Annotated in this window: 52 protein-coding genes and 1 tRNA gene (2 of these 53 running past the window's edge); 28 read left to right on the forward strand and 25 right to left on the reverse strand. The window is 66.2% G+C overall.

From position 1 onward, the window contains the following. Positions 1-380: the final stretch of a lipopolysaccharide biosynthesis protein gene (locus ASF09_RS16920; RefSeq protein WP_060527264.1), read on the forward strand. Its footprint begins 1138 nt before the window's first position; the window shows 380 of its 1518 coding nt (coding positions 1139-1518); its start codon lies off the left edge, out of view; its stop codon occupies positions 378-380. A 102-nt stretch (positions 381-482) separates the two neighbouring features. Here ASF09_RS16920 and ASF09_RS16925 read toward each other — a convergent pair whose 3' ends face one another. Next, complete coding sequence (locus ASF09_RS16925) at positions 483-1799, reverse strand: Nramp family divalent metal transporter (RefSeq protein WP_060527265.1); 1317 nt, start codon at positions 1797-1799, stop codon at positions 483-485. Positions 1800-2114: 315 nt separating this feature from the next. Beyond that, positions 2115-2738 (reverse strand): DNA-3-methyladenine glycosylase family protein, encoded by a 624-nt coding sequence (locus tag ASF09_RS16930; RefSeq protein WP_060527266.1) that lies wholly within the window; start codon positions 2736-2738, stop codon positions 2115-2117. 60 nt (positions 2739-2798) lie between these two features. Here ASF09_RS16930 and ASF09_RS16935 point away from each other — a divergent pair, with 60 nt between their 5' ends. Then, on the forward strand, positions 2799-3116 hold the full coding sequence (locus ASF09_RS16935; protein WP_056055072.1) for a 2Fe-2S iron-sulfur cluster-binding protein: 318 nt from the start codon (positions 2799-2801) through the stop codon (positions 3114-3116). A 161-nt stretch (positions 3117-3277) separates the two neighbouring features. Here the strand turns inward: ASF09_RS16935 and rlmB are convergent, their stop codons facing one another. Beyond that, positions 3278-4021: a 23S rRNA (guanosine(2251)-2'-O)-methyltransferase RlmB gene (gene rlmB, locus ASF09_RS16940; protein WP_060527267.1), complete on the reverse strand. Its 744-nt coding sequence runs from the start codon at positions 4019-4021 to the stop codon at positions 3278-3280. Between the two features lie 161 nt (positions 4022-4182). On the opposite strand from rlmB, the gene ASF09_RS16945 reads away from it, so the two are divergent. From ASF09_RS16945 to ASF09_RS16980, 8 genes are all read left to right on the forward strand, one after another. Beyond that, positions 4183-4269: transfer RNA gene (locus tag ASF09_RS16945), tRNA-Tyr, on the forward strand. Between the two features lie 186 nt (positions 4270-4455). Beyond that, positions 4456-6852, forward strand: coding sequence for a glycogen/starch/alpha-glucan phosphorylase (locus ASF09_RS16950; protein WP_200912588.1), 2397 nt, complete (start codon positions 4456-4458; stop codon positions 6850-6852). Beyond that, positions 6849-9011, forward strand: a complete 2163-nt coding sequence (gene glgB / locus ASF09_RS16955) for a 1,4-alpha-glucan branching protein GlgB (protein ID WP_060527269.1) — start codon at positions 6849-6851, stop codon at positions 9009-9011. Before ASF09_RS16950 ends, glgB begins: the two co-directional genes overlap by 4 nt. An 87-nt stretch (positions 9012-9098) precedes the next feature. Continuing rightward, the gene (gene glgC / locus ASF09_RS16960) at positions 9099-10361 is read left to right on the forward strand and encodes a glucose-1-phosphate adenylyltransferase (RefSeq protein WP_082444370.1); all 1263 of its coding nucleotides are present in this window, start codon (positions 9099-9101) and stop codon (positions 10359-10361) included. 205 nt (positions 10362-10566) lie between these two features. Then, positions 10567-12012: a glycogen synthase GlgA gene (glgA, locus tag ASF09_RS16965; RefSeq protein ID WP_060527270.1), complete on the forward strand. Its 1446-nt coding sequence runs from the start codon at positions 10567-10569 to the stop codon at positions 12010-12012. Next, positions 12009-13634 (forward strand): alpha-D-glucose phosphate-specific phosphoglucomutase, encoded by a 1626-nt coding sequence (locus ASF09_RS16970; protein WP_060527271.1) that lies wholly within the window; start codon positions 12009-12011, stop codon positions 13632-13634. The genes glgA and ASF09_RS16970 overlap by 4 nt, the downstream gene beginning before the upstream one ends. Beyond that, a complete protein-coding gene (treA, locus tag ASF09_RS16975) occupies positions 13634-15163 on the forward strand; it encodes an alpha,alpha-trehalase TreA (protein ID WP_200912583.1) in 1530 nt (509 codons plus the stop codon). The genes ASF09_RS16970 and treA overlap by 1 nt, the downstream gene beginning before the upstream one ends. Further along, positions 15160-15996, forward strand: a complete 837-nt coding sequence (locus ASF09_RS16980; RefSeq protein ID WP_060527273.1) for an HpcH/HpaI aldolase/citrate lyase family protein — start codon at positions 15160-15162, stop codon at positions 15994-15996. The genes treA and ASF09_RS16980 overlap by 4 nt, the downstream gene beginning before the upstream one ends. Before the next feature lie 140 nt (positions 15997-16136). Here ASF09_RS16980 and ASF09_RS16985 read toward each other — a convergent pair whose 3' ends face one another. From ASF09_RS16985 to ASF09_RS17005, 5 genes are all read right to left on the reverse strand, one after another. Continuing rightward, a complete protein-coding gene (locus ASF09_RS16985; protein WP_060527274.1) occupies positions 16137-16427 on the reverse strand; it encodes a hypothetical protein in 291 nt (96 codons plus the stop codon). 65 nt (positions 16428-16492) lie between these two features. Then, positions 16493-17074, reverse strand: a complete 582-nt coding sequence (locus tag ASF09_RS16990; protein ID WP_060527275.1) for an ABC-type transport auxiliary lipoprotein family protein — start codon at positions 17072-17074, stop codon at positions 16493-16495. Between the two features lie 8 nt (positions 17075-17082). After that, positions 17083-18048, reverse strand: coding sequence for an MlaD family protein (locus tag ASF09_RS16995; protein WP_056055046.1), 966 nt, complete (start codon positions 18046-18048; stop codon positions 17083-17085). After that, a complete protein-coding gene (locus tag ASF09_RS17000) occupies positions 18048-18944 on the reverse strand; it encodes an ABC transporter ATP-binding protein (protein WP_060527276.1) in 897 nt (298 codons plus the stop codon). The genes ASF09_RS16995 and ASF09_RS17000 overlap by 1 nt, the downstream gene beginning before the upstream one ends. Further along, a complete protein-coding gene (locus ASF09_RS17005; RefSeq protein ID WP_060527277.1) occupies positions 18944-20053 on the reverse strand; it encodes an ABC transporter permease in 1110 nt (369 codons plus the stop codon). Before ASF09_RS17005 ends, ASF09_RS17000 begins: the two co-directional genes overlap by 1 nt. A gap of 62 nt (positions 20054-20115) precedes the next feature. Between ASF09_RS17005 and ASF09_RS17010 the strand changes: the two genes are divergently transcribed. Continuing rightward, the gene (locus ASF09_RS17010) at positions 20116-20922 is read left to right on the forward strand and encodes an HAD family hydrolase (RefSeq protein ID WP_268795642.1); all 807 of its coding nucleotides are present in this window, start codon (positions 20116-20118) and stop codon (positions 20920-20922) included. A gap of 515 nt (positions 20923-21437) precedes the next feature. Here the strand turns inward: ASF09_RS17010 and ASF09_RS17015 are convergent. From ASF09_RS17015 to ASF09_RS17030, 4 genes are all read right to left on the reverse strand, one after another. Next, complete coding sequence (locus tag ASF09_RS17015; RefSeq protein ID WP_060527279.1) at positions 21438-22256, reverse strand: lectin OAA family protein; 819 nt, start codon at positions 22254-22256, stop codon at positions 21438-21440. Between the two features lie 514 nt (positions 22257-22770). Then, positions 22771-24039, reverse strand: a complete 1269-nt coding sequence (locus ASF09_RS17020) for a DUF445 domain-containing protein (RefSeq protein WP_060527280.1) — start codon at positions 24037-24039, stop codon at positions 22771-22773. 188 nt (positions 24040-24227) lie between these two features. Next, positions 24228-27485 carry an efflux RND transporter permease subunit gene (locus ASF09_RS17025; RefSeq protein WP_060527281.1) on the reverse strand — a complete coding sequence of 1086 codons (3258 nt, stop codon included), beginning with the start codon at positions 27483-27485 and terminating at the stop codon, positions 24228-24230. Between the two features lie 4 nt (positions 27486-27489). After that, positions 27490-28680 (reverse strand): efflux RND transporter periplasmic adaptor subunit, encoded by a 1191-nt coding sequence (locus tag ASF09_RS17030; protein ID WP_060527282.1) that lies wholly within the window; start codon positions 28678-28680, stop codon positions 27490-27492. A 288-nt stretch (positions 28681-28968) separates the two neighbouring features. On the opposite strand from ASF09_RS17030, the gene ASF09_RS17035 reads away from it, so the two are divergent. Further along, on the forward strand, positions 28969-29673 hold the full coding sequence (locus tag ASF09_RS17035) for an SIMPL domain-containing protein (RefSeq protein WP_235529870.1): 705 nt from the start codon (positions 28969-28971) through the stop codon (positions 29671-29673). A 120-nt stretch (positions 29674-29793) separates the two neighbouring features. On the opposite strand, the gene ASF09_RS17040 is transcribed toward ASF09_RS17035, so the two are convergent. The 3 genes from ASF09_RS17040 to ASF09_RS17050 form a co-directional block, all read right to left on the reverse strand. Beyond that, a complete protein-coding gene (locus tag ASF09_RS17040; RefSeq protein ID WP_056055026.1) occupies positions 29794-30051 on the reverse strand; it encodes a GlsB/YeaQ/YmgE family stress response membrane protein in 258 nt (85 codons plus the stop codon). Positions 30052-30144: 93 nt separating this feature from the next. Continuing rightward, positions 30145-30444, reverse strand: a complete 300-nt coding sequence (gene sciP / locus ASF09_RS17045; protein WP_056055024.1) for a CtrA inhibitor SciP — start codon at positions 30442-30444, stop codon at positions 30145-30147. A 103-nt stretch (positions 30445-30547) separates the two neighbouring features. Continuing rightward, on the reverse strand, positions 30548-30787 hold the full coding sequence (locus ASF09_RS17050) for a hypothetical protein (RefSeq protein WP_231420839.1): 240 nt from the start codon (positions 30785-30787) through the stop codon (positions 30548-30550). Positions 30788-30970: 183 nt separating this feature from the next. On the opposite strand from ASF09_RS17050, the gene mnmA reads away from it, so the two are divergent. Then, entirely contained in the window at positions 30971-32080 is a 1110-nt protein-coding gene (gene mnmA / locus ASF09_RS17055; protein WP_060527351.1) for a tRNA 2-thiouridine(34) synthase MnmA, read from the forward strand. 14 nt (positions 32081-32094) lie between these two features. Then, positions 32095-32343, forward strand: coding sequence for a UvrB/UvrC motif-containing protein (locus ASF09_RS17060; RefSeq protein ID WP_056061094.1), 249 nt, complete (start codon positions 32095-32097; stop codon positions 32341-32343). A gap of 53 nt (positions 32344-32396) precedes the next feature. On the opposite strand, the gene ASF09_RS17065 is transcribed toward ASF09_RS17060, so the two are convergent. Genes ASF09_RS17065 through pdxH form a run of 3 tightly spaced genes read right to left on the reverse strand, consistent with a single transcriptional unit; the run spans position 32397 to position 34748 of the window. Continuing rightward, positions 32397-33188, reverse strand: a complete 792-nt coding sequence (locus tag ASF09_RS17065) for a PhzF family phenazine biosynthesis protein (protein ID WP_060527284.1) — start codon at positions 33186-33188, stop codon at positions 32397-32399. A gap of 37 nt (positions 33189-33225) precedes the next feature. Beyond that, positions 33226-34173, reverse strand: coding sequence for a cation diffusion facilitator family transporter (locus tag ASF09_RS17070; RefSeq protein WP_056055013.1), 948 nt, complete (start codon positions 34171-34173; stop codon positions 33226-33228). After that, the gene (gene pdxH, locus ASF09_RS17075; protein ID WP_060527352.1) at positions 34170-34748 is read right to left on the reverse strand and encodes a pyridoxamine 5'-phosphate oxidase; all 579 of its coding nucleotides are present in this window, start codon (positions 34746-34748) and stop codon (positions 34170-34172) included. Before pdxH ends, ASF09_RS17070 begins: the two co-directional genes overlap by 4 nt. Before the next feature lie 110 nt (positions 34749-34858). Here pdxH and ku point away from each other — a divergent pair, with 110 nt between their 5' ends. From ku to ASF09_RS17095, 4 genes are all read left to right on the forward strand, one after another. Further along, positions 34859-35746, forward strand: coding sequence for a non-homologous end joining protein Ku (gene ku, locus ASF09_RS17080; protein WP_060527285.1), 888 nt, complete (start codon positions 34859-34861; stop codon positions 35744-35746). A 192-nt stretch (positions 35747-35938) separates the two neighbouring features. Next, positions 35939-38470 carry a DNA ligase D gene (gene ligD, locus ASF09_RS17085; RefSeq protein WP_060527286.1) on the forward strand — a complete coding sequence of 844 codons (2532 nt, stop codon included), beginning with the start codon at positions 35939-35941 and terminating at the stop codon, positions 38468-38470. 365 nt (positions 38471-38835) lie between these two features. Next, positions 38836-41274 (forward strand): circularly permuted type 2 ATP-grasp protein, encoded by a 2439-nt coding sequence (locus tag ASF09_RS17090; protein WP_060527353.1) that lies wholly within the window; start codon positions 38836-38838, stop codon positions 41272-41274. A gap of 151 nt (positions 41275-41425) precedes the next feature. Beyond that, positions 41426-42328 carry a transglutaminase family protein gene (locus ASF09_RS17095; protein ID WP_060527287.1) on the forward strand — a complete coding sequence of 301 codons (903 nt, stop codon included), beginning with the start codon at positions 41426-41428 and terminating at the stop codon, positions 42326-42328. 117 nt (positions 42329-42445) lie between these two features. On the opposite strand, the gene ASF09_RS17100 is transcribed toward ASF09_RS17095, so the two are convergent. Then, positions 42446-42589 carry a hypothetical protein gene (locus tag ASF09_RS17100; RefSeq protein ID WP_156359409.1) on the reverse strand — a complete coding sequence of 48 codons (144 nt, stop codon included), beginning with the start codon at positions 42587-42589 and terminating at the stop codon, positions 42446-42448. Positions 42590-42683: 94 nt separating this feature from the next. Between ASF09_RS17100 and ASF09_RS17105 the strand changes: the two genes are divergently transcribed. The 7 genes from ASF09_RS17105 to ASF09_RS17135 all read left to right on the forward strand — a co-directional run bounded on the left by ASF09_RS17105 (position 42684) and on the right by ASF09_RS17135 (position 47532). Further along, positions 42684-43622: a DnaJ C-terminal domain-containing protein gene (locus tag ASF09_RS17105; RefSeq protein ID WP_082444372.1), complete on the forward strand. Its 939-nt coding sequence runs from the start codon at positions 42684-42686 to the stop codon at positions 43620-43622. A gap of 82 nt (positions 43623-43704) precedes the next feature. Further along, on the forward strand, positions 43705-44580 hold the full coding sequence (locus ASF09_RS17110) for a YihY/virulence factor BrkB family protein (protein ID WP_231420838.1): 876 nt from the start codon (positions 43705-43707) through the stop codon (positions 44578-44580). A 23-nt stretch (positions 44581-44603) separates the two neighbouring features. After that, positions 44604-45395, forward strand: coding sequence for an enoyl-ACP reductase FabI (fabI, locus tag ASF09_RS17115; protein ID WP_060527290.1), 792 nt, complete (start codon positions 44604-44606; stop codon positions 45393-45395). A 35-nt stretch (positions 45396-45430) separates the two neighbouring features. Further along, positions 45431-45643: a DUF4160 domain-containing protein gene (locus ASF09_RS17120; RefSeq protein ID WP_235524614.1), complete on the forward strand. Its 213-nt coding sequence runs from the start codon at positions 45431-45433 to the stop codon at positions 45641-45643. Further along, the gene (locus tag ASF09_RS17125) at positions 45627-45980 is read left to right on the forward strand and encodes a DUF2442 domain-containing protein (RefSeq protein ID WP_060527292.1); all 354 of its coding nucleotides are present in this window, start codon (positions 45627-45629) and stop codon (positions 45978-45980) included. Before ASF09_RS17120 ends, ASF09_RS17125 begins: the two co-directional genes overlap by 17 nt. Next, on the forward strand, positions 45977-47044 hold the full coding sequence (aroC, locus tag ASF09_RS17130; RefSeq protein ID WP_060527293.1) for a chorismate synthase: 1068 nt from the start codon (positions 45977-45979) through the stop codon (positions 47042-47044). The genes ASF09_RS17125 and aroC overlap by 4 nt, the downstream gene beginning before the upstream one ends. A 56-nt stretch (positions 47045-47100) precedes the next feature. Then, positions 47101-47532, forward strand: a complete 432-nt coding sequence (locus tag ASF09_RS17135; RefSeq protein WP_060527294.1) for a hypothetical protein — start codon at positions 47101-47103, stop codon at positions 47530-47532. Positions 47533-47594: 62 nt separating this feature from the next. On the opposite strand, the gene ASF09_RS17140 is transcribed toward ASF09_RS17135, so the two are convergent. The 5 genes from ASF09_RS17140 to ASF09_RS17160 form a co-directional block, all read right to left on the reverse strand. Beyond that, the gene (locus ASF09_RS17140) at positions 47595-48884 is read right to left on the reverse strand and encodes an adenylosuccinate synthase (RefSeq protein WP_060527295.1); all 1290 of its coding nucleotides are present in this window, start codon (positions 48882-48884) and stop codon (positions 47595-47597) included. A 30-nt stretch (positions 48885-48914) separates the two neighbouring features. Continuing rightward, on the reverse strand, positions 48915-50015 hold the full coding sequence (locus ASF09_RS17145; protein WP_060527296.1) for an ATP phosphoribosyltransferase regulatory subunit: 1101 nt from the start codon (positions 50013-50015) through the stop codon (positions 48915-48917). Next, positions 50012-50365, reverse strand: coding sequence for an endonuclease domain-containing protein (locus ASF09_RS17150; RefSeq protein ID WP_235529871.1), 354 nt, complete (start codon positions 50363-50365; stop codon positions 50012-50014). Before ASF09_RS17150 ends, ASF09_RS17145 begins: the two co-directional genes overlap by 4 nt. Before the next feature lie 125 nt (positions 50366-50490). Further along, positions 50491-52068: a phosphoglycerate dehydrogenase gene (gene serA / locus ASF09_RS17155; RefSeq protein WP_056061130.1), complete on the reverse strand. Its 1578-nt coding sequence runs from the start codon at positions 52066-52068 to the stop codon at positions 50491-50493. Between the two features lie 220 nt (positions 52069-52288). Continuing rightward, positions 52289-53443 (reverse strand): phosphoserine transaminase, encoded by a 1155-nt coding sequence (locus ASF09_RS17160; RefSeq protein ID WP_060527297.1) that lies wholly within the window; start codon positions 53441-53443, stop codon positions 52289-52291. 234 nt (positions 53444-53677) lie between these two features. On the opposite strand from ASF09_RS17160, the gene ASF09_RS17165 reads away from it, so the two are divergent. Together ASF09_RS17165 and ASF09_RS17170 are read left to right on the forward strand one after the other, a co-directional pair. Then, a complete protein-coding gene (locus ASF09_RS17165) occupies positions 53678-54331 on the forward strand; it encodes an extensin family protein (protein ID WP_060527298.1) in 654 nt (217 codons plus the stop codon). 46 nt (positions 54332-54377) lie between these two features. Beyond that, positions 54378-55262 (forward strand): TIGR00730 family Rossman fold protein, encoded by an 885-nt coding sequence (locus ASF09_RS17170; RefSeq protein WP_060527299.1) that lies wholly within the window; start codon positions 54378-54380, stop codon positions 55260-55262. Positions 55263-55400: 138 nt separating this feature from the next. Here ASF09_RS17170 and ASF09_RS17175 read toward each other — a convergent pair whose 3' ends face one another. Beyond that, the gene (locus tag ASF09_RS17175) at positions 55401-56120 is read right to left on the reverse strand and encodes a c-type cytochrome (RefSeq protein ID WP_060527356.1); all 720 of its coding nucleotides are present in this window, start codon (positions 56118-56120) and stop codon (positions 55401-55403) included. A 104-nt stretch (positions 56121-56224) separates the two neighbouring features. Here ASF09_RS17175 and ASF09_RS17180 point away from each other — a divergent pair, with 104 nt between their 5' ends. Then, positions 56225-56687: the 5' portion of a prephenate dehydratase gene (locus tag ASF09_RS17180; RefSeq protein ID WP_060527300.1), read on the forward strand. The gene runs 440 nt beyond the window's last position; the window shows 463 of its 903 coding nt (coding positions 1-463); its start codon is at positions 56225-56227; the stop codon falls past the right edge of the window.

Below are 56687 nucleotides of genomic sequence, written 5' to 3' on the forward strand. Positions count from 1 at the left end.
TGATCTTCACGATCCGCGCGCTGGGCTATCCGGTCAACTACCAGGCGGCAGGCCCGGCGATCGCGCTGATGCTGTCGGTAGGCCTAACCTCAATCATCAAGTCGAAGCTGCTCGGCCATCTGCTCGGGACCAGCGTCTCGCCGTGGCGCTGGCCGCTAGTTTGGGCCGCACTAGCCGCGATCGTGGTGGGCGCAGGCTTCACCGCGCTGCCCAAACGCTACGAATGGGTCGAGCTGGCGGTCGGTGAACCCGCGATCGCTGCGACCTATCTCTACATCCTGTGGAAATACGCGTTCGGCCCCGCCGACCGCGCGCTGTTCGCCAAGAAGCCCAAGGCCGAAGATCCGAGCCTCCCCAATGCCGGTGCGCCCGTCGCCTGACCCCTCGCTCCGTCATCCTGACGAAAGTCAGGACCCAGGGTTACAAGGCATGACGATCTTTGGCTCTGGATCCTGACTTTCGTCGGAATGACGGCGCGAGGCCTAGAGCATCCCGTAAAGCAGCGTGCCGTTCAGCCCGATGATCACCGCGGCGATCACCCAGGCGAAGATCTTCAGCCAGGCCGGGCTGACCAGTTCGCCCATGATCGTGCGGTCGCCGGTGAACTTGACGAGCGGCACCACCGCGAACGGAAGTTGTAGGCTGAGCACGACCTGGCTCAGCACCAGCAGTTTCGTCGCCCCCGCATCGCCCGAGGCACCGACGACGAACACCGCGGGCACGATCGCTAGCAACCGCGTCACCAGCCGCCGCGCCCAGACCGGCATGCGCAGGTTGAGGAAGCCCTCCATCACGATCTGACCGGCGAGCGTTCCCGTCACCGTCGAGTTCTGCCCCGAGGCCAGCAGCGCGACCGCGAACAATACGCTTGCGGCGCCCATCCCGAGCATCGGCGCGAGCAGCTCGTACGCCTGGTCGATCTCCGCGACGTCGGTCCGGCCGGCAACGTGGAAGGTCGCCGCCGCGAGGATCAGGATCGCCGCGTTGATGAAGAAGGCGAGACCCAGCGCGACGGTGCCGTCGATCGTAGCCATGGTAATCGCGTCGCGCTTGCCCGCGGTGTCCTTGGCAAACGCACGCGTCTGGACGATCGATGAGTGGAGATACAGATTGTGCGGCATCACGGTCGCGCCGAGGATACCGATCGCGATGTAGAGCATCGCCGGGTTGGTGACGATCTGCGTCGTCGGCACCAGCCCGCCAAGCACGCCCGCCCATTCGGGCCGCGCGAGGAACAGCTCGAAGATGAAGCAGCCGGCGATGATCACGAGCAGCGCAATGACGAACGCCTCCAGCTTGCGGAACCCGAAGCGTTGCAGCGCGAGGATCAGGAACACGTCGAGCGCGGTGAGCACGACGCCGTAAACCAACGGCAGGCCGAACAGCAGCTTCAGCGCGATCGCCGTGCCGAGCACCTCGGCAAGGTCGCAGGCGATGATCGCGATCTCGCAGAGGAACCACAACGCGACCGAGACCGGCTTCGAATAATGCGCGCGGCAGGCCTGGGCGAGGTCGAGCCCGGCGACGATGCCGAGGCGCGCGGACAGCGCTTGGAGCACCATCGCCATGAGGTTCGACAGCAGCACGACCGACAACAGCGTGTACCCGAACGCGGAGCCGCCGGCGATGTCGGTCGCCCAGTTGCCGGGGTCCATATAGCCAACTGCGACGAGGTAGCCCGGCCCCACGAACGCGAACAGACGCCGCCAGAACGACGCGCCTTCGGGGACGACGACGGTGCGGTGGCTCTCGGCGAGCGAGTTGGCGAAGCCGGACGCGGGGAGATTGGGGGCTGACATCGGGGGGTGCTTTGCCGGAACGAGGGAGAGGGAACAAGGCGTGGCTGGCAAGTCGGGCGACAATGCGCTGACCCGCTTCCGTCACCCCAGCGAAAGCTGGGGTATCCGGTTGGTGGGTGTAGTCATTCGAATGGAGAGATCTCGGCTTTCGCCGGGCCGACGTGTGCGGGTGTACGCGAGCAATATATGGGAAGCGCCTCCCCTCCCTGGAAGGGGGGGCTGGGGGTGGGTAGGCCCGCTTGAGCCACCACCGCCAGACCATGTGGAAACCGACCCACCCCCGCCCCCTCCCTTCCAGGGAGGGGAGCAAGGAGGTCAGATGACCTTCATATCCGCCTGGTAATGATGCCACGCGAAGATCGCCGCCGCGCCGCGATGCGGGCGCCAAGCCTCCGCCACTTCGCGAGTCAGTTTCTCGCTGGGGCGGGTCTCGTGGCCCAATATCCGTCCGACCTCGATCTGGATCGCGAGGTCGCCCGCCGGCCAGATGTCCGTCCGCCCTTCCGCGAACAGCAGGTAGATCTCCGCCGACCAGCGGCCGATGCCCTTCACGCGGACCAAAGCGGCGATCGCCTCCTCGTCGTCCTCGGGCAGGTTGGTCAGGTCGAGCCGTCCGCTCGTCACCTCGTCCGCGAGGCTGCGCGCATAGCCGAGCTTCTGGCGCGACAGTCCGGCGCTCTTCAGCAATTCGTCGCTGGCGGCGGCGATCTTCGCCGGGTCGCCTGCGCCACCGACCACCGCGTCGAGCTTGTTCCACACTGCAGCCGCAGAGGCGACGCTCACCTGCTGCCCGACGATCGTCCGCAGCAACGTCACGAAGCCGCGCTCGCTGATCCGCGGTGCGGGGTGGCCGGCATTGCCGACCGCGACCGCGAACGCCGGCTCGATTTCGCACAATGCCGCCATCGCGGTTTCGAGTTGCTCTGCGCTCAAGCCCATGATGCTTGATCCCTGGCGCGCGCAACGGCATGAACGCGCAGAAGTTTTTCGGAGAATGACATGCCCAAGCTTATCGTCGTGACGCGCGAAGGGGAAGAACGCGAGATCATCGGCGAGGCGGGCCTTTCGGTGATGGAAGTCATCCGCGACGCCGGAATCGACGAGATCCTGGCGCTGTGCGGCGGCTGCTGCTCGTGCGCCACCTGCCACGTCCATGTCGACCCGGACTTTGCGGCCAAACTGAAGCCGATGGGGCCGGACGAGGATGATTTGCTCGATTCGACGAGTGATCGGGATGAGTTTTCACGCCTGTCGTGCCAGATCGAACTGACCGAAGGACTCGATGGCCTGAAAGTCCGAATCGCCGAAGAGGACTGATTCCCCCTGTCCCTCGCCCCTCCGGGGAGAGGGAGGGAGGCGCGCTTGCGCCGGAAGGGAGAGGGGAGTTGGGATCCAAGTCCCGAGCCACACTCCCCTCTCCCTTCCCACCGCAAGTGCGGCGGGCCCCTTCCCTCTCCCCGTAGGGGCGAGGGAGTGATTTACCGCGTGGTGACGGCGTAGAGCGCGATCGCCGCGGCGTTCGACACGTTGAGGCTCTCCACCTTCTCCGAGATCGGCAGTTTCGCCAGCTCGTCGCAATGCTGCTCGGTATTCTGGCGCATGCCCTCGCCCTCGGCGCCGAGCACGATCGCGATGCGCTGCGTGCCCATCGCTTCCGACAGCGTCTGCGTCGCGTGGCCGGTCAACCCGATCCGCCAGAACCCCGCCGCTGCAATCTCTTCCAGAGCGCGCGCGAGGTTCACCACCCGGATCCAAGGCACGCTCTCGAGCGCCCCCGAAGCCGCCCGCGCGATCGTCCCGGACTCCGGCGGTGCATTCCGATCAGGCGTGATGATCCCCAGCGCATCGAACGCCGCAGCCGAGCGCAAGATCGCGCCGACGTTATGTGGATCGGTCACCCCGTCGAGGATCACCAGCGGACGATTGTCGTCCTTGCCGTGCTCAAGCAGGTCGGCGAGCCACATGTCCTCGAGCGGCTCGACCTCGATCACCACGCCCTGGTGCGGCGCATCGCCCGGCACCAGCCGCGCCAGATCCATCGCCTCGGCATAGGTCACCGGCACGTCGGCCGGCAGGTCGAACCCGGCCAGCGCCTCGCGCGTGCCGAGGATCTTGCGCACCGTGCGCTCCGGATTGGCGAGCGCTGCGCCCACCGCGTGCTTGCCCCAGAAGCGGGGGCGGCCTGCCGGTGCCTTGCTCGGCCTGTGTCCCTTGCGTGCCATATTCGCTCTCTATCGTGTCTGTGTATGCCGCGTCCTTGTCGGCATTCCGCTCCCGCGGCAACTATGAACCACGAAACTTCGCAAAACCTGCGTTGACACACCGAGCGCGCTTCGCCATTGAGCCGCCTCGCTTGAAAGAGCGGCGCTTGCAAAAGCGGCCTGGACAGGTGGCCGAGTGGTTAAAGGCAGCAGACTGTAAATCTGCCGGAGTTTCTCCTACGTAGGTTCGAACCCTACCCTGTCCACCACCGCCCCAGCGCGGTGATGGGTCTTCCCCCAAATCAAGACATTGATCGGCAACCTTCTTTTCCATCACGGGAAGGAAGTCCGCGTGACATCGGCTCGCGGACGGCTAGGATCGCCGCGACCGTAACGATTTCGGAAACCGCGTGACCTCAGATCCTGCCGTACAGCCGCCCGTTCAAGCACCCGTCATCCAGGATCTGGCCGACTCGATCCTCGACACGCTGGTCCACCGCATCGGCAAGGATGCGCAGGCCGCCCGCCCACATGATTGGCTCGCCGCGACGATCCTGACCGTCCGCAACGACATCGTCGAACGCTGGATGGCGTCGACCAAGGCGGCGCACGCGGCCGGCGCCAAGCGCGTCTATTATCTCAGCCTCGAATTCCTGATCGGCCGGCTGCTGCGCGACGCGGTGACCAACCTCCAGCGCAACGACGAGGTCACGCAGGCTTTGAAGCTCCACGGCGTCGACCTCGCCGAACTCGAGGAAATCGAGCCTGACGCGGCGCTCGGCAATGGCGGCCTCGGCCGCCTCGCCGCCTGCTTCATGGAAAGCATGGCGAGCCTCGCATTGCCCGCCTACGGCTACGGCATCCGCTACGTGAACGGCATGTTCCGCCAGCGCATCGACGATGGCTGGCAGGTCGAGATGCCCGAGAACTGGCTCGCGCACGGCAATCCCTGGGAGTTCGAACGCCGCGAGAGCGCCTATTTCGTCGGCTTCGGCGGCGAAGTGACGGCATCAGACAGCGGCCAGATCCACTGGAGCCCGTCCGAGGCGGTCGAGGCCACCGCCGTCGACACCCCCGTCGTCGGCTGGCGCGGCAAGCACGTCAACACGCTCCGCCTGTGGACTGCCCGCGCGTTCGATCCGATCAAGCTCGACCGCTTCAACGCCGGCGATTTCACCGGCGCGCTCGCCGACCAGTTGCGTGCTGAGACACTTACGCGCGTCCTCTACCCCAACGACTCCACCGCCGCCGGCCAGGAACTCCGCCTTCGCCAGGAGTATTTCTTCTCCTCCGCGTCGATCCAGGACATCGTCCGCCGCCACATCCAGTATTTCGGCGATATCCGCACGCTGCCCGACAAGGCCGCGATCCAGCTCAACGACACGCACCCCGCGGTGTCGGTCGCTGAACTCATGCGGCTGTTGATCGACCACCACAAATTCGCGTTCGACGAGGCGTGGAAGATCACGCGCGCCACCTTCGGCTACACCAACCACACGCTGTTGCCCGAGGCGCTGGAGAGCTGGCCGCTGCCGCTGTTCGAACGCCTGCTGCCGCGCCACATGCAGATCGTCTACGCGATCAACGCCAAGCTGCTGCGGGAAGCGCGTGGCACGGACGGCATAGACGACCGCGCGATCGCCGCGATCAGCCTGATCGACGAGGGCGGCGAGCGGCGCGTGCGAATGGCGAACCTTGCCTTTGCGGGCTCGCACAGCGTAAACGGCGTCGCCGCGCTGCACACGCAGCTGATGAAGAAGACGGTCTTCGCCGACCTCCACAAACTTTATCCGACGCGGATCAACAACAAGACCAACGGCATTACGCCGCGTCGCTGGCTCCAGCAGTGCAATCCCGGCCTCACCGCGCTGATCCGCGATGCGATCGGCGACGGCTTCCTCGACGATGCCGAAAAGCTCGTCGATCTGGATGTTTTCGCGGACGATTCCGGTTTCAGGGAGCGCTTTTCGAACGTGAAGCGTTCGAACAAGGTGGCACTGGCTAATCATATCAAGGAGACGATGGGGCTCCGCGTCGACCCGGACGCGATGTTCGACGTCCAGATCAAGCGCATCCACGAGTATAAGCGCCAACTGCTCAACATCATCGAGACGGTCGCACTCTATGACCAGATCCGCAGCCATCCGGAACGAGACTGGACCCCGAGGGTCAAGCTGTTCGCGGGCAAGGCGGCGTCAAGCTACCACAACGCGAAACTCGTCATCAAACTGGCGAACGACGTCGCGCGCCGGATCAACGCGGATCCGTCGGTCGGTGGCCTGCTCAAGGTCGCGTTCCTGCCCAACTACAACGTGTCGCTGGCGGAGAAGATCATCCCCGCCGCCGACCTGAGCGAACAGATCTCGACCGCCGGCCTCGAGGCGTCGGGCACCGGCAACATGAAGTTCGCGATGAACGGCGCGCTGACGATCGGCACGCTCGACGGCGCCAATATCGAGATCAAGGACCGGGTCGGCGACGACAACATCTTCATCTTCGGCATGACCGCGGACGAGGTCGAGGCGAAGCGCGCCAACGGCTACGATCCGCGCAGCGTCATCGACGGCTCGAACGAACTTCGCCAGGCGGTATCCGCGATAGCGTCCGGTGTGTTCTCGCCCGACGACAAGACGCGTTACGCCGGTTTGATGGGCGGGCTGTACGAGGGCGACTGGTTCATGCTCGCCGCCGATTTCGACAGCTATGCCACTGCACAGCGCGCGGTCGACACGCGCTGGAACGATCGCGATGCGTGGGTCGCCTCGACCGTCCGCAACGTCGCGCGCGTGGGCTGGTTCTCGTCCGACCGCACGATCCGCGAATATGCGCGGGAAATCTGGACGGTGATGTGAAGCCACCCGAAGGCGCCATCGTTGCCCTCCTCGAAGGGCGTCACGACGATCCGTTCTCGCTGCTCGGCGTCCACAGCGGCCCGACCGGCGTGTTCGCGCGCGTCTGGCTGCCCGGCGCGGACACGGCGGAAGCGCACGCGCTCGACGGCACCGTGCTCGGCACGCTCCCCCGCATCGACGATCGCGGCCTGTTCGAAGGGCCGATCGACGGCACGCAACAGCCGGTGAAATACCACGCCGAGGCGGGCGACACCTCGTGGTGGGTCACCGACCCCTACAGCTTCGGCCCCGTACTAGGCCCGATCGACGACCTGCTCATGGCCGAGGGCACGCACCGCCGCCTTCACGACAAGATGGGCGCGCACCCGATCGAGCACGAAGGCGCGCACGGCGTCCACTTCGCGCTCTGGGCCCCCAATGCACAGCGCGTATCGGTGGTTGGCGACTTCAACGACTGGGACGGCCGCCGCCACGCGATGCGCAAGCGCGGCGACGTCGGCGTATGGGAGATCTTCATCCCCGACATCGCCGAATACCGCGCGTACAAGTTCGAGATCGTCGGCCCCGATGGCCAGCTACAACCGCTCAAGGCCGACCCGTTCGCCTTCGCGTCCGAACTCCGCCCCGCCAACGCCTCGATCACGCGGAAACTCGCGCATGACTGGGCCGACACCGATCACCGCAAGCATTGGTCGTCGGTCGATCCCCGCCGCGTGCCGATCAGCATCTATGAAGTTCACGCCGGATCGTGGGACCGCGATTCCGACGGCTGGTTCCTGACCTGGGACGCACTGGCCGATCGCCTGATCCCGTACGTGGTCGAGATGGGCTTCACGCACATCGAATTCCTGCCGATCAGCGAACACCCGTACGACCCGAGCTGGGGCTACCAGACCACCGGTCTCTACGCGCCGTCCGCGCGCTTCGGCGACGTCGAGGGTTTCGCGCGGTTCGTCGATGGCGCGCATCTCGCCGGGATCGGCGTGCTGCTCGACTGGGTCCCCGCGCATTTCCCGACCGACGCGTTCGGCCTCGCCAAGTTCGACGGCACTGCGCTGTATGAGCACGAGGATCCGCGGCTAGGCTTCCACCCCGACTGGAACACCGCGATCTACAATTTCGGCCGGCGCGAAGTCGCGTCGTTTCTCGTCAACAACGCGCTGTTCTGGGCCGAGCGCTATCACATCGACGGGTTGCGCGTGGATGCGGTCGCGTCGATGCTGTACCGCGATTACTCGCGCAAGGCCGGCGAATGGATTCCCAACGCGGACGGCGGCCGCGAGAACTGGGAGGCCGTCGCGTTTCTCCGCGACATGAACCGCGAAATCTATGGCCAGCACCCCGGCGTCTTCACGATCGCCGAGGAATCGACCTCGTGGCCGGGCGTTTCCGCGCCCGTGAGCGACGACGGCAAGAGCGGTGGACTCGGGTTCGGGTTCAAGTGGAACATGGGCTTCATGCACGACACGCTCCAGTACATGGCGCGCGATCCGCTGCACCGGAAGCATCATCACGGCGAGATCAATTTCGGCCTCGTCTACGCGTTCAGCGAAAATTTCGTCCTGCCTTTGAGCCATGACGAGGTCGTTCACGGCAAGGGCTCGCTGCTCACCAAGATGCCCGGCGACGACTGGCAGCAATTCGCCAATTTGCGCGCCTATTACGCGTTCATGTGGGGCTATCCGGGCAAGAAACTGCTCTTCATGGGGCAGGAATTCGCGCAGCGTCGCGAATGGTCGGAAGCGCGTGCGCTCGACTGGGACCTGCGCAACGCGCGCAGCCACGAAGGCATCCGCAACCTCGTCCGCGACCTCAACACCGTCTACCGCGAGAAGCCGGCGCTGCACGCGCGCGACTGCGAGGCGGAGGGCTTCGAATGGCTGGTCGCCGACGACGCCACCAATTCGGTGTTCGCGTGGTTGCGCAAGGCGCCCGGTGCGAAGCCGATCGCGATCGTCGCCAACATGACGCCGATCGCCCGCGCGCCCTACCGCGTACCGCTGCCGCACGACGGTCGTTGGTGCGAGATCATCAACAGCGACGCGCACGACTATTGGGGTAGCGGTCTCGGCAATCTCGGCGGCGTCGTCGCGAAGGATGGTGCGGCCTGGGTCACGCTGCCGCCGCTGGCGACGATCATGCTCGAATACGAAGGCTGATCGAGTTCGAAGACCGATCCGGCGCAACGACGGAACAACCCGCGGGTGCCGGGAGGTTATACCACCGACGATTATGGAGAGATTACGATGGTAGAACGGCGAGGACAGCCACTGGCGCGCGACGCGATGGCGTATGTGCTGGCCGGTGGCCGCGGCAGTCGCCTGATGGAGCTGACCGATACGCGCGCGAAACCTGCGGTGTATTTCGGCGGCAAGGCGCGCATCATCGATTTCGCGCTGTCCAACGCGATCAACTCGGGCATCCGCAGGATCGGCGTCGCGACGCAGTACAAGGCGCATTCGCTGATCCGTCATCTCCAGAGCGGCTGGAATTTCCTGCGCTCGGAACGCAACGAGAGCTTCGACATCCTGCCCGCGTCGCAGCGGATCAGCGAGTTCCAATGGTACGAGGGCACCGCCGACGCCGTGTACCAGAACATCGACATCATCGAGAGCCACGCGCCCGAATACATGGTCATCCTGGCCGGCGACCACATCTACAAGATGGATTACGAGCTGATCCTGCAACAGCATTGCGAGACCGGCGCCGACGTCACCATCGCCTGCCTCGAAGTGCCGCGGATGGAGGCGGTCGGGTTCGGCGTGATGGCCGTTGACGAGCACGACAACGTCACCGCGTTCGTCGAGAAACCCGCCGATCCGCCCGCGATCCCCGGCAACCCGGATATCGCGCTGGCGTCGATGGGGATCTACGTCTTCACGACCAAGCTGCTGTTCGAGGAGCTTCGTCGCGACGCCGCAACCCCCGGATCGTCGCGCGATTTCGGCAAGGACATCATCCCGTACCTCGTCAAAAACGGCAAGGCGGTCGCGCACCGCTTCTCCGACAGCTGCGTGCGCTCGGGTAGCGAAGTCGACGCTTACTGGCGCGACGTCGGCACGGTCGACGCGTATTGGGAGGCGAACATCGACCTTACGGATGTCGTGCCCAAGCTCGACCTCTACGACCGCAGCTGGCCGCTCTGGACCTATTCCGAGGTCACGCCACCCGCAAAGTTTGTCCACGCCGACGACGGCCGCCGCGGCGAAGCCGTGTCGTCGCTAGTCTCGGGCGATTGCATCATCTCCGGCTCCTCGATCCACCGCAGCCTGATCTTCACCGGCACCCGCGCGCACAGCTACTCGATGCTGGATCAGGCGGTGATCCTTCCACACTGCGTGATCGGCCGCGGCGCGCGCCTGTCGAAGGTGGTGGTCGATCGCGGCGTCGAAATCCCCGACGGCCTTGTTGTCGGCGAAGACGCGGAATCCGACTTCCAACGCTTCCGCCGCACCGACAACGGCGTGGTACTGGTAACCAAATCCATGATCGACCGGCTAATCGCGTGATGACCGACGCAAATCCTCCCCGGCACGGGGAGGGGGACCGTTCGCCATCGGCGAAGGGTGGAGGGGGCTCACCGCGAGCGTATCGCCTGCGACCGCAAGCGTACCGCCCGCGAGCATACCATCTGCGATCGAACGCATACCGCCTGCGGAAGCCCCCCTCCACCATGCTATGCATGGTCCCCCTCCCCGTGCCGGGGAGGAATTGATGCGAATCCTCTCCGTCGCCTCGGAAGCCTACCCCCTCATTAAAACCGGCGGTCTAGCAGACGTCGTCGGCGCGCTCCCGGCTGCGCTAGCCCCGCATAACGTCGCGTTGACCACCTTCCTCCCCGGCTACCCAGCGCTCGCCGCCGTCACCAAGCGCGCGAAGGTCGTCCACCGCTACACCGACCTGCTCGGCACCGAGGCCCGCATCCTCAAGACGAAGATCGGCGACCACCCGCTGCTGGTCCTCGACGCCCCCGCGTTGTTCGCGCGAGGCGGCGGCCCCTACGGCGACGCGACCGGCGCGGACTGGTCCGACAACTGGCGCCGCTTCGCCGCGTTCAGCCGCGCCGCCGCCGACCTCGCCTCGGGTACGGTCCCCGGCTACGACTTCGACATCCTCCATGCGCACGACTGGCAGGCGGCGATGGCTCCGGCCTATCTCCGCTATGCCCCCGGGCCCGGCGCCCCCGCCAAGACGGTCGTCACGATCCACAACATCGCGTTCCAGGGGCGCTACGGCTACGATATCTTCGCCGAACTTGCGCTTCCTGACGTCGCGTTCGCCGTCGACGGCGTCGAATATTACGGCGGCGTGGGTTATCTGAAGGCCGGGCTCGAGGCCGCCGACGCGATCACGACCGTCAGCCCGACCTACGCCGCGGAAATCCGCCGTGCGGAGTTCGGCATGGGCCTCGAAGGGCTGATCAACGATCGCGCCGATCGCGTGACCGGCATCGTCAACGGCATCGACCCGGCCGTCTGGAACCCAGCGACCGACGCGGCCCTCCCCGCCCGCTACACCGCGCGTACGCTTGCCCGCCGGCGCACCAACAAGCGTGCGATCGAAACGCTGTTCGGCCTCGACACCGACGACGGCCCGATCTTCACCGTCATCAGCCGCCTCACGGGGCAGAAAGGCATGGATGTCCTCGCCGCATCGCTCGCCGAACTCGTCGCGCTCGGCGGTCGTCTCGCATTGCTCGGTTCGGGCGATACGGGACTCGAACGCGCATTCCTCGAGGCTGCAGAACGCCACCCCGGCCGCATCGGTGTACGCATCGGCTATGACGAGCCCGTCTCGCACCTGCTGCAAGGCGGTGCCGACGCGATCCTGATACCATCGCGGTTCGAACCGTGCGGCCTGACGCAACTTTACGGCCTCGCTTACGGCTGCATCCCCATCGTCGCGCGCACCGGTGGGCTCGCCGACACAGTGATCGATGCCAACGAAGCCGCGATCGCCGCCGGCGTCGCGACAGGCGTCCAGCACGACGGTGTCACGCCAGAAGCGCTTAGCCACGCGCTACGCCGAACGATGGCCCTCTATGCACGCCCCGATCGCTGGGCCATGTTGCAGCGCAACGCGATGCGCGCGGACTTCTCGTGGGACGAGAGCGGCCGCCGCTACGCCGACCTTTACGCCAAGCTCCTGGAGCCCGCATGATCCGCACCGTTTCGACCACGCCCTACACCGACCAGAAGCCCGGCACGTCGGGCCTGCGCAAGAAGGTGAAGGTCTTCCAGCAGCCCAACTACGCCGAGAATTTCGTCCAGAGCGTGTTCGACGTCGTCGCGGATAAAGCGGGAGCAACGCTCGTCATCGGCGGCGACGGTCGCTTCCTCAACCGCGAAGTGATCCAGGTCGCGATCCGCATGGCGGCAGCTAACGGCTTCGGTCGCGTGATCGTCGGCCGCGGCGGCATCCTCTCGACCCCGGCGGCCAGCCACATGATCCGCAAGCGTGGCGCGATCGGAGGCCTCGTCCTCTCGGCAAGCCACAACCCCGGCGGTCCCGAAGAAGATTTCGGGATCAAGTACAACATCGCCAACGGCGGTCCCGCCCCTGAGTCCGTGACCGACGCGATCAACGGGCGCACGCTCGAGATCGACCGCTGGCTGACCGTCGACGCCGACGATATCGACCTAGACACCGACGGTGAAGTCACGGTCGGCACTATGCCCGTCGAGGTCGTCGATCCGGTCGAGGATTATGCCGCGCTCATGGAAACGCTGTTCGACTTCGACGCGATCCGCGCGGCGAAACTGACGATGGCGTTCGACGCGATGAGCGCGGTCACCGGGCCCTATGCCACCGAGATCCTCGAACGCCGCCTCGGCTTCGCGCCCGGCACCGTCCGCAACGGCGAGCCGCTTCCCGATTTCGGCGGCCACCACCCCGACCCCAACCTCGTCCACGCGCACGCCTTATACGAGACGATGATGGCGCCGAATGCGCCCGATTTCGGCGCAGCGTCGGACGGCGACGGCGACCGCAACCTGATCATCGGCAAGCACCGCTTCGTCACCCCCTCGGACAGCCTCGCGATGCTGGCGGCCAACGCGCACCTCGCACCCGGCTACGCAAGCGGTCTCAAGGGCATCGCCCGCTCGATGCCGACCAGCGCCGCCGCCGACCGCGTTGCTGAGGCTTTGGGCATCCCAGCCTACGAGACCCCGACCGGCTGGAAGTTCTTCGGCAATCTGCTCGACGCCGGCATGGCGACGATCTGCGGCGAGGAAAGCGCCGGCACCGGCTCCGACCATGTTCGCGAGAAGGACGGCCTGTGGGCGGTCCTTCTCTGGCTCAACATCCTCGCGGTCCGCGGCGAAAGCGTCGACACGATCGCCCGCGATCACTGGGCGAAGTTTGGCCGCAACTACTATGCCCGCCACGATTACGAAGGTGTCGAAACCCCGCGTGCCGACGCGCTGATGGCGGCGCTGCGTGCGAGCCTCGCCACCCTCCCCAGCCAGCAGTTCGGCGACCTCACCGTCGAAACCGCGGACGAGTTCGCCTATACCGACCCGACCGACGGCTCGATCAGCCGCAACCAGGGCGTCCGCATCCTGTTCGAAGGCGGCAGCCGCGTCGTGTTCCGCCTGTCGGGCACCGGCACCACCGGCGCCACGCTCCGCGTGTACTTGGAACGCTACGAGCCCGTCGGCGTCGGCGGCGACCTCGACCGCGACACCGGCGAGATGCTGGCCAGCATCGTCGCCGCTGCGGAGTCGATCGCGAGGATCGCGGAGCACACCGGCCGTAGCGCGCCGGACGTCGTCACCTGATGCGCCGCCTCGGCCTGCTCGCGCTCTCGTCGCTGCTGGTCGCGGCATCGCCCGCGCCGCAGTCCCCCGCGCAACTGTTCGGCCCGCTCTACAAAGCCGTCCAGATGCGCGCCCTGTTCCCGGACTCGAAGACTTTCGCCGACGCGACACCCAAGCGTCCGGCGAAGGCGATTCTGGCCGACTACGCCAAATGCCGGTGCGATGCGGAGCCAGCACTACGCCAGTTCGTCGAGGCAAATTTCACGATCCCGACTACGCCAGCCGCGCGCCCTTCCACCGAGCGCCTTACCCTCACGGCGCATATCGACGCACTCTGGCCGCAACTTACGCGGACCCAAACGACCGTCCCCCCCGGCTCTTCCGCGCTGACCCTGCCGAAGCGCTATGTCGTCCCCGGCGGCCGTTTCCGCGAGATGTATTACTGGGACAGCTATTTCACGCTGCTCGGCGTCCAGCGCTCCGGCCGGCAGGATCTCGTCGAGGACATGGTCGTCGATTTCGGCAGCCTGATCGACCGCTACGGCCACATCCCCAACGGCACGCGCACCTACTATCTCAGCCGCTCACAACCGCCGGTCTTCTACCTGATCGCCGGCCTCTCGCGCGCTCCCATGACGCTCGCCGCCCGCACTCGCCAGCTTCGCGCTGAACACGCGTTCTGGATGGCGGGCGCCGATACGCTCAAGCCCGGCCAGCAATCGCGCCGCGCCGTGCGCCTCCCCGACGGCGCGCTGCTCAACCGCTATTGGGACGACCGCGCCGATCCGCGCGACGAAAGCTACCGCGAGGACGCCGAACTGGCCGACCGCACACCGTCGCGCAACCGCGGCGAACTCTTCCGCGATCTGCGCGCGGCGGCGGAGAGCGGCTGGGACTTCTCCTCCCGCTGGCTCGCCGACGGCCGCACGCTGGCCACCATCCGCACCACGCGGTTCGCGCCGGTCGATCTCAACAGCCTGATGGTCGGCATGGAGCAGGCGATCGCCGCCAACTGCCGGACGCTCCGCGACACCGCCTGCGCAACGTCTTACACGGCCCAAGCGAACGCCCGCGCCGCTGCGATCCGCAAGCATCTTTGGAACGGCCGCTTCTTCGCCGACTACGACCTGGACACAAACCGCGCGAACGCCTTCGCGAGCGCCGCGATGGCCTTCCCGCTGTTCGCCAAGGTCGCCACGCCCGACCAGGCCAAGGCGACCGCCACCGCCCTACGCCCGTTCGTCGGCCAAGGCGGCCTCCGCACGACGTTGATCGGCAGCGGTCAGCAATGGGACGACCCCAATGGCTGGGCCCCGCTCCAGTGGATCGCGATCGAAGGCCTGAGCGGTTACGGCGAAACAGCCCTCGCGGACCAGATCACCAAAGCCTGGCTCGCGTCGGTCGACCGCGAATATCAGGCGAGTGGCAAGCTGCTCGAGAAATACGACGTCGTCGAGCGCAAGCCGGGCGGCGGCGGCGAATATCCCAACCAGGACGGCTTCGGCTGGACCAACGGCGTAACGCGGGCGCTGATGGCCGACCGCCGATGACCATCCGGCATCGCCGAAGCGCGCTCTACATGCCCGCGTCGAACGCGCGGGCGATCGCCAAGGCTAGAACGCTCGCGTGCGACGTCGTCATCCTCGATCTGGAGGATGCCGTCGCCCCCGACGAAAAGGCCGCGGCCCGCGATCGCGTCGTCGAAGCGGTGCGCGAAGGCGGGTTCGGCACGCGCGAACTGGTCGTACGGGTCAACGGTCTCGACACCCCCTGGTATGCCGACGACATCGCCGCGATCCACGGCAGCGGCATCGATGCGGTGCTCGTCCCCAAGGTCTCGTCGGTCTCCGACCTTACCCGTGTCCGCGCATTGCTAGGAGAAGACGGCCCGCCGGTCTGGGCGATGATCGAGACCTGTGCGGCGATCCTCGCGCTCCCCTCGCTCTCCGCAGCAGCCGCCGAAACGCAACTCACGGCGCTGATTGTCGGCACCAACGACCTCGCCAAGGAGATGCGCTGCCGGCTCGGAGCCGATCGCATGCCGCTGATCCCGGCGCTCACGGCGACAATCATGGCCGCCCGCGCCGCCGGCATCGTCGCGCTCGACGGCGTCTGCAACGCGCTCGACGACCCGACCCGGTTCGCGGCGGAATGCATCCAAGGCGCAACGTTAGGGTTCGACGGCAAGACGTTGATCCACCCGTCCCAAATCGATGCGGCGAATGCCGGTTTCGGGCCGAGCGAGGAAGAGTTGGCATGGGCCCGCACGATCGTCACCGCATTCGCGAAACCGGAGAATGCCGACAAGGGCGCCATCCGCCTCGATGGTCAGATGGTAGAGCGCCTGCATCTAGCCGAGGCGGAAGCGACGCTGGCACGCTGAAGGACTGACAAGCACGGTCCGCAAATACCGCCCGTCATCCTGACGAAAGTCAGGATTCAGAGCCATAAAGCGCAACTCGCGTTACCGTGGATCCTGACTTTCGTCAGGATGACGGATCGTTTCGATGAGGCGCTCCAACGTCACCCCGAGTTCTTCCGCCGGGTCTCCCACCCCTTCTTCGCCGCCGCCGATTTCGCCGCATCGCTACGCCCAGCCGCCCGCTTCCCGCCCTCATTCGACGACGCATGTGTATCGGGCTTGCCGCGCCCCGAGCCGGACAGATTGCCCCCGCCCGAATCCTTGTTCACCGCAGCCCAGGCCCGCGCCTCGGCCTCCTTCTCGGGAACGTCGCGCTCTTCATAGCCGTCCGCGATATGCGCGGCCTTGCGCTTCTGCTTGTCGGTATACGCGCTCTTGTCGCCCTGTGGCATCGCCGCTCTCCTCATCAGAGAGCGTCAACGCTCAGGCCGACCCCGCGTTCAGAACGAAGGGGCGTTCACCGACCGATCCAGTCCGCCACTTCGGTCGCGACCTGGTTCGCCGCCTGGTTGATCCCCGCCGCCGCCGACGCCGCATCGATCGTCGATACCGGCACGCGCGCTTCGAAGCGATGCTTCTCGACCGTGGCCTTGCCCGCGCGTGTCAGCGACGCATCGAACGTCACGACCGCCTGCCGCGCCGTCGCATCGAGCCCGAAGTTGCGCAGTTCGCCACCCAGCGACGCTCCCGGATCGCCGACCGACTGCGCCGTCGACAACACGACCAGCCCGGTCCGAGCCGCCACCGTATCCGAAACCAGTCGCGCGAACAGCCGCGCCGGCGGTTCCGCCCATTGCGCGTCGGTCACGTACGCGATCGACGTCGGCGTCGCCTGCACCGGCACGCGCGCGGTCGCCAGCGACTGCGGCACGACCGGGACCTGGATCGTGATCGACTTCGCAGTCGCCGAATCCTGGTTCTGGCCGACCGGCACCGACGATGCGCTCGTCAGCGTCAGCAATGTCGGGGGCGGTTTCGCGCCGAAGCTGATGCACCCGGCGAGTGGCAGCATCGCGATCAGGATGAGCGGTGTCTTCATGGCGTGCCTCACTTACCCTTGTAATCCGGGAGCTTCTGCTGCCCGATCAGCGAACTTGCACCCTGCTGGTCGACCTTCTCGGCGACCGACGACAGCGCCGCGGCCGTCGTCCGCAGGTCGTGGACCAGACGGTTGGCCTCGGGAATCGTCGTCTTCGAAAACGCCTGCAACCCCGGCCGCGCATCGCCGATCGCCGAATTCAGCGTGTCGGCGCTCTGCTGCGCGGAGACGATCGCCTTGTTCAGGTTCGCCATCGCCGGCTTCACGTCCTCGGACAGCACGCCGTTGGTGGTCTTGGCGAGCACCCCGAACTGCTGTGCGGCATCGCCGGCCTGCTGGATCGCGATCCGCGTCTGCGCCAGCGTCGCGGCGATCTCCGGACCGCGATCGGCGAGCGCATCGGTCAGGCGGTTCGTATTCGCAAGAATCCCCGCGATCGACGCCTGGTTCTTGTCGGTCAGCAAGCCGGTCAACCGCTCGGTCAGCGTCGAGAGCCGCTCGAGCAACTGCGGCGCGGAATTCAGGATCGCGCCCAGACCGCCGAGCTTGGTCGGGATCACCGGCACGCCGTACGGGCATTCGGTCGGCGTCTTGGTCTCCGGGCAGCCGATCGCCGGCGCACCCTTGCGCGCACCGTCGAGCGAGATTTGGCTGACGCCGGTAAACCCGACGCCCGAGATCGACGCGGTCGTACCCTGCAGTACCGGCGTGGCTTCATCGACGCTGATCCGGACGCGGACGAACTGCGGATCGTTCTTCCACAGCGAAATCGTCTTCACCTGCCCCGACGGCACGCCCGAGAACGTCACCGCGGACCCGCGCGCGAGCCCGTCGACCGACTGGCGGAAGAAGATGTCGTATTCCTTCTCTTCCTTGCCGCCCAGCCGCGCGATCCACACCGTGAACAGCGCCAGCAGGGCCAGCAGGATCAGCACGACGGCGCCGACTAGGACGTGGTTCGAACGGGTTTCCATCAGCGCGTCCTTGCTTCTTTCTCGGCGTATGTCGCGTCGGCGTCGTCCGGCGCGGACTGCTTGGACTGGACTTCGGTAGGATGGGCATCCGCGATTTGGTCGGCGCGCTCGTGCGCCTCCTGCGTCGCAACCGCGGCACGACCGCGGGGCCCCTTGAAATATTCCTCGATCCACGGATGATCGAGCGCGATCAGTTCGTCGATCGTGCCGACCGCGATGACCTTCTTGTCGGCCAGCACCGCAACCCGGTCGCAGATCGCATACAGCGTATCGAGGTCGTGCGTGATCAGGAACACGGTCAGCCCCAGCGTCTTCTGCAACGACTGGATCAGACCGTCGAACGCCGCCGCACCGATCGGGTCGAGCCCGGCGGTCGGCTCGTCGAGAAACAGCAGTTCCGGATCGAGCGCGAGCGCGCGTGCCAGCCCGGCACGCTTCTTCATGCCACCCGACAGCTCGGCCGGAAACTTGTTCGCGGCGTCGGCCGGCAGCCCGGTCATCACCACCTTGTACGAGGCGATCTCGGCCAACAGCGCCGGGGACAGATCGGGATAGAATTCCCGCAACGGCACTTCGACGTTTTCCGCGACCGTCAGCGTCGAGAACAGCGCGCCCCCCTGGAACAGCACGCCCCAGCGCTTGCGGATCTCGGTGGCCTCGGTTTCCTCGCGGCCGATATTGGGCTCGCCGAACACGGTAACCTCGCCGGCGACCGGCATCTGAAGGCCGATGATCGAGCGCATCAGGACCGACTTGCCGGTGCCCGAACCGCCCACGACGCCGAGGATCTCGCCACGCCGCACGTCGAGATCGAGCCCGTCGTGCACGACCGAATCGCCGAACGCGTTCTTCAGCCCCTTCACGGAGATGATGATATCGTCTTGCTTGCGGGGCATCAGTCCCAACCCAACCAGGTGAAGAACACCGCGAAGAACGCGTCGAGCACGATCACCAGGAAGATGCCCTGGACCACCGCCGACGTCGTACGGAGACCGACCTGTTCGGCGTCCGACTCGACCTGCATGCCCTGGAAACACCCGGCGATCGCAATGATCGCGCCGAACACCGGCGCCTTGATCAGCGAGATGTAGAGATCGGTGATCGGCACGACCTCGCGGATGCGCGCGATGAACGTCACCGGCGGGATACCAAGCTGGATCCAGCATAGCAGGCCGCCGCCGATGATCGCGATGATCGACGCATAGAACCCGAGCAGCGGCATCATCACGATCGCGGCGAGCACGCGGGGTAGCACCAGCGCCTCCATCGGCGACACGCCGATCGTCCGCATCGCGTCGATCTCCTCCGTCAGCTTCATCGTTCCGAGCTGCGCCGCGAACGCCGAACCCGAACGTCCCGCGACCATGATCGCGGTCATCAGCAGGCCGAGTTCGCGGATCGTCAGGCGGCCGACGAGGTTGATCGTGAAGACCTCTGCGCCGAACTGGCGAAGCTGGACCGCGCCCTGCTGCGCGATGACCATGCCGATCAGGAAGCTCATCAGCCCGACGATGCCGAGCGCGGCGACGCCGACGACCTCGAACCGCTGGACCACGGCATTGAACCGGAAGCGGCGCGGGTGGCGGATGACGCTGCCGAACGCGATCGTCGTCGCGCCGAGAAACCCGAGCAGGCCGAACATCGTCTTGCCCGACAGCACGACCGCGTCGCCGATCTCGCCGACCACACGGGAGAGCGCGCTGACCTTGGCGGGCTTCGCCGCGATCGGCTGATCGGAGGCGACGACCTGATCGAACAGCGTCTGGTCATCCGGGTCGAGCCCGTCGATCGTCGCATCGTTGCGCGCGGCGAAGCGGTGAACGACCCACGCACCGATCGTATCGATCCGGTCGACGCCGCTTAGATCGACGTGGCGAACGGACGACGCATCGATCTTTTCGAGTCGATCGGGCAGATTGCCGATCGTGGCCAGCGACAGATCGCCGGTAAACCGAAGCGTGCCGGTATCGGCACCGTCCTGTTGGAAATCGGCCATCGCGCTCATCGGCCGCACCTTTGCGGCAAACCGACTGGATCGGCAAGGTGAATGCGGCGTAAGTCGCGACGATGACTATTTCTTCCCCGGCCCCCTCGCCCCCCACCTCGACCGGGCACTCGACCGCTCCCTCGACTGCCGGTCCCTCCCTCTCGGCCGGGCCGGCGACCGAGCCGTCGACCGCGCCCTCGTCCACGCCGGCGATCCGGCTCGCGATCTACGACATGGACAAGACGATCACGCACGCGCCGACCTGGACGCCGTTCCTGCTCCACACCGCAAAGAAAGGCGGCGCGCCGTGGCGGCTGGCGCTCGTTCCGTTCGCGGGGGTGGCGGCGCTCGGCTATGTTGGCAAGCTGATCAGCCGCGGCCGGCTCAAATATCTGATGCAGCGGATGATGCTCGGCAAGCGCATGACGCTCGCCGAAGAACGCCGAGCGGCCGAAGCCTTCGCCGACCACGTGATGCGCGACGGCGTCTTCACCAGCGCCCGCGCGCAGATCGAGGCGGACCGTGTCGCCGGCTACCGACTGGTGATGGCAACCGCGTCGTACCGATTCTACGTCGAGGCGATCGCGCGGCGACTGGATTTCGACGCGGTGATCGGCACCGAAAGCCTGCGCGACCGCGACGGCGTCCTGCTCGCCGGGATCGACGGCGAGAATTGCTACGGCCCGGCCAAACTGCGGATGATCCAGGCCTGGATGGACCGCGAAGGCATCGCCCGAGACCACGCCCACATCCGCTTCTACTCCGACCATGTTTCGGACGCCCCGACCTTCGAATGGGCCGACGAACCCTTCGCGGTGAATGCACATGGGCCATTGCGGTTGTTGGCGAAGGCTAAGAGCTGGCCGATGCCGGATTGGGAAAGGTAGATCTCGGCGGCATGGCCGTCGCCCGAATGGGTCGAACCATCGCGGGGCGGGCCGTGCACGCGCGATATTCAAGTATATTCGCGAACGATCGCTTTCAGCAGTGCGTGGTATCGGTCGATCGACTCAGCCCGAGGCTATCGGGAGACGACCTTGCTCCAGCCAAACCATACCGGATGGGACCGATCGTCGAGCGCCGTTTGAAGAGTCCAAGAAGTGTCGATCTGAGAGGCTCTTGAACGACGACACATCGCGTACGACAAGTGCCGTATCGTGGCCCCTCGGCTTTAGCATTTACTTGCCCACCGGAGCGCGCGCGTGACGGAAGCCGGTCGCTATCTTCCCATTGCGTCGGGCCGCCAATCCAGTGTGCCACGGCTTCGAAGTCGCAATGCGGCCATGGCATCTCGACGGTGTCTGCACGTCCCCTCAAGCCCGGTATCGTCGCGTACGCTTCCGACAGATCGGTCCGCACTAGCGGATGCCGCCGCCCCCGGGATGGAGGGCGGCGACTACCTTCACGCCGGCATAGGCACTTTGGCGATGCTCGGCGACAAGGCGAGTCCGATCGGCCCTTCTCCGGTGTAGACCATCGTACCGGTCAATCGCTCGCCATCGCCCTCCACGGTGACGTCGAGGATTCCCTGCTTGCCACGACAGCCAAGCACCCAGGTGCCGCCAGCATTCCAGGGCGCATCGTTGCCGCCCCATTGGTTGTCGACAGCATAGGTATTGGCCATGATGCGCGTGCCGCGGAACCCGATCGGCCCTTCGCCCGCATAGATCATCGTCCCGGTCACCGTCTTGCCGTCGTCGGCGCTCGTCAGATCGAGTGCGGTCACCGACTGATCCGGTCGGCAACCAAGCACCCACTGACCACCCTGGTGCCACGGTGCGCTGGCGCCGCCCCACTGGTTCGTGGCGTCGAACGCCAAACCGGCAGACCGCACGCCCTTTACCCCGATCGGCCCTTCGCCGTCATAGGTCATCGTCCCGGTCAGGGTCTCGCCGTCGGTCGAGGAGATGTCGAACGCGATCGCATTCTGGCCTTCGCGCGCGCCGAGCAGGAAAACGCCCGCATCATGCCAGGGTGCGCTGGTGCCGCCCCATTGATTCTCGGCGTTATAGGTGTTTTCGGTGACGCGTGTCGCACGCAGGCCGATCGGGCCTTCGCCCTGATAGGTCTGCGTGCCGGTAAAGCTCAATCCACCGTCGCTCGACTGGATGCTGAGCGCCAAGAGGGGTTGGTCGACGCGATTGCCGATGTTGAGCACTCCGCCCTCGTTCCACGGCGCCGAATTTCCGCCCCATTGATTCTGAATGTTGAACACGGCCATGCACACGATCCTTTCAAGACTTTGACAACAGGCGCAAACTACAGTCATTGCCCTAGCTTTGCCCGAAAAGAGAGATCTCTTTCCGGAGCGCCTGTATAGTTTCGACTCGGGCAATGAGGGCACTATACGCGCATTTAGCGTCAACGACCGTTAGACTGGTCTACGTTGGATGCAATTTGGCACAGCCTGTCATTGCGCCCCGCCTGCTCATGTGAATGACCTCACAGACCAAGTCATGTCCGACCTCGAGCTTGTTCGATGGTCATGATAGGCCCCATCCGGTCGGTGGGACGCTAGCGGCCACGATCAGGTTCGGGACCGACAACAGGATACGTTTGCGACTCTAAAGCGCCATTCTGTCGAACCATTGGTGATCGGGTACGCGGGCCCGCGCGAGACGCCGGATGGCACACCACGGCAATCCGGCGCTAGCGTCTACAGGACAGCGTCATGTCCCTGAAAATCCGCGCGTGGCGGTCTGCGTTACATCAGCGTCGTGGTGAGACAGCCCCCGTCACAACACTATGTCGACGCTGTGGATCACTAGTCCGACCAGTCCGCCGACGATCGTCCCATTCACGCGGATATATTGCAGGTCGCGGCCGACGGCGTTTTCCAGGCGGCGGGTAATCGTGTCGGCGTCCCAGCTGCGGACCGTTTCCGAGACCAGCTTGACGATGTTGTCGCCGTAGTCTGCGGCGGCGCCGACAGCGGCGCGGCGGACGAAGCGGTTGATGGTCCGCGACATGCGGGGATCATGCTGTAATGTCTCGCCTAATTGGCGCAGGATGTCGCCGAGCTTGCCCGCCATCGCGCGTTCCGGATCGCGCGCGATCGCGAGTAAGGCACCGCGCGCCTGCTCCCAGAGGCCGTCCAGCCAGCGCTGCATCGCCGGATTGTCGAGCAGGTCGTTCTTCATCGTCTCGACGCGCTCGCGCATCCGGCGGTCATATTGCAGGTCCCAGGCGAGCCGATCGAGCCCCTCCTCCGCCTTCAGCCGCAGCGGATGCTCGGGGTCCTCCGCCATCTCCGCGAGCAGCCGGTCGAAACCGCTGATAAGCTTGTCCGCGACGGTCGTGTCGAGCCCGGTCCAGCGCAGGATCGACCCCGCCTTGTCGTGCACCATCGCGCGGACGAGGTGATCGTTCGCGGCCAGCGTCTTCGCCGCCCAGCGGATCGCGCTTTCGAGCAGCGGCGCGTGGCGACGCTCGGCGATCGCGGCCTTCAGCAACTGGCCGAGGATCGGCGACACCTCCGTCGCGCGCAGGCGGGCGCCGATCCCGGCCTTGACCATCCCGCCGAGCCGCGCCGGATCGAGCCCCTCGAGAACCTGCGCGACCAGCTTCGACGCGCCCTGGCGAAAGCGACCCCCTGCCCCCTCGGGCGGATCGGTCAGCCAGCGTGCGATCGCACCCGCGACGTCGAGCCGGCGGGTTCGCCTGGCGATGACGACGGGAATCAGGAAATTCGCGCGGAGGAACTGCGCGAGCGTGTCGCCGATGCGATCCTTGTTGCGCGGGACGATCGCGGTGTGCGGGATCGGCAGGCCGAGCGGATGGCGGAACAGCGCGGTCACCGCGAACCAGTCGGCCAAGCCACCCACCATCGCCGCCTCGGCGAACGCGCGGACGAACGCGAACGCGGGGTGCACGGGGATCAGTGCGCGACTGACGAAGAACGTCGCGGCCATCAGCACCAGCAGGCCGGTGGCGACGATCCGCATACGGACGAGAGCAGCCGGCGGAGCTTCGCCGATCGGGCGCGTGCGGGGTAAAAGCGTCATACCCGAAACAATCCCTCAAGACGGGGATAGTTCAAGTCGGTGTCGCCGACCGGATCCAGGTGCGGCACGATCGCCGCAAATCCGGTCCGTCAGACGCCATCGGTGCCAGCGTTCGTGCCGGGCGAGGTCGAACTGCCATCCCGGCGTTCGATGGCTCGACCTCGCTCAGCACGACCGGCGCGGGCGCGTCACTCGGCCGGCTGCGTGCCGTCGCCGAGCTTGGGTGTCGCCGGCCCGAGCCGCGGTCCGGGCGAATGCGGCCCGGACAATGGCGGGCCCGACGGGTGCGGATCGGCCAGGCCGATGACTTCGCTGCCGTCGTCGCCGGGACGATAGGTGAGCAGGCTGCGGCCGAGGCGCGGCCCGATATACCGCTCGATGCCGACCGCGAGGCTGAACGCCGCGGGGACGATCAACAGCGTCAGGATGGTCGACAGGACCAGTCCGCCGATCACGACGATGCCCATCGGCGCGCGCCACGATCCGTCGCCGCCGAGCGAGAGGGCGGTCGGGATCATGCCCGCGACCATCGCCACCGTGGTCATCACGATCGGCTGCGCGCGCTTGTGGCCCGCGTCGACCACTGCGGTCCAGACGTCGACGCCCTTGCCCATCTCTTCCAACGCGAAGTCGATCAGCAGGATCGAATTCTTCGCGACGATCCCGAGCAGCATGAGGATGCCGATGAATACCGGCATAGACACCGGATTACCCGTCGCCCACAGCGCCAGCAGACCGCCAAGCGGGGCCAGCAACAGCGACCCCATGTTGACGAACGGCGGCAGCGCGCGGCGATACAGCAGCACCAGCACCGCGAACACGAGGAACGTGCCCGCGATCACCGCGAGGATGAAGTTGTTGACCATCTCCGCCTGGAACTTGGACTGGCCGAGCACGAGCCTGTTCACGCCGGTCGGCAAGTTCATCATCGTTGGCAGCGCGTCGATCTGCTTCTGCGCGACGCCCGAAACGATACCGGGAGCGAGATCCGCACCGATCGTCAACTGACGCTGCTGATTGACGCGGTCGATCTTGGTCGGGCCTGACCCGAGCGTGATCTCGGCCACCAGGTTGAGCGGCACCGAGCCACCGGTCGCGGTGGACACCGGCAGGTTCTGGATCGTAGACAGCTCGCTGCGCGCACCCTGATCGAGCGCGACGCGGATCGGGATCTGGCGATCCGACAGCGAGAAGCGCGCCGAGTTCTGGTCGATGTCGCCGAGCGTCGCGATCCGGATCGCGGACGACAGTGCCTGCGTCGTCACGCCGAGGTTGGCGGCCAGATCGAAGCGCGGCTTGATGACGATTTCGGGACGCTGCAAATTACCGGCGACGCGCGGCGCGACCAGCGTCGGCAGCCGCGACATCTCGGTCACGATCTTCTGCGCGGTCTCGTCGAGCAGCTTGGGATCGTCACCACCGAGCGTCACGCTCATGTCGCGCGTGCTGCCCCCCCAGCCATTCTGCGAGCGGAACGAGACGCGTGCATCGGGGATCGCCGCGAGCTGGGGCGCGAGGCTGCGCTCGAACTCCGTGCTCTTCATCTTGCGGTCGTCCTTGAGCGTCGCGGTGACGCGGCCGGCATTGACCGAGCCGTTGGCGCCGCTGCGCGCATAGACCGACTGGACGTCGGGCTGCGATCCGATCAGCGCGGCAACCTTCGTGACGACGGCTTCGGTCTGCGCGAGCGTGGTGCCCGGGACCATGTCGATCACCGCCATCGAGGTATCGCTGTCCTGCGCGGGCTGGAACGTCATCGGCAGGACGCCGAACATGACGATCGTCAGCAGGAACGCGAAGACGCCGAGCCCGAGCACCCAGAACCGGTGGTCGAAGACACGGCTGGTAAGGCGGCGGAAACCACCGCGCGCGGCGGATGCCTTTGCCCTGCCCGTCTCCAGCGTCCATTTGAGCGTGGCCATATAGCCGTCCATCAGCATGCCCTCGCCGTGCGTGGCGGGGCCGGCGGACTTCAGGAAATAGGCGGCGAGCATCGGCGTCACGAGTCGCGCGACCGCGAGGCTCATCAGCACCGACGCGACGACGGTGAGGCCAAAATTCTTGAAGAACTGTCCCGAGATACCCGGCATCAGGCCGACCGGCAGAAACACCGCGACGATCGCCATCGTCGTCGCCAGCACCGCGAGACCGATCTCGTCTGCGGCATCGATCGACGCCTGATAGGCGGATTTGCCCATCCGCATGTGCCGAACGATGTTCTCGATCTCGACGATCGCGTCGTCGACCAGCACGCCCGCGACGAGACTGAGCGCCAGCAGCGTCATCTGGTTCAGGTTGAAGCCAAGCAGATCCATGAACCAGAAGGCGGGGATCGCCGACAGCGGGATCGCGAGCGACGAGATCACTGTCGCGCGCCAGTCGCGCAGGAACAGGAACACCACGATTACCGCGAGCACAGCGCCCTCGATCATCGCGTGGATCGCGCTCTCATATTGTTCTTCGGTGTATTTGACGCTGTTCGAGCGCAGCACGAAGTGCACGTTCGGGTTGCGCTTTTCCATCGCCGCGAGCTTCTTCACCGCTTCGTTGAAGACGGTGACGTCGGACGAACCCTTCGAGCGCTGGAAATCGAAGCTGATCGTCTGGCGACCGTCGATCGCCGCACGGCTGCGCTGTTCGGCATAGAGATCGCGGACCTGCGCGATGTCGGCGAGGCGCACGGTGCGACCGTTGCCGACGCTGATCTGGGTCTGGGCAAGCGCGACCGCATCCTTGGCGTTGCCGAGCACGCGAACCGACTGCTCGGACCCGGCGATTTCCGCGCGACCGCCTGCGGCATTCAGATTGACCTGGCGGATCTGGTTATTGACCTCGCTCGCGGTCAGACCCTGGCTCTGAAGCTTGAGCGGATCGAGGATGATGCGGATTTCGCGGCTGACGCCGCCGTTGCGGTTGACCGCAGCCATGCCGGGGACCGACAGCAGTTCCTTGGCGACGTTGTTGTCGATGTACCAGCTGAGCTGTTCGACCGTCATGTCCTTGGCGATCACCGAATAGCTCGCGAGATCGTTGTCGGTGGTGTTCGCGCGGAACACCTGCGGTTCGAGGATACCCTCCGGCAGGTTGCTGCGGATCTGCGCGATCGCATCGCGGACGTCGGTGACGGCGCGATCGATCGGCGTGCCGATGCTGAGCTGGACGACGGTCTGCGACTGGCCTTCGGTCACGGTCGAGGTGATTTCGTCGATCCCCTGGATCGATCGCACCGCGGCTTCGACGCGCTGCGTGACCTGCGTCTCGAGTTCGGTCGGCGCCGCGCCCGGCTGGCTGATCACGACGATCGCGATCGGGAAATCGATGTCCGGATCGTTGTTCACGTCCATCCGCATGAAGCTGACGATGCCGGCCAGCGTCAGCGCCAGGAACAGCACGATCGGCGGCACCGGGTTGCGGATCGCCCAGGCCGAGATGTTGCGGAAGTTCATGCGATCAGCTCGCTTTCTTCGTGACCGGCTTCACCTTTTGTCCGGGGGCGAGGAATCCGCCGGCGGACAAAACAACGCGTTCGGACCCGTCAAGCCCGCTGAGAATCGTCACGCCCTCGTCATAGACCTGACCGATCTTGACCGCACGTCGCACCGCCTTGTCGTCGGCGCCGACGATATACACGAAGCTGCCCTTCTCGTCGCTCTGCAACGCCGAATCGGGAAGCAGAGGCGCCTGTGTCGCCCCGCCAACAATCGTCGCCGCCGCGAAACCACCGGGACGCAGCGCAGGATCGTACTTGACCGCGATCCGCGCGATGCCCTGACGGCTCTGCGGGTCGATCACCGGCGACACCTGCCACACTTCACCCGGAAAACCCTGAGTCGTGCCGACGGGCACGACGGTCGCCCGCGCACCGGGATGCAGACCGGCGAGATCGGATTCGCTCAACTGCGCGCGCATCTCCATCTGGCCTGCCGCGGCCATGCGGAACAGCACGCCCGTCCCGGCGCCGACGACCTGGCCCGATTCGACGCCGCGGGTCAGGACCAACCCGGCGGCGGGCGCCCGGATGTCGAGCCGACCGTTGCGCGCGCGCGCTTCGCCGAGCGACGCCTGCGCGACCTTCACGCGGGCGGCGGCGGCATCGCGCGTCGCGGCCTTGCGCTGAAGGTCGGCCTTCGAGATGAACCCGCGATCGACCAGCTGCTGCGCGCGATCGAGTTCGGCCTGCGCGATCGTCTCGTCCGATCGCGCGACGTTGACCGACGCCGCCAGCGACGCGGCGGTCTCGGTCTGGACCGAGCGATCGACCGTCGCGAGCACCTGTCCCGCCGCGACCCACTGACCGGGCTCGACCAGCACGCGCGTGATCATCCCACCCTCGCCCGCGACTCCGACCGGCATCTCGCGCCGTGCCGCGATCGTACCGGTGGCGGAAATCGTCCGGTCGACGATCTTGCGACCGGGCACGACCACCGAGACGGTCGGCACCTGCTCGATCACCGGACCGGCGGCGGCCTCCTTCTTTCCCGACTTGAACGCGACCACGGCGGCGACGATCGCCAGCACGACGAGAACGGCGATGATGATGTTACGACGGCGATGCGATGGCGCGGTGTAATCCGGCAGGGCCAGCTGCTCTTCGCTCTCGCTGGCGCCGAGGTGACCCGCCATCTTCGTCTCGTAATTCATGCGCGTCACAATCCCCATTTCGACCGGTCTTGTTTCGACCCGCTTCGCCGTTCGCACGCTGTGTTATCTGAATAAGTCACCATGCTCAAGCCCTTCGACGAGCATGGAACGAAGACATGCTTCGAATTCGATCTATTCGCAATGCGGTGCGAAGAGTTTGGCGGTGCGAAGAGTTTGCGCGACGTTCAGCTTGCGTTGACCTGATCCGCGCGACACGCACACCAGTAGTTACCCGGGAGAGATATCATCAAGACCGCCTCGTTCCTTGCCGCCCTCGCCGTCGTCGCCGTGCCGGGGGCCGTCCTGCCAGGCGCCGCGCTCGCGCAGGCCGCGCCGACCACGGTCGAGCCGATGGTGCCGGCCGCGGGCACCGTGCTGGACGTGACCGCCGAGGGCCGCACGACGCGCGTACCCGATCTCGCAACGATTCGCGCAGGCGTCGTATCGCAGTCGTCGACCGCCGCGGCAGCGCTGGCCGACAATGCGCAGCGGATGGCGAAGGTGCTCGCCGCGCTGAAGCGCGCCGGCGTGGCGCCGCGCGACATCGCGACGTCGTCGGTGCAACTTTCGCCGCAGTATCGCTACGCGGACAACCAGCCGCCGGTGATCACCGGCTATCAGGCGACCAACACCGTCTCGATCCGCTTCCGTGATGTCGCCAAGTCCGGCACGATCCTCGATGCGCTGGTGGCGCAGGGCGCGAACCAGATCGATGGGCCGAACCTGTCGATCGACAAGCCCGACGCGGCGCTCGACGAGGCGCGGACCGATGCGATCGCACAGGCCAAGCGCCGCGCCGATCTGTACGCCAAGGCGGCGGGCCTGCGGGTGTCGCGGATCGTGTCGATCGCCGAATCGGGCCAGGATGCGGGCGGCCCCGCGCAGCCGATGTTCATGATGGCCCGCGCGTCGATGGCCAAGGACAGCACGCAGATCGCGCCCGGCGAGAAGGATGTGACCGTGACGGTGTCGGTGCGGTTCCTGCTGAACTGAAGGTCTGCGATCCTCCCTCGCCAAGGGGGAGGATCGCGACCGATCCGACGACGATCGCCCACGAAAAAGGGCCGCCCGGTTGCCCGGACGGCCCTTCGTTTCGCGTGACGAGAACGAAGCTTAGCGAACGCTGCCGCGACGGACGAGGTTCACGATCGCGAGCAGGATAACGGCACCCACCAGAGACACGAGGAACGAGGTCAGCGTCAGCGGTGCGCTGTTGATCGACCCACCCGACAGGATCAGGCCGCCGATGAACGCGCCGACGATACCGACGACGATGTTCAACAAGATGCCCTGCTGCGCGTCGGTGCGCATGATCATGCTAGCGATCCAGCCGATGACGCCGCCGATGATCAGCCAAAGAATGAGACCCATTGTATTTCCCTCCGTTTATCCCGTTGCCGGGGCGATGGCGGAAAGACGTGCGAGCGGCGATATTTGTTCCGCCCGCGTTTTGAGTTTTGCCGCTCAATACTTCTGCTGGCGCTCGTACAGCGACTTATAGTGCTGGATGCGGGTGACGCGCAGGCCGGGCATCCCCGAGCGATCGATCGCGCGCTGCCAGCTGGCGAACTCCTCGACGGTCAGGCCGTAGCGGGCGCAGACGTCGTCGACGCTGAGCAGCCCGCCATTCACCGCGGCGACCACCTCGGCCTTGCGCCGCACCACCCACCGCGTAGTGCCGGGCGGCGGCAGCGTGTCCAGCGTGAGTTGCTCGCCAAGCGGCCCGATGACCTTGCCGGGACGGATTTTCTGGTTCTCGATCATTTGAAACCTCTGATCGGGGCGGGGGGCCCCCTCTCGATACGCACACGCGAAAGATAGTCGCTAGATTTGAAGATCGGCTGAAACGCCGCAGTAAACAGCATCTTCATTCGTCCTTCCACCGGATTAAGGCCTTTGCCATCGGACCGTTGAAGGCCCCGTGGAGCGGCGCGAACAGCGTCGCATCGACGGTCGTTCGCACGAACCCCGCCTGCACCGCCGCCGTCGGACTCGCCGCCTGGCGGGCGGCGATTCCGACGATCAGGACAGCGAGCTCACCGGGAAGAACGGTAAGCTCGGCATCGCGATCGAAACGGGAGAAACTCAGGTCCAACGGGATACTCACGACAACGTCTGGGAAGCCCGGTGTAGCGCAAGGGGGTGAATGGACCGTAAAACGTCGTGAAAGACTTCGTGAACCTGTCGCTTTTTTCCAATCGCTGGTCGCGTTTTCCGTTCGCTTCACCCTGATCCACGTCAATCGCCGCATCTTTTTGCAACCGCACGCCGTCGCGCTTATGTGATGGCGATGGATCAGACCGATTTTCAGCTCGGGCGGGACACCGCCGGAAAGCGCATCGTCGTGGCGATGTCGGGCGGCGTCGACAGCTCGGTCGTCGCCGCGCTCGCGCATGCCACCGGCGCCGAGACGATCGGCGTGACGTTGCAGCTGTACGATCACGGCGAAGCGGTGGGTCGTGCGGGATCGTGCTGCGCCGGCCGCGATATCCGCGATGCCCGCGCGGTGTGCGACCGACTCGGCATCGCGCATTACGTATTCGATCACGAAACGAGCTTTCGCGAGCAGGTGGTCGACAAGTTCGCCGACGAATATCTGGCGGGACGGACGCCGATCCCCTGCGTCCAGTGCAACATGGGGCCGAAGTTCACCGACCTGCTGAAGCTCGCGCGCGATCTCGGCGCGGATTGCCTGGCCACAGGGCATTATGTCCGGCGAGTCGAGGGCGTACAGGGTGCAGAACTCCACCGCGGCGCCGATCCGGCGCGCGACCAGAGCTATTTCCTGTTCGCGACCACGCAGACGCAGCTCGACTATCTGCGTTTCCCCTTGGGTGGACTGCCCAAGGCGCGGGTGCGCGAGATCGCGGCCGAACTCGGGCTCGGAGTCGCCGCCAAGCCCGACAGCCAGGACATCTGCTTCGTGCCTGATGGCGATTATGCGGGTTTGGTGAAGAAGCTGCGGCCCGAGGCGGCGGAGACGGCGGGGGATATCGTCGATCTCGGCGGGGCCAAGCTCGGTGAGCACCGCGGGCTGATCCACTTCACCGTCGGCCAGCGGCGCGGGCTGGAGATCGGCGGCAGTCCCGAGCCACTCTACGTCGTCCGCGTCGAGCCCGCCACGAAGCGCGTGGTCGTCGGCCCCCGTCGCGCGCTCGCGGTCGAGGCGGCGCGGATGACGGACATCAACTGGCTCGGCCGCGACTTCACCGGGCCGGTGACCGCGAAGGTGCGCTCGATGGCCAAGCCCGTCCCTGCCCGTCTGGTCGGCGACCGGATCGTGTTCGATGCGCCGGAATACGGCGTCGCGCCGGGGCAGGCTGCTGTGTTGTATGCAGGCGAGCGCGTGCTTGGCGGCGGCTGGATCTCGGACACCGAGGCGGCACTCGTAGCCGCCTGACGCGTTCAGGGCGGATGGATATCGAAGATCTACGCCGCCAGATGGAAGCCGCCGCCGCGGCGATGGATTTCGAGACCGCGGGAAAGTTGCGCGATCAGATCAGCGTATTGCGCGGTGGTGGGGAGGTCGCGGACACCGCGGGCCTGACGCGGCAACAGCCCGGCGCGATGGGGCTTGGGACGAGCCAGCAGCGGATGACGCCGCCGCCGGGCTGGGTGAAACCGAAGAAGCCCGATCCGATGACCAAGGGGCGGAAGCGGTAGCACTTCTTTGCCCCCCTCCCTTCCAGGGAGGGGGGAAGATCACGGCACCTGAATCACGGCAGCAGGAACGTGCCTTCGATCGTCGTCACGCATGATCCGCCGAGCACCACCCGGTCGCCTTCGAGGCGACACGTCAGTTTCCCGCCGCGCGCACTCGCCTGATAGGCCGTAAAGCTGTTCCCCAAGGTCGGCGCCCAATACGGCACCATCACCGCATGCGCCGAACCCGTCACCGGATCCTCGTCGATCGCATAGTACGGCGTGAACACGCGACTGACGATGTCGGTCACCTCTCCCCGGGCCGCGACGATTGCGACGATCGGGAATGCGGCCAACGCGACGTAGTTTGGCTTCAAGTCGCGCACGATGGCCTCGTCGTCGACAATGACGAGCGCATAGCCCTTCTCGTGCCACAAGGTCTCGACGGGCGACTCGATGTTCAACGCGGCGACGATCTCCGGAATGGCCTTCGGGCTCGGCCCCCAAGCCGGGAGCTCCAGCGTGTACCCGCTATCTGCACGAGCGACCTCCAGCATCCCAGCCTGCCGTGTCCGGAACCGCACCCGGTCGAGCGCTGTATCCGACGACAGCACGAAATGCCCGCTCGCCAGCGTCGCATGGCCGCAGAGCGCAACTTCCGCACCCGGCGTGAACCAGCGCAGGTCGAAGTCCACGCCTTCGTCATCCGATGCGACGATGAACGCGGTCTCGCTCAGGTTGTTCTCCTGCGCGATGTCCAGCAGCACGGCGTCTTCGAGCCAGGCCGACAGCGGCATCACCGCCGCCTGATTGCCGCCGAACGGCGTGTCGGAGAACGCATCGATCTGCGCGAACGGTATTCTCATGCCTTAAGCCCTTTAGACGTGCGTGCCGAACCCTGGTTCAAACCCGCTTGCCAAACCAATGCGGTGTCACGTCCGCCTCGACTAGCGGATTGTCGGTGTCGACATGCCCCTCTGGATCGAGATGGATCAGCACCTCGACCTTGGGAAATGCGGTGCGCAAATTGCGTTCGACCGCCTCGACGATGTCGTGCGCGTGTTCCACGGTCAGATCGCGCGCGACCTCCATGTGGAACTGCGCGAAATCGTGGCTGCCGGAGCGCCGCGTGCGGAAATCGTGGATGCCGCGGATGCCGGGCTGGCGCGCGGCGACGTCGAGGAATTGGGTGCGCAGATCCTCGGGCCATTCCTTGTCCATCAACTGGTCGATCGCGTTCGACGACGCCTGGAACGCGCCCCAGGCAAGCCACAGCGCGATGACGATCCCGAAGATCGGATCCGCGCCGCTCCACCCGACATATTGATCGAGCACCAGCGCGACGATCACTGAGCCGTTGAGCAGCACGTCCGACTGGTAGTGCACGTTGTCCGCCAGGATCGCGACCGAGCCGGTCTGGCGGATGATGCGCCGCTGATAGGACAGCAGGAACACCGTGGCGACGATCGCGATCACCGACACGCCGATGCCGAAATCGGCCCCAGTGGTCGGCTGCGGATCGCCGAACGCGAGGATCGCGCGCCACGCGATGCCGACCGCCGACGCGGTGATCAGCATGACCTGGAACAGCGCCGCGAGCGCCTCCGCCTTGCCGTGGCCGAAGCGGTGGTCGTGATCCGCTGGCGTTGCCGCCAGCCGCACGCCGTACAGCGTGACCAGCGACGCGAGCAGATCGAGCGCGGTATCGGCGAGCGACCCGAGCATCGCCACCGAGCCCGTCGACCATGCCGCAAAGCCCTTCAGCAGCAGCAGGAAACACGCCATCGCAACGCTGGCGAGCGCCGCGCGGGTTGCAAGAGGTATGACCCTGCGCCGTTCGTCCTGCGTCATGGGAACAACAGCCCTTCGCTCCAATTGCCGTCTTCGCGTGTGAACAGCCGGCGTTCGTGGAGCCGGTGCGCACGGTCCTGCCAGAACTCGATTCTGTTCGGGACGATCCGGTAGCCGCCCCAGTGTGGCGGTCGCGGCACGTCCTGGCCTTCGAACTTCGCGGTCATCTCTTCGACCCGGCGCTCGAACGTCTCGCGACTATCGAGCGGACGCGACTGGTCCGATGCCCATGCGCCAAGCCGTGAGTCCCGCCCGCGCGAGGCGAAATAGGTGTCCGATTCGGCGTCGGTCGCGTGGCTGACCGGACCCTCGATCCGGATCTGACGGCGCAGCGATTTCCAGTGGAACAGCAGTGCGCCCTGCGGATTGGCGGCGAGCTCGCCTGCCTTGCGGCTTTCGCGGTTGGTATAGATCACGAAGCCGTCCGGGCCGTGGCCCTTCAGCAGCACCATGCGCACCGACGGCCGCCCCTCCGCGTCGGCAGTCGCGAGCGCGACCGCGTTCGGGTCGTTCGGCTCGGACTGCTTGGCTTCGGCGTACCAGCTGTCGAACAGCGTGAAGGGATCGTCTGACATGCCGCGCGCCATAGCGGGATTTGAGGCGGAACGAAACTTTGGAACGACTCTACCGTGCCGATGATTGACCCAGGTAATCGAATCGTTTCCGCAACGAAGGAACACGCAAGGTGGCAGCGCGCGCGTATTGGCAGGGGCAGATCCGGCTAGCCCTCGTCTCGATTCCGGTCGAGATCTATTCCGCGACCAAGTCCGGCGCAGCGGTGTCCTTCAAGCAGATTCACGAGCCTTCTGGGCAGCCGATCCATTACGACAAGGTCGTCACCGGCGTCGGCCCGGTCGACGCCGACGAGATCATGAAGGGCTATGAGGTCTCGAAGGGCGAATATGTGCTGCTCGAGCAGGACGAGATTGATGCGGTGAAGCTCGAATCGAAGAAGACGCTGGAGCTGACGCAGTTCGTCGATGCGAGCGAGATCGACGTGCTCTATTACGAGAAGCCGTATTTCGTGGTGCCGGCGGATGACCTTGCGGAGGAGGCGTTCATCGTTCTGCGCGAGGCGTTGCGGCGGACCAAGAAGGTCGGACTCGGCCAGCTTGCAATGCGCGGGCGTGAATATGTCGTCAGCCTGAAGCCGTGCGGGCGCGGGATGGTGCTGGAGACGCTCCGCTACGCCGACGAGGTGCATAAGGCGCAGGGCTATTTTCGCGATATTCCCGACGATAAGCCATCGGAGGAGCTGTTGGAACTTGCCGAGGCGCTGATCGGGAAGCGAAGTGGCGATTTCCACCCGCAGGAGTTCCACGATCGCTATGTCGATGCGCTGAAGGACCTGATCGAACGCAAGCGCAAGTCGAACGGGAAGAAGATCATCGAGGACAAGGACACGGGCGGGAAGACGGGCTCGAACGTGGTCGATCTGATGGCGGCGTTGAAGAAGTCGATGGAGAAGAGCGGGGGGAGTGCCGCGGCGGAGAAGGCGCCGGCGAAGAAGGCCCCCGCCAAGCGGGCGCCTGCAAAGACGGGTGCCAAAGCCCCTGCGAAGAAGCGTGCGTAACGCTTCTCCTTGTTTCCCCGCGAAGGCGGGGACCCAGTCTGGGCTCCCGCCTTCGCGGGAGAACAAGCTTATAGGGGCGACCACCCCCTCCCCCGTCATCCCAGCGAAAGCTGGGATCTCCCCATTGCAGACCTTCCCCTCGCGGCGCGAGGTCCCGGCTTTCGCCGGGATGACGAAGACGGGACGCTATTGATGGCCACGCCCCCGGATCCGCTAGCCCTTTACAATACCAAGCGGAACTTCACCAAGACCGCCGAACCAGCCGGCACACTAGACCCCGGCAACGGCAACAGCTTCATGGTCCAGAAGCACGACGCCACCCGCCTCCACTGGGACTTCCGCCTCGAAATCGACGGCGTCCTCAAAAGCTGGGCGGTCACGCGCGGCCCCAGCCTCGACCCTAACGAAAAGCGCCTCGCCGTCCGCACAGAGGATCATCCGCTCAGCTACGCCACGTTCGAAGGCACGATCCCCGCGGGCGAATATGGCGGCGGCACGGTGATGCTGTGGGATCGCGGCACATGGTCGCCGATCAAGGGCAAGTCGGCCAAGGACCTCGACAAGGGCCACCTCCACTTCGTCCTCGATGGCGAACGGATGAAGGGCGAATGGCTGCTGATCCGCCTGAAGCCGCGCGCGAAGGAGAAGCGCGAGAACTGGTTGCTGCGCAAGATCGACGATGCGGCAGCGGGCGGTACCGACACGCTGGTGGAAGAAGCGCTGACCAGCGTCTCGACCGGGCGGACGATGATCGAGATCGAGGAGGGCAAATCCTCCCCGGCACGGGGAGGGGGACCAGCGAAGCTGGTGGAGGGGGCGGCCCGCAAGAGCACCGCCAGCCGTAAAGGTGTCGCCAGCGGCAAGCCCCCCTCCACCACCGCGAAAGCTCGCGGCGGTCCCCCTCCCCGTGCCGGGGAGGAATTTCAGGACCTCCAGCTTTGCACCCTGGTCGACGCCGTCCCCACCGGCTCCGCCTGGCTGCACGAGGTAAAATACGACGGCTACCGCGCGCTGATCTCCGTCGCCAACGGCAAGGCGAAGGTCTTCACCCGCACCGGCCTCGACTGGACCGACAAATTCGCCGCGATCGCCGCCGCCGCCGCCAAGCTCCCGGTAAAATCCGCGCTGATCGACGGCGAGATCGTCGCGTTCAAGGACGGCCACCCCGATTTCTCGACGCTGAAGGACGCGATCTCCGCGGGCGGCGACATGACGCTGTTCGCGTTCGACCTGCTCGCACTCGATGGCGAAGACCTGACCGGCCTCTCCAACCTCGACCGCAAGGCACGCCTCCAACCGCTGATCCCCGAGGACGAGGACCGCCTCCGCTATTCCGACCATGTGATCGGCGCGGGCGAGCAATTGTTCGAGACGATGTGCCGCGAGGGCCTCGAAGGCATCGTCTCGAAACGCGCCGACGCGCCCTATGCGGGCAAGCGGACCAAGGCGTGGCTCAAGGTCAAATGCACGCACCGCCAGGAATTCGTGATCGTCGGCTGGCTGCCATCCGACAAGAAGCGGGGGTTCAAGTCGCTGTTGCTCGGCGTCCGCGAGGGCAAGGGCTACCGGTACGCGGGGAAGGTCGGCACCGGCTTCGGTCAGGCGTTGATGGACGAGATCCGCGACAAGCTCGACGCGCTCGACCGCAAGACGCCGACGGTCGAGGCCCCCAAGGCTGCGGTTCGCGGCGCGAAGTGGGTGGCGCCGAAACTGGTCGCGGAGGTCGCGTTTGCCGAGGTCACGCCCGACGGCGTGCTCCGCCATTCGAGCTTTATTGGCCTGCGCGAGGACAAGGCGGCGAAGGACGTCGTTGCCGAGACGCCCGCGCCGCTGCCGGATGTGGAGGAAGCCGCGGCTCCCGCGACCAGCATCAAGGTCAGTAGCCGCGACCGCGTGATCTTCGACAAGTCGGACGTCACCAAGGGCGATCTCGCGGATTATTATGTCGCGGTCTCGGGCATCATGCTGCCGGTCGCGGGCAATCGCCCGATCAGCCTCGTCCGCTGCCCCCAGGGCCGCTCGCGCGCGTGCTTCTTCCAGAAACATGACGCGGGGAGCTTCGGCGACGCGGTGCATCAGGTGCCAATCCGCGAGAAGGACGGCTCGACCGAGGACTATCTGTACGTCGACGATGCCGACGGGCTGGTCGCGTGCGTGCAGATGGGGACGATCGAGTTCCACGGCTGGGGATCGTCGAACGCGGCTCTGGAGAAGCCCGACCGACTGATATTCGATCTCGACCCCGACGAGGGGCTCGACTTCGGCGACACGAAGAAGGCGGCCGAGCATCTTAAGAACCAGCTGGCCGAACTGGGGTTGGTCAGCTTCCCGATGCTCTCGGGCGGCAAGGGCGTGCACGTGGTCGTGCCGCTCACACCCGAAGCCGAGTGGCCGGCGGTGAAGGATTTCGCCGATCGCTTCGCGCGGGCAATGGCGGGCGCCGATCCCGAGCGCTTCGTCGCGACGATGGCGAAGGCGAAACGCAAGGGGCGGATCTTTATCGACTGGCTTCGTAACCAGCGCGGCGCGACCGCGGTGATGCCGTATTCGGCGCGGGCTCGGGCTGGGGCGCCGGTGGCGGCGCCAGTGTCTTGGACCGAGTTGCGGGATACCGAAACGGCGGCGAGATGGGGTGTGCGGGATGGCGCGGAGTTGATCGAGCGGGCCGGGTCGCGGGCGCTGGCGGGCTGGGGTGTGGCGGATCAGGTGCTGCCGGATTTATGAGCGGCCCCCTCCACTAGCACCACCCCGGCGAAGGCCGGGGCCCAATTGGAAAGGTGGTGGTAACGGCGCGATGCCCTTCATTATCGCCGTCTCCCAATTGGGCCCCGGCCTTCGCCGGGGTGGTGGTTTGTGGAGGCGACAGCTCGTTCCCTTACTGCTCCCTCGCGAACGCGGGGGGCCAAGGTAACTGCACGCAGCACTTGGGATTCCTGGGCCCCCGCGTTCGCGAGGGAACAGGAGTAGGCGCGGGCGCGGAACGACAATTTATGTTGCACCGCCGCGTTGAAAGGTGAAACACCGCCGCCTGTATTCGGGGGCTTGAGGCATTGGACACGGCGACGCACACCGCGCCCCTTTTCGACGCGATGATCCATGCCGAGCGCTGGATCACCGATTATTGCGCGCGCAGCACCGGCGCCGACGTGCTCTGCGAAGATGCTGACCCGGCCTGGGCGGCGATGTTCGCCGAACTCGCGATGGTCGCCTCGGACGACCTCGGCCACATCCGCGAACGCGTCCAGCGGCATGCGGTCGACATCGGCACCGGCTTCCGCATCGCCGACGAACCCGACGAGCGACCCTGGCCCGTCTCGCCCGTCCCGCTGCTGATCGAGGCCGGCGAATGGACCGGGATCGAGCGTGGCGTGATCCAGCGCGCGACGTTGATGGAGGCGGTGATCGCCGACCTCTACGGCGAGGGAAAGCTGGTTGCCGACGGGCACATCCCCGCCGCGCTCGTCACCGGGAGTCCGTTCTTTCTGCGGCCGATGGTCGGGCTCGATCCGCCGGGTGGCCGGCATCTTGATTTCATCGCGATCGACCTCGGGCGAGGGCCGACCGGTGAGTGGCGCGTCCTGGCCGATCACCTGCGCGCACCCGCCGGCGCCGGATACGCGCTGGAGAACCGGATCGCTGTCAGCCGCACGCTCGGGGGTTTGCAGGATCGGCTCAACGTCCAGCGGCACGCGCCGTTCTTTGCTGCCTTCCGCGCCGGGATCGCGGCGATGTGCAAGCGGACCGACCCGCGGATCGGGCTGCTCACGCCCGGCCGGTTCAACCCGAGCTATCCCGAACAGGCGCATCTCGCGCGCTATCTGGGGCTGCTGCTGGTCGAGGGCGCCGATCTCGCCGCGCTCGAAGACAAGGTGTATGTGCGCACCATTGGCGGGCTCAAGCGGATCGATGCGCTGTGGCGGCGGCTCGACCCGCGACTGCTCGATCCGCTGGCGTTCGACACGCATTCGCAGATCGGCGTGCCCGGGCTGATCGACGCCTACGCGGCAGGCAACGTCGTGCTGTCGAACGCGCCGGGATCGGCGGTGCTGGAGGCGCCGGCGTTCTCCGCATTCCTGCCGCAGCTTGCGAAGTCGCTGCTCGGGGAAGACCTGCTGCTCCCCAACATCGCGACGTGGTGGTGTGGGCAGGACGGCGCGCGAGCGCAGGTCGAGGCGAATTTCGACCGCCTGCTGATCGGTCCGGCATTCCATTCGCGGCCTCTCGGCATGACCGGCGGCCCGGTCACGGGCGCCGACATCACCGGCGAAAACCGAACGCGTCTGCTCGCGGACATGGCGCGCAGGCCGCAGGATTATGTCGGGCAGGAACTGGTCCAGCTCTCGACCATGCCGGTCGTGGTCGGCGATGCACTCGTCCCCCGCCCCTTCACCCTACGTGTCTTCGCGGCGCGTAACGGCGACGGCGAATGGACCGTCCTCCCCGGCGGATTTGCGCGGATCGGCGAGCATCCCGACGCGCGGGCGGCGGTGATGGGCGAAGGCATCTGGTCTGCCGACGTGTGCATTTATGGTGCCGAGCCAGTCGCGCCCGTGTCGTTGCTGACCGCCGCGGACTCGCTTCAGGTGCGGCGCAATCCGGGGACGTTGCCGAGCCGGGTGGCGGACAATTTCTACTGGCTCGGGCGGTATCTGGAGCGCGGCGAGGCTCTGCTCGGCGCGATCCGCGTGATGCTCGGCAATTCGATCGACGTCGACGGGGGTGCCGTCCTGTCGCCGACCACGGTCGGCAAGCTGGTCGGGCTGATCGTCGGGGCTGGGAGCGCGCCACATCCGCCGAGCTTGCGCCGCGCCGACCTGACCGCGCTCGCCCGCACCGCGATGGAGGACGAACGCTGGCAGTCGATCCTCACGCTCAACCGCAACGCGCGCGAGATCGGCGAAGGCTCGCGCGATCGGTTGTCGGCGGACATGGTGCGGTTGCTGGAGGCGCCCTTCCCGACGCACCGCGGCATGCTGGAGCGGGCCGGGTCGCTGCAACGGCGCTATGCGGCGATCGCCGGACTGTCGGCGGAGCATATGGGGCGGACGGCGGCGTGGCGCTTTCACGATCTTGGGCGGCGGATCGAGCGGGCGATGGCGATGGCGCGGGCGATCCGGTTGTTTGGGATGCCGGGCGCGTCGCCGGACGATCTGTCGGTACTGCTTGACCTGGCCGATAGCCAGATCAGTTATCGGCAGCGCTATCCGACGGGGATCGCGCGGGTGCCGGTGATGGATCTGGTAGCGCTCGATCCGGGCAATCCGCGCAGCCTCGCGTTTTCGGCGGAGCGGATCGCGGCGCGGTTGGCGGAGTTGCCCGTGCTCAGCGACGATGAGATGGCGGAGCCGCAACAGGCGCAAGCGACCGGGTTGCAGGCGATCGTGATGACGGCGACCGCCGCGGAGCTGGATGCGGAGACGCTGGGGGATATCGAGCGGCGGCTCGGCGCGGTGTCGGATGCGCTGGCTCGGCGGTATTTCCTGCAGGGGGCCGAGCCGTTGCGGACTAGTGGGCTGACGTTGGCGTGAGGGGCGTGACGCTGCAAATCCTCCCCGGTACGGGGAGGGGGACCATGCAGCGCATGGTGGAGGGGGCTCTCCACCGGCGTATCCTTCGTGGCGCCCCCCCTCCACCACCAGCAAGCTGGCGGTCCCCCTCCCCGTGCCGGGGAGGATTTTCATGATCTACGATATTCGCCACGTCACGACGTTCGACTACGGCGCAAGCGTGAAGTTTGCGCGGTGCAATCTGCGGTTGAAGCCGATCGATTGGCCGGGGCAGCGTCTGGATAGCTACGCGCTGTCGGTGCATCCAGCTGGGCGGACCAGTCCCGCGCGCGCTGAGGCGGGACTCGCCAACGTTACGCGGCTGGTGGTCGACAGCCCGGTTCGCCACCTGACGATCGAGAGCCGGTCGCGGATGACGGTGGACCGGCTCGTGCCTGTGCCCGATGCGAGCGATCCGACGCTGAGCGAAATCGCGGCAATGGCGCGGACCAGCACCGATCTCTCCGCGGCGAGCCCGGCGAACTACATCTATCCCTCGCCGCTGATCCCGCTCGACCAGGCGATCGCGGACTATTGCGCGGTCGATCTTGATCCTTCGAGGGGAGCACTGGAGGCCGGGATCGCGCTTGCGCGGCGGATCCAGGTTGAGTTCGAATTCGATGCCGACGCGACGCTGGTCGATACACCGCCGCACGAGGCGTTCCTCCAGCGCAAGGGCGTGTGCCAGGATTTCGCGCAGATCATGATCACGGGCTTGCGGGCTGCGGGGCTGCCGGCGGCGTATGCGTCCGGGTATATCCGGACGATCCCACCCAAGGGCCAGCCGCGGCTGGTCGGGGCGGATGCCACGCATGCGTGGGTGCTGTTGTGGTGCGGGCCGGTGCGCGGCTGGGTCGGGGTCGATCCAACCAACGGGATCTGGATGGCGAGCGATCACATCGTGATGGCGGTCGGGCGGGATTATGCCGAGATCGCGCCGGTCGACGGGGTCGTGCTCGGGTCGGGAGCGCAGAACATGGACGTTAGTGTCGACGTTGCGCCGTTGGATGAGGCCGGGCCTCCAATCACAGGGTAGCACGGACCACATTCGTCATCCCCGCGAAGGCGGGGACCCATATAGGCAAACGTTCGCGCTTATCTCGCACGCCTTCCAGTCTGGGTTCCCGCCTGCGCGGGAATGACGGAACGCGGGTTATTTCTCGTCGTGCGGTTTCGGATACGAGCCGCCGCCGCTCTCGCCGCCCTTGTCCTTGGCCGGCGCGTTGTTGACGCCGTCCTTCTCCTTCGCGCCGTCGTCGTTCTTCGGCACGCCCTGCATCGGTTGTTTGTCGGTCACGATCGTTCCTCTCGTGCAACCAAACACCCCGCGCGCAATTGCGTTGCGCTGCGCACCGCCCCACATAGACGCGCAAGTTAGAATGGGGACGTAAGTGGCCGATCCGTACAAGACTCTGGGTGTAGCGCGCGACGCGACCGAAGCCGACATCAAGAAGGCGTACCGCAAGCTCGCGAAAGAGCTTCATCCCGATCGCAACAAGGACAACCCGAAGGCGTCGGAGCGGTTCAGCACCGTCACCAACGCTTACGACCTGCTGAACGACAAGGACAAGCGCGCGCGGTTCGATCGCGGCGAGATCGACGGGGACGGCAATCCCGCATCGCCGTTCGGGTTCGGTGGCGGCGGCGGCGGGCGGCCGCAGCCCGGTGGCGGCTTCCGCAGCGAAGGCTATGAGAGCGGCGCCGGCGGGGCCGACATGAGCGACATCTTCGAAGGGCTGTTCGGCGGCGCGCAGCGTGGCGGCGGCGGCGGGTTCTCCGGCGGCTTCGGTCGGCGGCCGCAGCCCAGAGGCGAGAATGCCGCGTATCGCCTGCAGGTGCCGTTCGTCGAGGCGGCGACGCTGGAGCCACAGCGCGTGACGCTCGCGGACGGCAAGACGCTCGACCTCAAGCTCCCCGCCGGGGTCGAAACCGGCACGCAGATGAAGCTGGCCGGCAAGGGCGAGCAGGGTCCGGGCGGCGCTGGCGATGCGATCCTGACGATCGAGGTCCAGCCGCACAAGTTCTTCACACGCGATGGCGACGATGTCCGCCTCGACCTGCCGATCACGCTCGCCGAGGCGGTGCTGGGCGGTTCGATCAAGGCGCCGACGGTCGACAAGCCGGTGATGCTGACGATTCCCAAGGGTACGACCTCGGGCAAGACGTTGCGCTTGAAGGGCAAGGGTTTCCACAAGAAAGGCGGCACGCGGGGCGACCAGTTGGTCACGCTCATGATCGATATTCCCGCCAGCGATGCGGCGCTGACCGCGTTCGTTGAAAGCTGGGATGGGCGCAACGCTGGGAACCCGCGGGGGGCCATGGGCGTCTGAACCCGTTGTGAATGACAATACCCTAACGCCCGAAGCGCGCGCGCACGATCATGGTGCGACGCGCGCCCGTCTCACTCGTGGCATGGCGAAGGTCAGGCCAGGCAGCTACGCGTTCGAGGTTTTCAAACGCGCGGCCGTTGGCGTGTTCAACGATGGCTTCATCCATGCGGGGAACCTCGCCTATCTCGCGTTGATGACGGTGTTTCCGTTCTTCATCGTCGCGGCGGCGATCCTGTCGATCTTCGGGCAGAGCGTCGAGACATTGCGTGCTGTCGAGTCGTTCCTCAATGTTCTGCCGCCCAACGTCGGTGACCTGTTGCGCAAGCCGATCGCCGATGTGCTCGCCGCGCGGACCGGATCGCTGCTGTGGCTCGGCGCGCTTGTCGGGTTGTGGACGGTCGGCAGCTTCGTCGAGACGATCCGCGACATCTTCCACCGCGCCTACGGGATCAAGGCGACCGCACCGTTCTGGAAATCGCGGCTCGGATCGTCCGCGGTGATCATTCTGTCGGTGGTGATCGCGCTGCTGTCGTTCTTGGTCCAGGGTATCCTGACCGCCGCCGAGCAATTCATCTATCGCCTCGTCCCGTTCGCGCAGGACGCAGCCGGCTGGGTCGGGCTCTCTCGCCTCATCCCCGGCCTGCTCATGTTCGGCGCGCTGTACCTGCTGTTCTATTCGGTGACGCCGTCGCGCTATCGCTATTCGAAGTGCCGCAAATGGCCGGGTGCGCTGTTCACGACCGCGTGGTGGGTCAGCGCCACCGCGTTGCTGCCGGTGATCCTGTCGCGGCTTGGCGGCTACGACCTGACCTATGGCAGCCTGGCAGGCGTCGTCATCATGCTGTTATTTTTCTATGTCATCGGGCTCGGGCTCGTATTCGGTGCGCATCTGAACGCGGCACTGGCGGAACCACCCGAAACAACGCTAGAGCAGCCTGCTACGGATATGCAGGTATAGGCGGGGACGGCGTGAACGGTTTGATGGCGGGCAAGCGTGGGCTGATCATGGGCTTGGCGAACGACAAGTCGCTGGCCTGGGGGATCGCCAAGAAGCTGTCCGAAGCGGGTGCGGACCTCGCGTTCAGCTACCAAGGCGAGACGATGGAGAAGCGCGTCCGCCCGCTTGCTGAGCAGCTGGGCGTGGCGCGGCTGTTCGATTGCGACGTGTCGGACATGGGCGCGCTCGATGCGACCTTCGACAAGTTGGCGCAGGAATGGCCGACGATCGACTTCGTCGTCCACGCGATCGGATTTTCGGACAAGAACGAGCTGCGCGGGCGGTTCGTCGATACCAGCCTCGACAATTTCCTGATGACGATGAACATCTCGGTGTATTCGTTCGTCGCGGTGGCGCAGCGCGCGGCCAAGATGATGACCGAGGGCGGCGCGATGCTGACGCTCAGCTACTATGGCGCGGAGAAGGTCATTCCGCATTACAACGTGATGGGGGTCGCGAAGGCGGCGCTGGAGACCAGCGTGCAGTATCTGGCGGTCGATCTGGGTCGCGATAACATCCGCGTGAATGCGATCTCGGCGGGGCCGATCAAGACGCTGGCCGCAAGCGGCATCGGCGATTTCCGCCTGATCCTGAAGTGGAACGAGCTGAACTCGCCGCTGAAGCGCAACGTGACGATCGATGACGTCGGCGGTGCAGGGTTGTATTTGCTGAGCGACCTGGCTTCGGGCGTGACGGGCGAGACGCACCACGTAGACGCCGGCTACAATGTGATCGGCATGAAGGCCGAAGACGCCCCCGATATCGCTTTGGTCTAGTGCCAACCGTGCTCCGGCTGCATGGCCCGCGGTTCATGATCTTCCTCGACGATCATGCACCGGCTCATGTCCATGTATTCGGAGACGGCGAAGCGAAAGTCGAGATCGGAGGCGACGGGCGGTCTCCGCGCATGATATATGCTGAAGGATTAAGTGGAGCGATGCAGCGGCGTGCGCTTGCCGCCGTCGCTCAGAACCAGACAATGCTGCTGATGAAATGGGTCGAAATCCATGACCGAGCTGACTGACGAAGACATCCTTGCTGCGAACGAGCGTGGTCGCATCGAAATGGCGACCAAGCCCCGGGCGAAGAGCACGCGCTACGATCGCGACCAGGATCGTATCGTGGTCGATCTGGTGAATGGATCGACGTTCGCGTTTCCGCCGCAGCTGTTGCAGGGCTTCGATCGTGCGACCCCGGACCAGATCGCGGAAGTCGAAATTCTGGGTGTCGGATTTGGTCTGCATTGGGAGTCGCTCGACGCAGACTTTACCGTAGCCGGACTCATGGCCGGCCGCTTCGGCACAGCGCGCTACATGGCGGAGCGGTTCGGCGCCGCCTGGGACGCGGTCGCAGCGGAATGAGCTTCAATACGTTTGGACGGCTTTTCCGCTTCACCACCTGGGGCGAGTCGCATGGGCCTGCGCTCGGTGCAGTCGTCGACGGGTGCCCGCCGGGCATTCCGCTGACCGAAGCCGATATCCAGCCTTGGCTCGACAAACGCCGCCCCGGCACCTCGCGCTTCACGACGCAGCGGCGCGAGCCGGATACGGTCCGCATCCTCTCGGGCGTATTTGAGGGGCGCACCACCGGCACGCCGATCAGCCTGATGATCGAGAATGTCGACCAGCGCTCGAAGGACTATTCGGACGTCGCCAAGGCCTATCGCCCCGGTCACGCCGACTATGCCTATGACGCGAAATACGGGTTCCGCGACTTCCGGGGTGGCGGGCGCTCGTCCGCGCGCGAAACCGCGGCGCGTGTCGCGGCCGGGGCGGTCGCTCGGCTCGTCGTGCCGCAGGTCCGTGTCCGCGCGTGGGTCGAGGCGATCGGGGGCGATGCGATCGATCCGGCCAACTTCGACGATGCGCAGATCGACCAGAACCCGTTCTTCTGCCCCGACGCTGAAGCCGCGCTCCGCTGGGAGGTTCTCGTCGACGCCGCGCGGAAATCGGGCTCGTCGCTCGGGGCCGTGATCGCGTGCGAGGCGACCGGCGTGCCCGCAGGTTGGGGCGCGCCGCTCTATGCCAAGCTCGATTCCGAACTCGCGTCCGCCTGCATGAGCATCAATGCGGTCAAGGGCATCGAGATCGGCGACGGGTTCGCCGCCGCCGCACTGTCGGGCGAGGCGAATGCCGATCCAATGCGTCCCGGTGTCGATGGCCCCGAGTTCCTCGCCAACCATGCGGGCGGCATTGCTGGAGGCATCGCGACCGGCCAGCCGATTCGGCTCCGCGTCGCGTTCAAGCCGACCAGCTCGATCCTCACCCCGGTCGAGACGATCAGCCCGACCGGCGAGGCCGCGACGATCGCCACCAAGGGGCGTCACGACCCCTGCGTGGGCATCCGCGGAGTCCCAGTGGTCGAGGCGATGGTCGCGCTCGTGCTCGCCGATCAGGCGTTGCTGCATCGGGGCCAGTGCGGCTGACGTCGGAACCTATGCAGGACTGAAGCGCTTGCTCTTCAATAACATAGGAGAGCGAAATGCGTATTCTGACTTCGATCGCAGCGGCAGCGCTGATCATTCCGGGCGTGGCACTGGCACAGACGAGCACCGGCGGCTCGATGGGCGGCACCACGGGTGGCACGATGAGCGGCGGCACCATGGGCGGTTCGACCGCGGGCAGCACGACCGGCGGCATGTCGACCGGCACGATGGATCAGGCCAACCCCTCGACCAGCACCCGTTCGACCACAACGCGCACGCAGCGCGGCACTAAGGCTCGCAGCCGTACGCGGGGCACGACGTCGGGCACGACCGGCAGCACGATGGGTGCCGACACAATGGGTGGTACGACGGGCACCACCGGCACGATGGGTGGCACGACCGGTACCACGGGCACGATGGGTGGCACGACCACCGGCACGATGGGTTCGACCACGGGCGGGACGACCGGCACGACGACGCCGCGCTGATCCGTCACCACCACGGTAAACGAAAAGCCGGGCGAGCGATCGCCCGGCTTTTTAGTGTCCGCTCAGTCCGAGAACGGATCGCGGACGAGGATCGTGTCGGCACGCTGCGGGCTGGTCGACACCAAAGTCACCGGGCAGCGGATCAGCTCCTCGATCCGGCGGATATACTTGATCGCCTGCGCCGGCAGGTCGGCCCAGCTCCGCGCACCGGCAGTCGTCTCCTGCCAGCCTTCCATCGTCTCGTAGATCGGCTCGACCAGCGCCTGGTCCGCCGCATGCGCCGGGAAATAATCGAGCGTCTCGCCGCGCAACTTGTAGCCGGTGCAGATCGACACGGTCTCGAACCCGTCGAGCACGTCGATCTTGGTCAGCGCGATTCCGGTGATGCCACCGACCGCCGCCGCCTGCCGCACCAGCACCGCGTCGAACCAGCCGCAGCGGCGCTTACGCCCCGTGACGGTGCCGAATTCGTGGCCACGGACGCCGAGCCGTTCGCCGGTTTCGTTCTCGAGCTCGGTCGGGAAAGGACCCGAACCAACGCGCGTCGTGTAAGCCTTGGCAATACCGAGCACGAAGCCAACCGCCGATGGCCCGAGGCCAGAACCGCCAGCCGCTGCACCCGCGATCGTGTTCGACGAGGTCACGAACGGATACGTACCGTGATCGACGTCGAGCAGCACGCCTTGTGCGCCCTCGAACAGGATGCGCTTCCCGGCCGAACGTGCTGCGTTGAGGTCGCGCCAGACGGGCTTGGCGAATGGGAGGACGAAACCGGCAATCTCGCGCAGTTCCGCGATCAGGCGGGCGCGGTCGATCGGCGGCTCGCCAAAGCCGGCACGTAGCGCATCGTGGTGCGCGGTAAGGCGATCGAGCTGCGGCCCGAGATCATCGAGATGCGCGAGATCGCAGACGCGGATCGCGCGACGGCCGACCTTGTCCTCATACGCAGGCCCGATGCCGCGGCGGGTCGTGCCGATCTTCCCCGCGCCGCTGGCATCCTCGCGCAAACCATCGAGATCGCGGTGGAACGGCAGGATCAGCGCGCAGGTATCAGCGATCCGCAGCGTCTCCGGCGTCGCGACGACGCCCTGTGCGCCCAATCGCGCGATCTCGTCCTCTAACGCCCACGGATCGAGCACCACGCCGTTGCCGATGAACGACGGGGTGCCGCGGACGATGCCCGACGGCAGCAGCGACAACTTGTACACGTTGTCGCCGACGACCAGCGTGTGGCCGGCATTGTGGCCGCCCTGGAAGCGCACGACCATGTCGGCACGCTCGGCGAGCCAGTCGACGATCTTGCCCTTGCCTTCGTCGCCCCATTGCGCGCCGATGACTGCTACGTTGGCCAAACTCTATCTCCTGAGGATTACGCGCAGCGCCTACAGCGCGCGGGGCTCGCCTGCTACCCATAGATGCGTGCAGACTTGTGCTTCGGGGGTGTCGCCTGCGTCCAGTGCGGCGACGGTGACCCAGCCTTGCGCGCGCATCGCGGCGCCTTCGGTGGCGGGGGTACCGAATGGGAGGAATAGGCGGCGGCGGTCGACTGTTGCCACGCGCTCGACGAGCGCATCGGCGAACAACGAGAAACCGGTCGCGGCCTCCTCTGCACCGTTTTCGTGGACGACGGTGTAGGTGCCACCGCGGCCGACTTCGCGTGCGCTACCGTCGGCGAATAGCGAGAAACCGAGCCACGTCTGATATTCGAAGCCGTGCCGCTCGGTCGGGTCGAGCGTGAGCGCGACGCGGCCATCGAGCGCCTCAGCGATCCGTGCGAGGCCGTCGAGGCGGGAGGCGAGCGCGCTGGTGGTGTCGAAGACGCGGAGGCGGTCCATTGCTTGGTCGAACGGCCCGGCGGCTTCGATCAGCGGGAGGTAGGCGGGGGCGAGCGCGGCGACGGCGCCGGCATCCTTCGCGTCGAGGCGATCGCGCAAGGTTGCGACGAGGTCATCCGCCACGGGGAGCGGCCCAGCGGCGAGCGTCGGCACCAAATCGGGCAGCGTAAAGTCGATCGACGCACCGGTAACGTCGGCGGCCGCGATCATGTCGACTGCAACCGCGACGAGCTCCTGCGCCGCGGCAACCGAGTCGAGCCCGATCAACTCACACCCAATCTGCCGGGTCTCGCGCGCGGGGGCGAGCTGCGACGCGCGCAGTTTCAGCACGGAACCTGCATAGCTCAGCCGAACCGGCCGAGGGTGATGCCCCATCCTAGTGGCGGCGATCCGCGCGACCTGTGCGGTAATGTCCGGCCGGATTGCAAGCGTGCGCTGCGACACTGGATCGACGAAGCGCACTGCGTCGTGCAGCCCGCCGGCTTTGAGGCGCATCTCAAGCCCATCGGCGAATTCGGCGAGCGGCGGATCGACGCGCTCGTAGCCGTGGAGACGCGCCGCTTCGAGCACGCGGGCTTCCAGTGCCGCTGCCGAATCGGCGAACGGGGGGAGGCGATCTCGGAAACCTTCGGGGAGGAGTGCGGTCACTTCGCAGACTCCGCTGTGAGGGCTGCAGATATGACCTGCCAGACCCCGTCCATCTCGGACATGATGTCGGCGTTGCTGAACCGTATCACGCGATATCCCTGTCTTTGGAGCCAATCCGTTCGGCTTGCGTCGCGCGCTTGGTCACTATGCGTATCGCCGTCAACCTCGATGACGAGTTTCGCGTCGCGGGCGCAGTAGTCGGCGACGTAGGGACCGACGACGAGTTGGCGGGAGAATTTGGTGTTGCTTATCTGTCGACCACGAAGGTGACGCCAGAGCTTGGCCTCCGCAGGAGTTGGCTCCCGCCGCATCCGCTTGGCGCGATCGAGAAGTAGGTCGTCGACCTTCACTGCTCCCTCTCCCCCTTCCGGGGAGAGGGTCGGGGTGAGGGGCGCCGCGAGCGATGCCCTTCCCAACTGCCCCTCACCCAACCCTCTCCCCGGAAGGGAGAGGGCTTTAGAAGAGCGTAGCAGGCTTAGAAGTTCAGGCCCATTGCGGTCTTTACGCCTGGCAGCGCGCGGACCTTGGTGAGCAGGTCAGGCGTCACGGCTTCGTCGACCGAGAGCAGCAACACCGCCTCGCCGCCCGCCGAACGGCGCCCGAGGTGGAACGTCCCGATATTCACCCCAGCCTCGCCCAACGCCGTCCCGAGACGCCCGATGAACCCAGGCGCATCCTCGTTGACGACGTACAGCATCGGCCCCGCCAGATCGGCCTCGATCTTGATCCCCAGCAGTTCGACCAACCGCGGCGCCGAATCGCCGAACAGCGTGCCGGCCACAGACCGCTCGCCATCCTCGGTCTTCACCGCGACGCGCAGCAGCGTGTGATAATCCGCCTCACGCTCGGTACGCACTTCCCGAACCTCAAGACCACGCTCGCGCGCCAATACCGGTGCGTTGACCATGTTGACCGTCGCGGTCTGCGTCTGGAGATAGCCGGCGAGCACCGCGCTCACGATCGGCTTCGCGTTCAGATCGGCCGCGGCACCTTCGGTATGCACCGAAATCCGCGATACCGCGCCCGTCGTCAACTGCCCGACCAGCGAGCCGAGCTTCTCCGCCAGCGCCATGTACGGCTTCAGCTTCGGCGCTTCCTCGGCCGACAGCGACGGCATGTTGAGCGCATTCGTAACGCCGCCCGACATCAGGAAATCGGCCATCTGCTCGGCGACCTGGATCGCGACGTTGACCTGCGCCTCAGTCGTCGACGCGCCGAGATGCGGCGTGCTGACGAAGTTCGGCGTGTTGAACAACGGCGATGCCTTGGCGGGCTCCTCGACGAACACGTCGAGCGCGGCGCCGCCGACCTGCCCCGAATCGAGCGCCGCCTTCAGCGCGACCTCGTCGATCAGGCCGCCGCGCGCGCAGTTGATGATGCGGACGCCCTTCTTGGTCTTGGCGAGCGCCTCGGCCGAGAGGATGTTGCGCGTCTGGTCGGTCAGCGGGGTGTGCAGCGTGATGAAGTCGGCGCGCGCGAGCAGTTCGTCGAGCGTGACCTTCTCGACGCCGATTTCGATCGCACGCTCGGGCGTCAGGAACGGATCGAACGCGACGACCTTCATCTTGAGCCCGCGCGCACGGTCGGCGACGATCGAGCCGATATTGCCCGCACCGATCAGGCCGAGCGTCTTCGACGTCAGCTCGACGCCCATGAAGCGGTTCTTCTCCCACTTGCCGGCCTGAGTCGAAGCGTCCGCTTCCGGGAGTTGCCGGGCGAGCGCGAACATCAGCGCGATCGCGTGCTCGGCGGTGGTGATCGAGTTGCCGAACGGGGTGTTCATCACGACGACGCCCTTCGCCGACGCGGCGGGGATGTCGACGTTATCGACGCCGATCCCGGCGCGGCCGACGACCTTCAGGTTGGTCGCGTGCTCGAGGATTTCTTTTGTAACCTTGGTCGAGCTGCGGATCGCGAGGCCGTCATACTCGCCGATGATCGCGATCAGTTCGGCGGGCGTCTTGCCGGTGATCTCGTCGACCTCGACGCCGCGCTCGCGGAAGATCTGCGCTGCGCGGGGATCCATTTTGTCGGAAATGAGGACTTTTGGCATGGGATTGCTCCTAGGAATTTCGGGGGATTTGAAGGCTTCGCCTCTTGTTCCCCCCTTCCCTCACCATCCTTAGCTCCGTCATCCCGGCGGACGCCGGGAGCTATGGACACGGAGCGCCCATTACGAAGCGGGCGGTATCCGTGGGTCCCGGCGTCCGCCGGGATGACGGAAAGGTGGTGGTTGTTGGAAGGAGGGCTAAGGGAAAAAGCGTAGTAGCTAGTTAGGCGGCCTTGGCGGTCGCGTAGGCCCAGTCGAGCCAGGGGCCGAGCGCTTCGATATCGGCGGTGTCGACGGTCGCGCCGCACCAGATCCGCAAGCCCGGAGGCGCATCGCGGTAACCCGCCACGTCATACGCTGCGCCAGCTTTCTCGAGCGCCGAAGCCATCGCCTTGATCAGCGCCTCGTCCGCACCCTCGACCGTGAGGCACACGCTGGTCTTCGACCGCGTCGCCGGATCGACCGCCAGATGCCCCAGCCAATCGCGCTCCGCGACGATCTTGTCCAAAGCAGCAGCATTCGCATCCGACCGCTTGATCAGCCCATCTTCGCCGAGCGACTTCGCCCATTCGAGGCTGAAGATCGCATCTTCGACCGCCAGCATCGACGGCGTGTTGATCGTCTCGCCCTTGAACACGCCCTCGGTGAGCTTGCCCTTCGAGACGAGGCGAAACACCTTCGGCAGCGGCCAGGCGGGGGTGTACGTTTCAAGCCGCTCGACCGCGCGCGGCCCGAGAATCAGCACGCCGTGCGCGCCCTCCCCGCCGAGCACTTTCTGCCACGAGAAGGTCGCAACGTCGATCTTCGTCCAGTCGATATCGTAGGCAAACACGCCGCTGGTCGCATCGGCGAACGAGAGACCCTCGCGGTCGTCGGGAATCCAGTCGGCGTTCGGCACGCGCACGCCGCTGGTGGTGCCGTTCCAGGTGAACAGCACGTCGTTCGACCAGTCGACCGCGTCGAGATCGGGCAGTTGGCCGTAATCGGCGCGCACCACCGTGGGGTCGATCTTGAGCTGCTTGACCGCGTCCGTGACCCAGCCTTCGCCGAAGCTTTCCCACGCCAGCGCGGTGACGGGCTTGGCGCCCAGCATCGTCCACATCGCCATCTCGTACGCGCCGGTGTCGGAACCGGGGACGATGCCGATGCGGTGCGTATCGGGGAGCTTCAGCAGTTCGCGCATCAGGTCGATGCTGTACTGGAGGCGGGTCTTGCCGATCTTCGAGCGATGCGAGCGACCGAGCGAATCGGTGGCAAGCTTGTCCGCGGACCAACCCGGAGGTTTCGCGCAGGGACCGGAGCTGAAAAAGGGACGCGCCGGCTTCGTAGCGGGCAGTGCAGGCGCATTTGTAGCGGGTGCGTAGGTCGTATCAGTCATGTATCTCTCCTCACAGAGAGCACGCGCGGCGTTGGGACCGCGTGGCCCGTCGCCGGCCCTAACGGCGTTCGCGGGGGTGTCAACCGCGTTCGATTGCAAGCGCGCGGCGGCGGGACTCGCCCCACCGTGCGCCAAACTCGCTCCGTCACCCCGGGCTTGTCCCGGGGTCCACCGTGCCGCACGGCCTTAGGCATGGGGGACAAGACGATGAGTGGATGCCGGAACAGGCCCGGCATGACGGAGTGGGTGGTAGTAGCGACTCTCGCACTGACTTTAGCCGCCTGCGGACGTGCCGATCGCCCCACGGCACCGACCAAGACTCGCCCCAACCTCTCCGTCCCAAGCAACCGCGAAACCGCGCAGTGTCTCGCCGACCTGCGCGAGTTGCACGTCTCGTTCCAGGTCCTGCCCGACCGCGAGACCGGTCCCGGCTGCGGCCTAAACGGCACCGTCAAGCTGGTCGACATCGGCGTGCCGGTCGCCAACCTCACCGCGGTCCGGTGCGGTGCGGCCCGCGCGTTCATTGGCTGGACGCGCAACGCAGTCGCGCCCGCCGCGTACCAGATGCTCGGCAGCGAACTCGCGCGGGTCGACAGCATGGGGAGCTATGCGTGTCGCAACGTGGTCGGCTCCACGCGCGGTCCCACCCGCCGCTCGGGCCACGCGATCGCCAACGCGATCGATATCGGCGGTTTCGTCCTGAAGGACGGCCGGCGTATCACCGTGCTGAACGACTGGAACTCGGCCGACCCGCAGGTCCGGCAATTCCTCCAGACGATCCGCGCGTCGGCCTGCAAGCGGTTCGGCACGGTGCTCAGCCCCGACTACAACGCCGCGCACCGCAACCACCTCCATCTCGAAGACGATCACGCCAATTTCTGCCGCTAGCGCACCGCTCTAGCCCTCCCCTCGTGTTTCCTCTAATCGCGCCTGAATGACCGATACACGAGTACCATCGCGCGTTTTTCCGAACGCCAGCCAGGATGCCGAGTCCGCCCGCGACTCCGTTTCCACCCCCCAGACGCAGCACCCGCATTACCGGCTCGCCTTCCAGGACATGGATTTCCTGTTGCGCGAAGACCTGCGGCCGGTGCGGTTCCAGCTCGAACTGCTGAAGACCGAACTCGTCCTCGACGAGGCCAAGATCGGTTCGACGTTCGTGTTCTACGGCTCCGCGCGCATTCCCGAGCCGTCCAAGGCGCAGGCTTTGCTGAAGCTTGCCACCGATGACAAGTCGAAGAAGATCGCCGAGCGGCTGGTCGAGAAGTCGAAATATTACGACGTCGCGCGCGAGCTGGCCGCCAAGGTCAGCGTGCTGCCGCGCGACGAGCGTGGCTGGCGGCAGTTCGTGGTGTGCTCGGGCGGCGGTCCGTCGATCATGGAAGCGGCGAACCGCGGCGCGGACGACGTCGGTGCCGAGTCGATCGGGCTGAACATCGTCCTGCCGCACGAGCAGGCGCCGAACCCGTACGTCACGCCGTCGCTGTCCGTGCAGTTCCACTATTTCGCGCTCAGGAAGATGCACTTCCTGCTGCATGCGCGGGCGCTTGCTGCGTTTCCGGGTGGGTTCGGGACGTTCGACGAGGTGTTCGAGCTGCTGACGCTGATCCAGACGGGCAAGATCCAGCCGATCCCAGTGTTGCTGTTCGGGCGCCAGTTCTGGGAGCGGGTCGTGAATTTCGACGCGCTGGTCGAGGAAGGCGTCGTCAGCGAGAAGGACCTGGGGATCTTCCGCTACGTCGAGACCGCCGACGAGGCCTGGGACGCGGTGCAGTCGTTCTATCGCGAGCGGGCGGAGAAGGAAGCCGCCGAGAGCTGAGCTTTCCCAGGGGAAATCCCTTCTGCTCCCTCTCCCCTTCCGGGGAGAGGGTCGGGGTGAGGGGCAGCCAAGCAATGCTCCGCCTGGAACAGCCCCTCACCCCAGCCCTCTCCCCGCAGGGGAGAGGGAGTAGAAAAATTACTTCTCCGAGCGGGCGCCCTTGCGGGCTGCTTCTGGATCGACCGATGGTGCACCGGAGGCCGGCGTTCCGGTATTCGCGATATCCGCAGTCGGCGCGCCCTTCGTGGCCGCCGCTTCCGCCGCATTCGCCGTCGCCGGCTGATCCTTCGCCGCAGCATCCTTGCCAGCCGCCGGAGCAGCACCAGCCGCAGGCGCCGCCGGCAACGGCACGTTCGAGCCCTGCTGGTTGAGATACAGGATCACGTTCGCGCGGTCCTGCGCGTTGCCGAGGCCCGCAAACGTCATCTTCGTCCCCGGCGCGAACTTGCGCGGCGAGGTCAGCCAGGCGTTCAGCTTGTCAAAGTCCCACTTGCCGCCGATCCCGGCCAGCGCCGACGAGAAGGCGTACCCGGCCTTGCCCTTGGCGATTTCCTCGCCGACCGTGCCGTACAGGTTCGGGCCGACGCCGTTCGCGCCGCCCTGGTTGATGGTGTGGCAGGCGGCGCACTTCTTGAACACTTCGGCGCCCTTGGCGGCGTCGGCGGTCGGCAGCAACGAGGCGATCGGCACGTCGGCGGCGGCACCCTCGCCGCCCTCGGCGACCACGCCCTCGATCGCATAGCCCATCTTCTCGGGGCGCTCGCCGTGGAACATCATCCCGCCGACGATCGACAGCCCGAGCGCCGCACCACAGCCTGCGAGCACCCAGCCGGCGATCGTATTGGTCCGATTGTCCATCTTGTGCATCCGCCCTGTTCTGTTTGGGATAGCCATAGAAAACGCTGGCGCGCACCGCAAGCCGCGCTTGTCTGGCGGGCGGCAGCTCTCTACTCGGCCTGCGCATGGAAAACTTCGCCGCCCCCGCCCGCCCGATCGTCGCGCGGATGACCGAGGCCGCCGCCGCCGAGCCCGCGCGCGCGGTCGCGTTCCAGGGAGCGCCGGGCGCGAACAGCCATGTTGCCGCGGTCGAGGCTTTCCCCGACGGCCTGCCCCTGCCCTGTTTCGATTTCTCCGACGCGATCGACGCGGTGAAGGACGGCCGCGCCGACTGCGCGATCATCCCGATCGAGAATTCACTGCACGGTCGCGTCGCCGACATCCACTTCCTGCTCCCCGAATCGGGTCTGGTCATCACCGGCGAGCATTTCCTGCCGATCCGCCATGCGCTGATGGGCGCAGGGCCGCGCGACGGTATCCGTCAGGCGATGAGCCATCCACAGGCGCTCGGGCAGTGCCGACACTGGCTGAAGGCGCACGGGATCGAGCCGGTGAGCTATCCCGACACCGCGGGGGCCGCCGCCAAGG

This window comes from Sphingomonas sp. Leaf242, from assembly GCF_001422045.1.
Lineage (GTDB): Bacteria > Pseudomonadota > Alphaproteobacteria > Sphingomonadales > Sphingomonadaceae > Sphingomonas.

Excerpts from the sequence above, each read along its gene's own strand:
- fabI (WP_060527290.1), top strand. The coding sequence starts at position 44,604 with ATGGCGGGCAAGCGTGGGCTGATCATGGGCTTGGCGAACGACAAGTCG.
- ASF09_RS16970 (WP_060527271.1), top strand. The coding sequence starts at position 12,009 with ATGATCCGCACCGTTTCGACCACGCCCTACACCGACCAGAAGCCCGGC.
- mnmA (WP_060527351.1), top strand. The coding sequence starts at position 30,971 with ATGGATCAGACCGATTTTCAGCTCGGGCGGGACACCGCCGGAAAGCGC.
- glgA (WP_060527270.1), top strand. The coding sequence starts at position 10,567 with ATGCGAATCCTCTCCGTCGCCTCGGAAGCCTACCCCCTCATTAAAACC.
- ASF09_RS17020 (WP_060527280.1), bottom strand. The coding sequence starts at position 24,039 with ATGACGCTTTTACCCCGCACGCGCCCGATCGGCGAAGCTCCGCCGGCT.
- ASF09_RS16985 (WP_060527274.1), bottom strand. The coding sequence starts at position 16,427 with ATGCCACAGGGCGACAAGAGCGCGTATACCGACAAGCAGAAGCGCAAG.
- ASF09_RS16990 (WP_060527275.1), bottom strand. The coding sequence starts at position 17,074 with ATGAAGACACCGCTCATCCTGATCGCGATGCTGCCACTCGCCGGGTGC.
- ASF09_RS17000 (WP_060527276.1), bottom strand. The coding sequence starts at position 18,944 with ATGCCCCGCAAGCAAGACGATATCATCATCTCCGTGAAGGGGCTGAAG.
- ASF09_RS17095 (WP_060527287.1), top strand. The coding sequence starts at position 41,426 with ATGATCTACGATATTCGCCACGTCACGACGTTCGACTACGGCGCAAGC.
- pdxH (WP_060527352.1), bottom strand. The coding sequence starts at position 34,748 with ATGTCAGACGATCCCTTCACGCTGTTCGACAGCTGGTACGCCGAAGCC.
- ASF09_RS17005 (WP_060527277.1), bottom strand. The coding sequence starts at position 20,053 with ATGAGCGCGATGGCCGATTTCCAACAGGACGGTGCCGATACCGGCACG.
- ASF09_RS17165 (WP_060527298.1), top strand. The coding sequence starts at position 53,678 with ATGACGGAGTGGGTGGTAGTAGCGACTCTCGCACTGACTTTAGCCGCC.
- ASF09_RS17125 (WP_060527292.1), top strand. The coding sequence starts at position 45,627 with ATGACCGAGCTGACTGACGAAGACATCCTTGCTGCGAACGAGCGTGGT.
- ASF09_RS17090 (WP_060527353.1), top strand. The coding sequence starts at position 38,836 with ATGATCCATGCCGAGCGCTGGATCACCGATTATTGCGCGCGCAGCACC.
- ASF09_RS17040 (WP_056055026.1), bottom strand. The coding sequence starts at position 30,051 with ATGGGTCTCATTCTTTGGCTGATCATCGGCGGCGTCATCGGCTGGATC.
- rlmB (WP_060527267.1), bottom strand. The coding sequence starts at position 4,021 with ATGGCACGCAAGGGACACAGGCCGAGCAAGGCACCGGCAGGCCGCCCC.
- sciP (WP_056055024.1), bottom strand. The coding sequence starts at position 30,444 with ATGATCGAGAACCAGAAAATCCGTCCCGGCAAGGTCATCGGGCCGCTT.
- ASF09_RS16930 (WP_060527266.1), bottom strand. The coding sequence starts at position 2,738 with ATGGGCTTGAGCGCAGAGCAACTCGAAACCGCGATGGCGGCATTGTGC.
- ASF09_RS17175 (WP_060527356.1), bottom strand. The coding sequence starts at position 56,120 with ATGGACAATCGGACCAATACGATCGCCGGCTGGGTGCTCGCAGGCTGT.
- ASF09_RS17170 (WP_060527299.1), top strand. The coding sequence starts at position 54,378 with ATGACCGATACACGAGTACCATCGCGCGTTTTTCCGAACGCCAGCCAG.
- ASF09_RS17030 (WP_060527282.1), bottom strand. The coding sequence starts at position 28,680 with ATGAATTACGAGACGAAGATGGCGGGTCACCTCGGCGCCAGCGAGAGC.
- ASF09_RS17010 (WP_268795642.1), top strand. The coding sequence starts at position 20,116 with ATGACTATTTCTTCCCCGGCCCCCTCGCCCCCCACCTCGACCGGGCAC.
- ASF09_RS17135 (WP_060527294.1), top strand. The coding sequence starts at position 47,101 with ATGCGTATTCTGACTTCGATCGCAGCGGCAGCGCTGATCATTCCGGGC.
- ASF09_RS17025 (WP_060527281.1), bottom strand. The coding sequence starts at position 27,485 with ATGAACTTCCGCAACATCTCGGCCTGGGCGATCCGCAACCCGGTGCCG.
- ASF09_RS16925 (WP_060527265.1), bottom strand. The coding sequence starts at position 1,799 with ATGTCAGCCCCCAATCTCCCCGCGTCCGGCTTCGCCAACTCGCTCGCC.
- ASF09_RS17070 (WP_056055013.1), bottom strand. The coding sequence starts at position 34,173 with ATGACGCAGGACGAACGGCGCAGGGTCATACCTCTTGCAACCCGCGCG.
- serA (WP_056061130.1), bottom strand. The coding sequence starts at position 52,068 with ATGCCAAAAGTCCTCATTTCCGACAAAATGGATCCCCGCGCAGCGCAG.
- glgC (WP_082444370.1), top strand. The coding sequence starts at position 9,099 with ATGGTAGAACGGCGAGGACAGCCACTGGCGCGCGACGCGATGGCGTAT.
- ASF09_RS17110 (WP_231420838.1), top strand. The coding sequence starts at position 43,705 with ATGGCGAAGGTCAGGCCAGGCAGCTACGCGTTCGAGGTTTTCAAACGC.
- ASF09_RS16980 (WP_060527273.1), top strand. The coding sequence starts at position 15,160 with ATGACCATCCGGCATCGCCGAAGCGCGCTCTACATGCCCGCGTCGAAC.
- ASF09_RS17120 (WP_235524614.1), top strand. The coding sequence starts at position 45,431 with ATGATCTTCCTCGACGATCATGCACCGGCTCATGTCCATGTATTCGGA.
- ASF09_RS17015 (WP_060527279.1), bottom strand. The coding sequence starts at position 22,256 with ATGGCCGTGTTCAACATTCAGAATCAATGGGGCGGAAATTCGGCGCCG.
- treA (WP_200912583.1), top strand. The coding sequence starts at position 13,634 with ATGCGCCGCCTCGGCCTGCTCGCGCTCTCGTCGCTGCTGGTCGCGGCA.
- ASF09_RS16995 (WP_056055046.1), bottom strand. The coding sequence starts at position 18,048 with ATGGAAACCCGTTCGAACCACGTCCTAGTCGGCGCCGTCGTGCTGATC.
- aroC (WP_060527293.1), top strand. The coding sequence starts at position 45,977 with ATGAGCTTCAATACGTTTGGACGGCTTTTCCGCTTCACCACCTGGGGC.
- ASF09_RS16935 (WP_056055072.1), top strand. The coding sequence starts at position 2,799 with ATGCCCAAGCTTATCGTCGTGACGCGCGAAGGGGAAGAACGCGAGATC.
- ASF09_RS17160 (WP_060527297.1), bottom strand. The coding sequence starts at position 53,443 with ATGACTGATACGACCTACGCACCCGCTACAAATGCGCCTGCACTGCCC.
- ASF09_RS17060 (WP_056061094.1), top strand. The coding sequence starts at position 32,095 with ATGGATATCGAAGATCTACGCCGCCAGATGGAAGCCGCCGCCGCGGCG.
- ASF09_RS17065 (WP_060527284.1), bottom strand. The coding sequence starts at position 33,188 with ATGAGAATACCGTTCGCGCAGATCGATGCGTTCTCCGACACGCCGTTC.
- ligD (WP_060527286.1), top strand. The coding sequence starts at position 35,939 with ATGGCCACGCCCCCGGATCCGCTAGCCCTTTACAATACCAAGCGGAAC.